Raw genomic sequence first — 51,586 nt, forward strand, 5'->3', positions numbered from 1 at the left:
GGGCCGCCGCGCCCATCATCGAGATAGTAATCGTTGATGCCGATCGTCTTCTGGTAGACCGAGTCGTTCACGACGCGCGGGTCGATCGCCAGCACGGCCGAGGAATTGTGGTTCATGAAATAACGGCCGACCGCATCGGAGCGGTTCGCGATGCCGGCCTGTGACGAGCGCAGAAGCAGCGCGGCCGAATTGACGGCGCCCGCCGCCAGCACGATGATCCCAGCACAGATCATCCTCCGCTCGCCGGCTTGGATGACCTCGACGCCGGCGATTCGTTTGCCGTCCGGCTCGGCGACGAGCCGCTCGACCTGCGCCTCCTCGCGCAACTCGACATTGTCGTGGGCGAGCGCACAAGCCAGCCCACAGGACTCCGCATCCATCTTGCCGTGTCCCGCGTCGGGGAATGCATCCCAGGGAGTCTTGGCGCGTTTGAGCCATGTCTCGATGTCGATGCCGAGCGGCAACGAAAACGGGTTGAGCCCGATCTTCTTCAGGCGCTGTCGCACCACGGCGATCGCCGGCTCATCCGGCACCGGACCGAACGGATAAGGCGCGGAGTGAAAAGGTTCGGAGGAATCATCCCCGAGCGCGCCGCGCACGTTATAGAGCTGCTCCGCGCGGCTATACCACGGCTCCAGCTCGCCATAGCTGAACGGCCAGCCCGGCGTCGTTCCATCCCGGTGCGCGATAGGAGCGAAGTCTTCCGCGCGATAGCGGATCAGCACCGCCCCGTAGAGCTTGGTATTGCCGCCGACGTAATAGTAATTGCCGGGATTGAAGGCCTGCCCAGCCCCATCGAGCCAGGACTCCTGCGGCCGGAACACCCCGCGCTGAAAGATCGCCCTCGCGTCTCGCGCAGCCTCGCAGTCGCGCAGACGCTGGCCGCGCTCGAGGATCACGATCTTTGCGCCCGTCGGCGCCAGACCTGCGGCAAAGGTCGCACCGCCCATTCCCGATCCGATGACGAGGACATCGGCTGTCTCCGTGGTCTTCATGCAGGTCTCGCAGCGCTCGTTCGCCAGTCAGATACGGCGCGTCGTGGTTGGGTCGAACAGCACCGCCTTGTCGAGATTGAACGCGAAAGTGTGCGGCTGTCCGAGCCGGACGTCAGCATCGGCACGCATGCGGGCGGTCACCTCCTTGCCAGCGACCCGGACCACGACGTAGGTGTCCGATCCGGCAGGCTCGATGACTTCCACGTTGGCATCGAACCTGACAACCGATTTGGCGTTACGGTCCATGCTTTCGTCATCGTTCACGGCCTCGGGGCGAATGCCGAAGATCACCCTGGCACCGTCCTTGAGCCCGGCAGCATCGGCACTCGCGGGCACGGGCAGCATGATCGATGACCCATCCTTGCGCGCGAGCGCGATCCGCCGCTGGCCGTCCGCTTGCATGACCGCGCCTTCGAGCAGGTTCATCGCCGGCGATCCCATGAAGTCCGCGACGAACATGTTGGCGGGACGATTATAGATTTCGCTCGGGCTTCCCACTTGCTGCAGTTCGCCATTCTTGAGCACTGCGATCTTGGTCGCCAGCGTCATGGCCTCGATCTGATCGTGCGTGACATAAACGATCGTCGTGCCGGTCGTCTGATGCAGACGCTTGATCTCGACCCGCATGTCGACGCGGAGCTTGGCATCGAGGTTCGACAACGGCTCGTCGAACAGGAAGACACTGGGCCGCCTGACGAGCGCCCGTCCCATCGCGACCCGCTGTCGCTGTCCGCCGGAGAGCTGGCTCGGTCGGCGCGATAGGAGATGTTCGATCTGCAACGTCCTCGCGACAGAAGCGACCGCCTGGTCGCGCTCCGCTCGAGGAACACCACGCATCTCCATGCCGAACCCGATGTTCTCGGCCACCGACATGTTCGGGTAGAGCGCATAGGACTGGAACACCATCGCGATGTCCCGTTTTGATGGGTGCAGGTCGTTGACAACAGCACCGCCGATGCGGATCTCACCCGAAGAGATCCCCTCCAGGCCCGCAATGGTGTTGAGCAGGGTCGACTTTCCGCAGCCGGACGGGCCGACCAGAACCAGAAAGCCTCCCTTCTCGAGCGATATGTCGATCCCCTTCAGAACCTCGATCGTCCCGAAGCGCTTGCGAAGTGAGTTGATCTCGAGCGTGGCCATCTCTTCATCCCTTTACGGCGCCAGCCATCAGGCCGCGGACAAAATATCGACCGGCAATGACATAGACGAGCAGCGTCGGTGCGGCGGCGATGATCGCGGCCGCCATGTTGACGTTGTATTCGACCACCCCCGTCGAGGTGTTGACGAGATTGTTCAGCGCGACCGTCATCGGCGCGGTGTCGCCGGCCGCAAAGGTCGAGCCGAACAGGAAGTCGTTCCAGATGTTCGTGAACTGATAGATCACGGTGACGATGATGATCGGCGTGGAGTTCGGCAGCAGGATCCGGCGAAAGATCTGGAAGAAGCTTGCACCGTCGATCATGGCGGCCTTGACCAGCTCGGACGGAAACGCCGCGTAATAGTTGCGGAAGAACAGGGTGGTGAATCCCAGCCCATAGATGACGTGCACGATCACCAAATTGACCGTCGCGTTGCCGAGACCGAACGACCAGCCGGTCAAGTCGGCGAGGCCGACTCCGATGCGGCCCAGCGCGCCGAGGATCACGGCCATCGGGATGATGACCGACTGGAACGGGATGAAGCAGGCAAACAGCATCATCCCGAACACAAGCTTGTGGCCGGAAAAGCTCCACTTGGTCAGGACGTAGCCGTTCAATGCGCCGAGCAGGGTCGAGATCAGGACGGCCGGCACGACCATCTTCACCGAGTTGAAGAAATAGCCGCTGATCCCGCGCGTGTCCGACACCCCGATGCGGGCCTCGCCCCACGCCATCGACCAGGGCGCGAAAGTCAGGTGCCGCGGGAGCGCGAACATGTTGCCGCCGGTGACCTCGTCCAGCGGCTTGAGTGACGTCATCACCATGACCAGAAGCGGCACGAGATAGACGAGCGCAAACAGAAACAGCAGGCCATAGATGACGATGCGGGTCGTCCGCGAATGGCCGGGACCGCGGCGCGACGGCGTTGACGTGACCAGATCGGCGGCGCTCATCGGTTCTGCTCCCTGGTTTCCGAATAGATGTAGGGAACCATGATCGCCGCGATCGTCATCAGCATGATCACCGCGCTGGCCGATCCGATCGCCATCTGGTTGCGGGTGAACGTATAGGAGTACATGAAGGTTGACGGCAGCTCCGCGGCGCCGCCGGGGTTCTTGCCGGTCACCGACAGCACGAGGTCGTAGGACTTTATCGCCATGTGGGCCAGCACGATCAGGGCCGAGAAGAAAACGGGACGTATCATCGGAATGACGATGCGGCGATAAGTCTGGTAGGTCGAGGCACCGTCGATCTGCGCAGCCTTGAGGATTTCGCCGTCGACACCGCGCAGGCCCGCAAGAAACATCGCCATGACGAAGCCCGAGCTCTGCCAGATCCCAGCGATCGCGACGCAATAGATCATCATCTTGGGATCGACGACCCAGTCGAAATGGAAGCTGGTCCATCCCCAGTCGTGCAAGGCGTTCTCGAGCCCGATGCGCGGATCTAGGAACAGCTTCCAGGCCGTGCCGGTGACGATGAACGACAGCGCCAGCGGATAGAGATAGATCGGCCGCAAAATGCCTTCGCCGCGAATCTTCTGATCGAGCAGGATCGCCAGCAGCAGGCCGAGGAACAGGCAGAAGAAGATGTAGAGGCCGCCGAACAGACCCATGTTGACGAGCGCGGTGTACCAGTTCGATGGCGGGTCGGTCTCGAAGGTCCAGTTCCACAGCCTCAAATAGTTGGTGAAGCCGATCAGGTTCGTGGTCGGAAACGCCTTCGAGCTCGTGAACGACAGGAACAGGGTCCAGAGATTGAAGCCGTAGACGAAGACCAGCACGAGCAGGAACGACGGCGCCAGCACAAGCCGCGGCAACCAGTCCTGAAACCAGCCGCGTAGAGACGGGCCGGGCTGACGCTTGGTCATCGCGGTTGCTGCCTCGCGTTCGGTCATCGCGGTCATGATGATCCTCCGAAAGCCACGCCCCTCGCCGCGATGAGCCATAGACAGCGACGCAGGCCTAGCGATGACTTCGATCTCGACAGCCCCTCCCGGTTGCAGATCAGCGCAAACGGGAGAGGAGCCGCCGAACCACTACTTTGCGGCGTTGATCGCCTTCACGAGTTCAGTCACGGCAATGTCCGACGTCTTGATTCCGCCGTGCATGAACTTCGTCACGACATCGTAGTAGGCCGTGGCGATGGCCGGCGGCTGGGCGTAGTTCTGGGCGAGCGAGCCGAAGAACGTACCCTTTGCGTTGGCCGCCTTGACGTCCGCGATGCCCTTCTTGCCGCAGACGTCAAAGGCAGCGTCGGAAACGTCCGTTCTCGCCGGGACGGAGCCCTTAATGACGTTGAACGCCGACTGGACGTCGGGATTCATCGTCACCTGCGCGAGCGCAAGTTGCGCGGCCTGGCGATCCGCCGGGACCTTGAAGAATGCGAACATGTCGGAGTTGTAGAAGACGGAGCCGTCGGTGCCCGGGAAGCGGTAGCAGAGGTAGTCCTTTCCCGCCTCTTTGTGCGCTGCCGCGAACTCACCCTTAGCCCAGTCGCCCATCACCTGCACGAGCGCGTCGCCCTTGATCACCATGGCCGTAGCGAGATTCCAATCGCGTCCGGTGTAGTTCGGGTCGACGTAGTCTCGCAGCTTGGCCAGGTTGTCGAACGCCTTCTTCATCGTATCGGACTTGAGCGCGCCTTCGTCGAGGTCTACGAACGCCTTCTTGTAGAAATCGGTGCCACCGGTCGAGGCGACGATCGAATCGAACATCGTCGCCTNCCTGCCAGGGTTGGCCGCCGAGTGCGAGCGGAATGACGCCTGCCTTCTTTGCCTTGTCGAGCAGCGCGACAAACTCATCGAAGCTCTTCGGCTCCGTACCGCCGATCTTCTCCATCACGGCCTTATTCAGCCAGATCCAGTTGACGGAATGGATGTTGATCGGAACGGCACCCCATTTGCCATTGGTCTTGGCAAACTTCTGCAGTGCAGCCGGCACGACCTTGTCCCAGCCGTCCTTGTCCGCAAGCGACGAAATATCGGCGAGCGAGCCCTGTTCGGCGTATTCGAGCGCGTAGTAGCCGAGGATTTGTGACGCCGTCGGCGGGTTGCCCGCGGCGACATTGGCCTTCAGCGTGGTCATTGCCGCGCCACCGCCGCCGCCGGCGACCGGCACGTCCTTCCAGGCATATCCCTGCTTGGCCACGGCCTGCTTGATGACGTCGAGCGCAGCCGCCTCGCCGCCTGACGTCCACCAATGCAGCATCTGCACTTCCTTGACATCCGCCGCGTGCGCCAGCGTCCCATAGCTGATGGTGACGGCAGTCAAGGCCGTCGAGATCAGAAATGCGCGGAACTTCATACGCGTGTCCCTTCCCTTTTTGGTCGTTTCCTGCCGGAAGCGGTCCGGCACCGTTTCGAGAGGCCTGTTCGGCTCTTGAATCTCTTTATCGTTGTCGTCTCCGGTTGCCGCCGCCACCAGAAGCGGCCCGCCTTCAAAGCTCCTTTCCTAGTGTCCAACAAAACGAGCGGCACGCTTGCCCCTGAAGGCGGCAATGCCCTCGGCGAGATCATCGGTGGTGGCGGTGAACGCGCCGGCAAGCCCTTCAATAGGGGCGTCCCTGTCCTCCCCTTCGGCCGCATTGATCATGGCCTTGACGATCTGCACGGCGAGCGGGCCGCGCGCAGCAACATCAGACGCCAGACTCTCGGCACGTTTCAGCGCCTGACCACCGTCGGTCACTTCGTCGACCAGGCCGAGCTCGCAGCCTTCTTCGGCCGTGAACAGACAACCCGTGAGCGCCATGCGCCGCACGACGGAGGCACCGAAGCGGCGAACCAGGCGCTGCGTTCCCGACCAGCCCGGCGCCATGCCCAGTCCCGTCTCCGGAAGCCCCAGCTTGATGCCGCGCTCGGCGATGCGCACGTCCGCCACCGCGGCGAGTTCCAGTCCGCCGCCGAAGGCGTGGCCGGTGAGCGCTGCAATGAGCGGCACGCGCAGGCGGGCCAGCGCCTCGAACGCGCGATGACCCGCGCGCGTCCAATCGCGCCACATGTCGAGCGCCGGCAGGCCGCCCCAACCCGCGATATCACCGCCGGCGCAAAACGCCTTGCCTTCGCCGAACAGGATCGCCACGCGGGTCTCGCGCGAGGCCTCGATGGCCCGCGCCGCCTCGCCGAGCGCCTCGACCATGTCGCGATCAAGCGCATTGAGCTTGTCGGGGCGCTTGAGGCCGAGGCGGGCGATCGATCCCTGGAAGGTCAATTCGACAAATGGGCTCAAGCTGCCCTCCGCAATTCAAGGCCAATCGGTTCGGGATGGAACAGCGCGGCCGGCATCAACTTCAGATTGCCGTTAACTCGCAGATCGAACTCTGATTGTGCAAGCACATCGCGCTGCAAGTCAACACCGGGCGCGATCTCGACGACGGTGACGCCCTCTGGCTCGAGCCTTAGGACGCACCGTTCGGTGACGTAGACAATCTCCTGCCCCTGCGCGACCGCCCGCCTGCCCGAGAAGGACACTTGCTCGACCTCGTTGACGAGCTTCCTGACCTTGCCTTCCCTGGCAATCCGCAATGAGCCGTCCGCGATCTCGAGCCCTGCGCCCGCGGTGAAATAACCCGAGAACACGATGCGCTTGGCTCGCGCCGTGATGTCGACAAAGCCGCCAGCCCCGGCCGTCACATGGGGACGGAGGCCGAGCTTCGAAACGTTGACCGAACCCGAGCGATCGATCTGCAGAAACGAGAGCAGCGACATGTCGAAACCGCCGCCCTGGAAATAAGTGAATTGATGTGGCGACTGGACGATGGCCTCGGCATTGGACGCACAGCCGAACTGGAAATCGAGCAGCGGAATGCCGCCGATGGCGCCCTGCTCGATCACCCAAGTGACCGCGCCGTGCCGGCCTTCCTCGATCAGAATACGCGGGACGTTGGCCGAAATGCCGAACCCGATGTTGACCGCGTCGCCCTCGCGCAGCTCCATCGCGACGCGGCGTGCGATGGCTTTGCCGACGTCGAATTTCGGCGTCTCGAACGAGGCGATCGGCCGAAATATCTCGCCGGAAATCGCGGGCTCATAGGGCGTGTTCGTGGTCTGCAGTTGGTCCGGGGCCACGACGATGACGTCGACGAGTACCCCTGGCACGACGACGTCGTGAGGACGCAAGGTGCCGGCAGCCGCGAGGCGCTTGACCTGGGCGATCACGAGACCGCCATTGTTGCGCACGCTCAGCGCCTGATCGAGCGGCCCGAGAATGCCGCCCTCGTGCTCATAGGAGAGGTTGCCGCGCTCGTCCGCAGTGGTGGCGCGAATGATCGCTACCTGCGGAACGATGCTCGGGAAGAACAGCCAATCCTCGCCGGCGAAGTTCACACGACTGACGATCGGTTCGGCGACGGCCTTGGCGTTCATCGCGCAGCCCTCGCGCGTCGGGTCGACGAAGGTGTCCATACCGACCTTGGTCAGAACGCCCGGGCGCTTCGCTGCGGCTTCACGATGCATGTCGAAAAGGATTCCCGACGGCACGTTGTAGGCGGGAATGGTGTTCCCCGAGATCATCTCCCAGATCGCAGGGGGAGCCGCTGAGGAAGGGCCGGACGGATAAGAGCCGGCCAGGACCCTCCTGAGGCATCCAGGCTTTGCGACGTGATCGATGCCTTTGACGCCCCACATGTCACCGGCAGCGATCGGATGCAGCGTCGTCAGGTTGCGCGGGCGGCCTTCGGCATCAAATCTTGCGCCGATCGCGGCGAGCACCGCGTCCGGGCAGCCCAGCCCTGACGACGAAGAGACCGTCACCACGGCGCCATCGGGGATTAGACGGGCCGCCTCCGAAGCGCTCAAGACCTTCGTTCGTGCCATATCCGCCTCAGATCGTCAGATCGATGGAAGTCTCGCGTCCCGTTCGTGCTGCCTCGCGCGTCGACAACGCGACGCTCAAGGACTTGATACCATCCTCGCCCGTAGCCGACGGCGCGCCACGACCAGCAACAGCGTCGCCGAACAGGCGTACCGCCCGCAGATAGAGATTCTCGTGCGCGATCGTGAGCTGCCTCTCGCCGTCTTTGGTGCGCAGCAGGACTTCGCCTTTGGGCTGCTGGGTCATGCAGTCTGTCCCGATCAGCGATCCCTCTTCGCCGTGGACCTCGAAGCCGGTCACCGCGTATCTGGTCGTGAAGGCGTCGTGGAACTGAGCAATCAGCCCGCTTTCGAAGCGCACCACCCCCATGACGCCGTCTTCGAGTCCCGCCCGTCCCAAACCACCCCGCGACGTCATCGCCGTCACGGCGACAGGATTGTCGTCGAGCACGAAACGCATGGTATCGGCATCATGAACGGTAATGTCGAGCACGACGCCGCCGCCCGCTCCCGGCCTCTCAATCCGCCAGCCCTGCAGGTGCGGCGGAAGATAGACCGCATGAAACACGCGGGCGAACAGAGGCTTGCCGATGTGGCCCGCCTTGATCGCGGCATGAATTGCGCGATGGGTGGCCGCGTTGCGCAGATGATGGTTTGTCCCCATCTGGACGCCCGCCGCCTTGCAGGCCGCGACCATTCGCCTTGCGTCCGCCAAGCTCAACGCGAGCGGCTTCTCGCACAGCACGTGCTTCCCGGCCGCGGCTGCGGCCAGCGTTTGCGAACAATGATGCTCATTTGTTGTCGAGATGTAGACCGCATCGATACCGCTTCCGAGCAACGCGTCGAGGCTGGTTGTTGCTGTCGCGATCCCGTTCTCGCTGGCAAATCGCTGCCCGCGCTCCGGATCGCTGCTCATCACAGCCACCACCTCGCCGCCAGCTCCGCGGATGGCCTCGATCATCCACTCGCGCGCAATCGTACTTGCACCGATCAATCCCCAACGCAGGTCACTCAAGATGCAATCCTCCGTTTGAAATCCGCCCCACAACTCTCCCGAACGACCAACCGCGCTTCGCCCACATAACTCTCGAGACGACGCTCGCCCTCGTTGATCTGCCTCAGCAGCATCTGCGCGGCGCGCTCTCCGAGACTGCCAGCATCAACCGACACAGTGGTCAGAGCGGGAGAGACATGACGGGCCTCGGCGGTATCATCGAAACCGACGACGGCAACATCGCGCCCGACGGTCAGCCCCTGTCGTGCGATCGCCAACATCGCGCCGATGGCCACGACGTCGTTGAAGCAAACCACCGCTGTTGGTCGCCTGTCCAAAGACAGCAAACGCTTCATGGCGTCGAAGCCGCCATCCTTCGTTGGCATGCTCTCAATGGTCCGCGCGGGCTCGACGGCAAGTCGCGCCTTCTCCATCGCGCCGGCAAACCCTGCAACACGGTCCTGGAAAACGACCATCCGGCCGACGCCGCCGACGAAAGCAATATCGCGATGGCCGAGCTCGATCAGATGCTCGGTCGCTCGCGCTGCACCGGCCAGATTGTCGGAAACCACCAGTGACGCCCGGGTTCCGATGATCCGCCGGATCGCAAGCACGATGGGTAGACGCGCCTCGAGCCGTGAGATTTCCGCCACGTCAGTGTCGAGCGCCGGACAGAGGATCAGGCCGGCGGCGCCATGCTCCCGCATTGAGCGCACCACCTCAGCCTGCCGGACGACGCTTTCAGCGGTATTGGCGATGAACGGAACAAAGCCGGAGTTTTGCAGGGCGCGCTCGATGCCAATGGCAAGCTCTGCGAAAAACGGGTTCGACAGGTCATTAATGACCATTCCAACGATGTCGGCCCTTGCGCGCCGCAAGCTCGCGGCACCGCGGTTGTAGACATAGCCGAGAGCGTCCATGGCCCCTGCCACGCGCTGGCGCGTCTCCTCTTTGACGAGAGGACTTCTCTTGAGCACAAGCGACACCGTCGACTTCGACACGCCCGCCGACTTGGCAATGTCGAGGATCGTCACCGCACGACTCTTGCGCCCCTCACGCGCCATGCCCTTCGCGAGCCTCCCGAAATTTGGAACGTTCCAATACTCCTATTCTCGACATTGCGCAAGGGCTATAAAATCGGTGAATCCGGAATTCAAAGCTCGAATCTCCGAATTTAGTATTATAGAACGTTCCAAATTGGCGACGATGCTCGCTTCGGCTCGAGCGCGTGGAAGGGAACCGGTATGGACAATCAGCCACGACCTAGCGCTTTGGTGACGGGAGCAGGGCGCGGTATTGGGCGCGCCATCGCGCTGGCGCTATCAAGAGCCGGCTTCACTATCATTGCGAATGACCTACCCGGCTCGGAAGGTCTCGTCGAGACGGTGGCAGCCATCCGCGAAACAGGCAGGGAAGCAAAGCCTGTCGCGTTGGATATTTCTCAGATCGAGCAGCACCCTCAATTCGTGCATGAAGCCTGGAATGCCTTTGGCGGTATCGACTGCCTCGTCAACAATGCTGGTGTGTCCGTGAGCGTCCGCGATGATCTCTTGAAGATGACGCCGGAGAGCTATGACCGCGTCATGAATATCAACCTGCGTGGCCCGTTCTTTCTAACTCAGGAGATCGCACGGCGAATGATCGAAGCGAATTCATCGTCATTCCGCAGCATCATCACCGTCTCGTCGATCAATGCGGAGTTCGCGTCGATCGACCGCGGAGAGTACTGCATCTCCAAAACGGGGCTTTCCATGATGGCCCAGCTCTTCGCGATCCGACTCGCCGAGCATGGCATCGGATCGTACGAGATTCGGCCCGGAATTATACGCACCCAGATGACTGCGGTCGCAAGAGAGAAATATGATCGCCTCATCGCCGAAGGACTGACCCCGATCAAGCGCTGGGGTGAGCCCGACGACATCGGAAGGGCAGCGGCCATGTTGGCGAGCGGCCAGCTTGGTTATTCGACCGGCGAAGTCGTTCGCGTCGATGGCGGCCTTGCACTCAGGAGCCTGTGATGGCCGAGCCCCGGTGCCCTCTCCCGGCCGGTGAATATTGGTTCGAGGATCTCGCCGCTCCCGCATTCCGAGTCAGGAAGCAGGATGGACCGGTCGTGCAGGAAGGCGGAACGACCCTGCTCGCCCGCTGCAGAACATTTGGACGATGGAGGTAGCGCAAAATGACTGTCATTCGACTGCCAGGTGATAACGGCCGCTTCGAAGAATTCGCGATGCCCGCGCCCGCATCATGGCGAACGGCCAAACCGAGCCAGCCTCTGGGGCGCGTCGCCCTCTCTGCGGGACATGTCGTTTCCGACCCGTGGGCCGACATCTCTCCGATGCGCGATATCGCCATCGATTTCGAAGCCACCCAGCGCTTCCGAGATTACCTCTGGGATCTCGGGTTGGGCGTTGCCGAGGCGATGGACACGGCACAGCGCGGCATGGGCCTCGATTGGCCGTCCGCACAGATATTGATCCGAAACACGGTCGAAAGCGCCAAGAGGCGACCTGGGGCCATCGTCTTCTCTGGCGTCGGCACGGATCACATCGATCCTGTAGGAGCGGATCTCAATGCGGTGCTGAGGGCCTATTCGGATCAACTCTCATTCGTTCAGGGCGTTGGCGGCCGCGTGATCATCATGGCCAGCCGGGCCTTGGTACGCGCAGCACGCGGGCCCGCCGACTATGTGGAAGTCTACAGGCGAATGCTCGCCGAAGCGGACCGGCCCGTGATCCTACACTGGCTCGGCGACATGTTCGATCCGGCGCTCGCCGGCTATTGGGGGCATCACGACGTTGCCGCGGCAATGGAGGTCTGCCTTGGAATAATCGCGGACAACGTCAAGAAGGTTGACGGCATCAAGATCTCGCTTCTCAACGCGGAGCACGAGATTGCCATGCGCAGACAACTGCCTCCTGGGGTCAAAATGTATACTGGCGATGACTTCAATTATCCCGAGCTCATTGCTGGAGACGATCAGGGGTACAGCCATGCCTTGCTGGGCATCTTCGACGCGATCGCGCCGATCGCGTCCGCTGCCCTGCTCGCGCTAAGAAACGAGGATGGAGCGGCCGGCACCAAGGCTTTCCGTGAGATCATTGATCCAACCGTTACGCTCTCGCGCGAGCTGTTTCGGGCGCCGACCCAATACTACAAAACAGGCATCGTGTTCCTAGCCTATCTGAACGGCCACCAGGATCACTTCACGATGCTCGGAGCTCAGCAAGGAGCCCGCTCCATCCTGCACCTTTGTCGTGTCTTCCGGCTTGCCGCTTCGGTCGGGTTGCTTGCGGATCCGGACCGTGCGGCCGATCGCATGCGGACGATCTTGACCTTCCACGGGATGAAATGACGTCGGACCTTGGCGATCGGCCCGTCCGTCGCATCCGGCGAGGCCCACTCATCTTGTCTGCGATCAGATGCGCATGTAGTGTACACACCACAATGCGGAAGCGACGTCGATGCGTCGGGCTCCTCGGCGACAACCTTGAACGTTGATCGCGGCGAGCAGCACGAGATCGAGACGGCAGATTTTAAGAAACGCAACCGAAATGTGGCGCTTGCCGTACCCGCTCGCCTAGTTCTTTCCCCTTCTTCGCCCCGTTTAGAGCGCGTTTCTCATCCATCTTTTGGTGCTCAAGCGTCGGGTGGAGCAAGGATTGCGTGTCGAATTGTCCTTTCAGAGCAAGCTGCGCTGCACTCTTGTTGCCGCCATCGTTGCCCCGGTGGCACTGACGCCCGAAATGAGTTCGGCCGAAGGCTTGCTTGATTTCGTTTTCGGCGGCAGCCAGAAGCAACAGCACCAGTTCTTCGGCAATCTTTTCAACAATAATCCGCAATCATCGTCGCCTCGGCCGGCAGTCGCAAGCGCGGGACCTGCCTTCTGCGTGCGCAGTTGCGACGGCAAGTATTTTCCGCTGATGCGCGGTGCTGCCTCACCGGCGCAGATGTGCCAAGCCTTCTGTCCGGCAAGCCCGACCAAGGTTTTTGTCGGGGCCAGCATCGACAGCGCCTATGCCGCAACCGGCGAACGCTACGCCGATAGCGAAAACGCCTTTGCCTATCGGAAGGCACTGCGGGCCGATTGTACCTGCAACGGCCACGATCCCGGCGGCCTAGCGTCAGTCGATCTCGCGATGGACGGCTCCTTGCGCACAGGGGACGTGCTCGCCACCGCCGATGGACTCGTCGCCTATTCCGGCATACGGGTCGGCAACGACCAGACCCCGGACTTCACGCCGGTAGCATCTTTCCCGGGCCTGACACCGGAGGTCCGCGCCCGGTTGAACGATATGAAAGTCGCGCCGGCGCGATCCGACATGGTGGCAGATAAGGCGGAACGTCCGAGGTGACTCGCACGCCGCATCTGGCGGCCCCCCTCGCAGAGGGAAACATTTGCTCCCGAGCGGCCCGAGTTCCGAAAGTTGCCAAGCGGCCCTCCATTCACCATCGCGTGGCCATGCTTTGATCAAAACTACATTAAGTGTTTGGCGGGGTCTGGCGGTCGGGGTCTGGCGGTCGTCGACGCAGTCGATGCGACCGCCCCGCGACAATTGTGGACATGCTCTTGTAGTGGCGCCCCTCAGCGCGGCATCGCTGATCAAAAAAAAATGGCCTACAGCTATTCAGCTGCCCCAGCCCATTTGCCCTTGCTGCAGTGCCGGTCGATACGGCGATCTTGAGACACTCAATCATACGGACACCTTTCACCGGCCTCGGTGGCAACCCGGGACCAGCTACTAAGGTCTGAACAAAGCCGGCGGCCGCCAGCGCGCTCCTGCAGTGAACACCACATCACGGTTCGGCCACCACTCAGCCCGACGCAATCGCGAAGGCACGTTTAGATCGCGAAAGGCCCTTCGCAGTCCCGCCCGCCATCCATCCGGGCCCGACCTGCGTTAACCCTGCCTCTGCTCCCGTAAGCGCGCCGACTGGTTCAATTCTGCCGCCAAGCCGCCTCATTGGATCTCCTCCGAACTTCCGACGCTCATCTCCGGCAGGCTTTGAGCGAGGCTTCTCCTTCGGTGCGCGTGACAGATGAGAGTGGCTCTCATCCTTGCTGGCCTCGGTACGCTCGCGGTGATGGAGCTCGATATGCCGCCGCGCACGATGAAGCCTGTGGACGCGCCGCCCGCTCATGCCACCTTTGGCCCGCATGATACGCTGACGACAGCAGACCGACTCGAAATCCCGCACATGCTTCAAGCGTAGCCACAGCCAATTTCCTCGAGCGAAGTGGTGCATCTGCCGGATCAAACCGCGATTGTTGTGCAAGGGACTTCGAAGATCATCGAGCAGAAGCGGAGCACACGCGGACGAAACTCCGCCGTCGAGCAGCCCAAATCTCGGGTCGAGCACGCAAAGGCAACTGCGAAACTCAATCGCGTCAGACCGGTCGCGGAGGTCAAACCGTGTTCGTCGGGGTCTTCGATGGCCTATTCCGAGTACTGAACCTGTCAACGCGATGATCGATGATCGTGTCGGACTGCGGCAGGTCAGAGAGCAAGGCCACCGGATATTCGGGACGCCCAGAGACGTACTCGTTCACTCTGCTCGAATAGCCGGCGAGTAGACATCGCCATGGCTGGACTCCCCTCAACCTGGCAGCAACTGCAACATATCGAAGTCGCAGGTAGAGGTCACCTGTATTATCGACGTCTGCAACCCACGAGGATCGCTATGGCGTCATTCGCGAGACCTTGGCCTGCCGAATGGCGGCCTCGATCTACTAGCTTACATCGCTTTTTTGATCTAATGAACTGCAATGTCGACAATAGCTCGGCAGGTGCAGGAACTACAGGAGCCTGCGCGAGCGCCTAACTGGGCCGTGGAGAACGATGAGGGAGCGCAAAGGCGAATTCACCACCTCATCTTTCGCTCGTAGTGCTGCCATTCACCAATCTATGTGATGACCGTGAACAAGACTACTTCGTGGACGGTGTAACCGAGACCTTGACTACCGAGCTTTCGCGTATTTTCACGCCCTCACCGAGCCACGGGCGGAACGTAGTGTTCGAGCTCAGGGTCCGGGAAATGCACGGTCTGTCCGAGTTCAGCAGAGCGATAGAGCCCCATGAGCATTTCCATTACTCCGACTCCGTCATCGAAGGTCTCGGCAGGGCTCGTACCAAGCCTGAATGCTTCGACCATATGACGGTTTTCGTCTGTGTAACCATAGATACCGGCTTCGTCCTCGACCACGGGCATCAAGCCTTGTTCGGCATTCTGCTTCTCGACGAGATCCTCGCCTTCGGACCCGGTGAGCGTGCGCGAAAGAAAGACCTTGAGCCCAGTTGAAAGCGACGAGAACTCCATCGAATATTCGGGGCCGAGCAGCTCGAGCTGGATACGCAGCCCGGCGCCAACGTAAGCCCACGAGGTCGTCGCCTCGATCATCAATTGGTGTCCGTCCGCATCTTCCATCGTAAGGATGCCGCGCGCGAAATCCTCGACGGGACGCTTTGCAAAATCGATTCCCATTCGTTTCTTGAGGTCGGCGGCATAATGGGGCCGTGTCCATTTTAGGTTGGCCGTAGTGGCGCTGGCGCTGACCAGCCGCAGGGATTGGCGGTTCGCACCGGGCGCAGTCAGCATGAAGCGTGCGACCTCGACCGAATGACACATCATGTCGGAAAGAACTCCGCCACCCTGCTTGTCGCCCTGCCAGAACCATGGCTCGTGCGGTCCCGAATGCTCCTCCGCCGCGCGAGCAAGATAAGGGCGGCCGCTCCCAGGGACGGCCCGTCGCCAAATGATGTCCTTGCCACGAATCACCGCAGTCGAAAATATCTGGTTCTCCAGATAGCCATGGAGCAGGCCTGCATCTTCGGCAAGCCTGCGCATTTCCCGCGCCTCCGCAAGCGTGCGGGCCAACGGCTTTTCACATGCGACGGCGCGCAATGGGGCTCCAGCCTTGGTCACCCGGTGAATCTCACGCATGATGTTGAGACGCGTGTCGTTCGGTGTCAGCAGCCAGAGCGCATCGACCTCGCCGGAAATGGCCATCGCTTCGATACTGTCGAACACACGCGCCTGTCCAAGGCCAAGACTGCGCGCCTTGTCGGCGATACGCGCACGCCGCTGCGCGGAGCGGCTGTACACGCCGCCGACGCTGACATTGCGCACGCCGAGCATGGACTGCAGATGGAATGCGGCGATAAAGCCGCTGCCAATGAGCCCGACACGCAGTATCGGAAGTTCGGTGAGCTTCTGCATATCAGACCTCCTTCGATGATGGTATGGGCTTAGGTCGGTCCGTGGCTTTGCGTTGCCGCCCCGGTACCGCGGCCAGCAATGCCTGCGTATAAGGATGCTCCGGCCGATTGAGCAAATCTGCGGTCGGCCTGATCTCCACGATTTCGCCGAGGCGCATCACGGCAATCCGGTCGCAGACCTGGGCCGCAACGTTGAGATCGTGGGTGATGAACAGCACCGCCAGCCGCAGCTTCTCTTTAAGTGTCTCGAGCAGGGCCAGCACCTGTGCCTGAACCGATACGTCGAGCGCAGATACTGGTTCGTCTGCGACCAAGACCTCAGGATCGAGCGCCAGCGCACGCGCAATGCCGATCCGCTGGCGCTGACCACCGGAAAATTCGTGCGGAAAACGTCGCGCGGCGGCTGGATCGAGGCCGACGAGAGCCAAAAGCTCCTCGGCGCGAGTGAAAGCCTGCGCCGGCGGAACCCCATGCGCAATTGGACCGTCGGCGATGATTCGTCCGACGCGACGGCGCGGGTTGAGCGAGGCAAAGGGATCTTGGAAAACCATTTGGATGTGCTTTCGCGCGGCCCGCAGACGCGGTCCGTGCGCTTTGGAAAAATCAAGTTCGCCGATGCGGACCACGCCTGCATCGGCGTCGGTGAGACGCATCACCAATCGCCCGATCGTGCTCTTGCCCGAGCCCGACTCTCCGACAAGGCCGAGCGTCTCGCCGCGCCGGATCTCGAAGCTCACATCCCTGACGGCCGCCACCTCGGTCCGCGCTCCAAACCATCCGCTCGCCCGGTACGTCTTTGCAAGTCCTATCGTGGCACAGGCAATCGGTTCGTCCTTGATTTGCGTCCGCTCCGGCGGAACTCCGCCCGGTACGGCGGCGAGCAGCCGGCGGGTATAAGGATCATTCGGGCGTCTCAGAACATCTTCGACAGACCCTTGTTCGACAACCCGCCCTTTCTCCATGACCGCGACGCGGTCCGCGATATCGGCGACGACGCCGAAATCATGAGTAATGAAAAGCACCGCCATGCCGCGCCGCTGCTGGATGTCGCGGATGAGCCGAAGGATTTGCGCTTGCGTGGTGACGTCAAGCGCCGTGGTCGGCTCGTCTGCCACCAGAACCGACGGCTCGAGCGCCAGTGCCATGGCGATCATGACACGCTGACGTTGGCCGCCCGACATCTGATGCGGATAGCTGCGAATGATCCGCTCCAGATCACGCAAGCCCACTTCCTCAAGCAGCGCGCGCACGCGTTCCTGCCGTTCGGGCGGCGTCAGTTGCTCGTGCGCCTCGAACGCCTCCATGATTTGATCGCCGATCCGGATCACAGGATTGAGCGCCGTCATCGGCTCCTGGAAGATCATTGCGATACGCCGCCCCCGCAATGTCCGCCATTCGGCCGGCGCCAGCCTCAGCAAATCGCGCCCTTCGAACCGAATGGCTCCAGCAACTGGACGAATAGCGTGTGGCAGCAGGCCCATCGCAGCGGAGGCGCAGAGCGATTTGCCAGAGCCGGATTCGCCGACAACACAGAGGATCTCTCGCGCATGCAAGGCAAGCGAGACATCTTCGACCGCGAAGGTCCGATCGGCGCCGGCGGGAAGTGCCAGCGTCAGTTGCTCAATCGACAGGATCGGTTCGACGATGTCGTTCATTTCGCCCGATCCAACATCGCTTTTCTCCCTCACCTCGGTCACGCCGCCAACGCGATGCCGTCCTTGCGATGATCCGATGCTCCAAACATGACGCCCCGTGACACATCGACATGCACGGCCTGGAAACCTCCCAACGGCTCGTCCGCCCGGACCACGCGATGGCCGCGACCGGTCAAGTCATCGGCGATCGAGGAGGCTATCGTAGGCTCGAGGGTCAACACGCCGTCGAATGCAAAGCTGCGTGGCGCATCCGAGGACTGCTGAATGTCCCAACCGCGGTCGAGCATGCCGCTCAGGATCTGCATATGTCCTGTCGCCTGATACTGTCCACCCATCACGCCAAAGGCCATGACCGGTTTGCCGCGCCTGGCCAGCAGGCCCGGAATGATGGTGTGGAATGGACGCTTTCCAGGCGCGACCACATTGGGGTGCCCGTCAATGAGCGAGAATCCCGAACCCCGATTCTGAAGCAACACGCCCGAGCGAGGCGCGTAGATGCCACTTCCGAAAGCGAAGAACAGCGAATTGATGAGAGACACCATGTTGCCGTCGCGATCGGCGACCGCGACATAGGCAGTGTCACGATGAACGGGCATGTCGAAATCCGTCGGCGCGCTCGCACGCTCGCGCCTGATGCGAGAGCGCAATGTCGCGACTGATCCCTCCGAGAGCAATGCGTCGATATCGAAGGGGCTGAATGAGGGATCCGCAACGAGCGCATCGCGCTGCCGGTAAGCCGCCTTGGTCGCCTCGGCCAGAAGATGGATGCGCTCTGCCTCGCCGAGCGCTGGATCGGCCATGTCGAAGCCGGAAAGGATTCGCGCGATCAGCAGCGCTGCCACGCCCTGTCCGTTCGGCGGACATTGCCAGATTTGATGATCCCGGTAGTCGGCACTGATTGGCGTCACGTAGTCCGATCGCGCAGTCGCAAGGTCATCGGCCTCCATGAGGCCGCCCAGCGCTTTCAAGATCGCGACGATTTCATCGGCGACGGCCCCCTCGTAGAACGCAGCGCGGCCCTCACGTGCAATGCGGCGTAACGTGGCGCCGAGCGCCGGATGGCTGAGCTTGCCGCCGACAACGGGCGCAGTGCCACCGGGCAGGTACACCGCCACCCCGGTCTGATGCCGTTCGATCCGATGGCCATAGCGTGCCCAGTCCAGGGCGGCGCGCGGGGTCACGACGAAGCCGTTCTCGGCCGCCTTGATCGCAGGCGCCAAAACTTCGTCCAGGCCCTTTGAACCATAATCAGCGGAGAGCCGGCACCAGGCATCGACCGCCCCCGGAATTGTAACGGCATGGGGCGAGTCATCCGGGATCGACGTCAATCCGCACCGCCGAAACCAGCCCGGTTCTGCCTTCGCCGGCGCGCGACCCGAGCCATTTATGGCGACGGGATTGCCTGAAGCGGGAGCATAAATCGCAAAGCAGTCGCCACCGACGCCGGTCATGTGCGGATCGATGACACCCTGAAGCGCGATGGCAGCAATCGCGGCGTCGACGGCGTTGCCGCCGCTGCGAAGGATTTCGACCGCAGCCAGCGTGACGGCGGGGTGAGAGGCTGCGACCATGCCCCGTTCGCCGACCGCCAGCGAGCGTCCTGGCAGCATGAAATCGCGCTGTCCCCAGCTCATGCCCTTCTCCGATCGTTGGTGTGAAGCCGGTGGATTTTCATGCCGCAACATCCGCCGCCACGGCGGGAAGGGCCAGCGGGCCCGCCCCCCTGCCGATGCCGAACAGGGAGCGATGCACAAGATCAATCGCGCTACCGACCGCACCGATCAGCGTGGCGCGATTGCCGAGCGCGCTGCGCTCGATCCTAACAGGCTGGCGCATGCATCGCCCGAGATACTCGTCGACCCGCAGCTTCAGTTCGGGGCGCGCGCCGATGCTGCCGCCCATGATGATGATCTCTGAATCGAGGACGCTGTGCACGGCCAGAATCGCACTCGCAAGGATCCGGCTGACTTCGTCGATTGCTATTCTTGCCGCCTCATCGCTATCCAGCCGATCGAAGACATCACGCACCGTGCTGCCAGAAATTCCACCAAGTGCGAGATAGCGCTCGACAATCCCCACGCTGCCGACGGCGGTTTCCAGCGTCCCCAAACGAAGACCGCGCGTATCGTAGGGATCGCCGCCAAGTGGCAAATAGGCGATCTCACCGGCTGCGCCACGCGCGCCGCGCACGAGATAGCCGTCCGAAAAGATGCCCATGCCGATACCGGTGCCGACAGCGATAAAGGCGAAGCTGCGGGCCTTGCGGCTGTTGCCTCGCCAGTGCTCGCCGATCGCGGCAAGATTGACGTCGTTCTCGATCGCGACCTCGATCCCGAGGCGCTCGCGCAGTTCGGCCCGCACATCCAGACTATCCAATCCGGGAATGTTGGGCGCGATGACGATGCTGCCCGACGCCGGATCGATGATACCAGGGCTTCCCATCACGCCGCCGCGCAGACGTTGGACTGGTACAGACGCTTGCAGAAGCAAAGCCTCCTGCATGCGTCCGATCTGAGCGACCACGGCAGCACCACCGTCGCCGGTTGTCGGCTCGATGCTCTCGGCGACGATCTCCCCCTGCAAATCGGCAAGCGCGACGTGCAGTTTCGTGCCGCCCAGATCGACGCCCAGCACGAAAGCTGCGTCCGGCCGCAACGCATAGGTGACCGCGCTCCTGCCCACGCTGCCCTGGATTTGTCCGTCCTCACGGACCCAGCCGTCGCGTTCGAGGTCGCGCATAACTTCGGAAATCGTCTGCTTGGACAGGCCCGTGCTGCGAGCGAGTTCGGCGCGCGAGACCGCTCGATCACGCAACAGGCGCTCGACAACGAGCCGCACGGATTGCTGCCGCGCGATGGGCGACGTGGGGGCGTCTGGCATGAAGGCTCAATCCATTTCGTCAGGCCACCGAACTAATGCTGACTTATGTCAGTCGTCAAGGGGCGCGACGCGACGTCGTTTTGCTCAACAACGGTATTATAATATATCTAACTTCTACGCCATAAGTCGATTTGTTCTAGACGTTTACAAATTTGATAGGGCGTGCTTGTCTTGCCCCTCGACGGCGGAGCCTTGGCAGAGAAGCCCCGGGAAGAAAGGAATTCGCATGAAGCGGATCGGCACAGCATTGGCGGCAATTCTGATGATCGGATCCGGCCTTGTGTCGGCCAGTGCGGCAACACTGCGGGTCGGCATTCAGGACGATCCCGATGCGCTCGACCCCGCACTCAGCGGTACCTATACCGGCCGGTTCGTGTTTGCGGCACTGTGCGACAAGCTTGTCGATATCTCCCCCGACCTCAAGATCGTGCCACAGCTGGCAGAGGCCTGGGATTGGGCCGCGGACGGCAAGTCGGTCACCTTTACCCTGCGCAAGAACGTCACGTTCCACGACGGCACCGCGTTTGATGCGGCGGCGGTCAAGTTCAATATCGAACGCATGAAAACGATGCCGGATTCGAAGCGCAAGGCCGAACTCGCGCCGATCGTGAGCGTCGAAGCCCTCGCGGCGGACAAGGTGAAGTTCAACCTGTCTGAACCGTTCGTGCCGCTGCTTGCCAATCTCAGCGATCGCGCGGGCATGATGGTATCGCCGAAGGCCGCCACGGAGAAAGCCGGCGACTTTGCAGCTGCACCGGTCTGTGCTGGTCCCTATCAATTTGTCGAGCGCAAGTCACGCGACCTCATTCGCCTCAAGAAGTACCCGGGCTACTGGAACGCCGGGACCGTCGGCTACGACGAGGTCGTCTACTATTACGTGCCCGACTCGACTGTGCGCTTGTCCCGCGTACGTGCGGGCGATCTCGAACTCGCGGAACGCGTAGCGCCCACCGATCTCAAGACCGTGCGCGACGACCCCAACCTCACGCTCCATTCCGGCCAGGGACTTGCGGTCTCGCATTTGATGTTCAATGTCGGCGCAGGCGCGAAAGCCGATACGCCACTCGGCAAGAACGCGGCGCTGCGGCAGGCGTTTGAACTCGCGATCGATCGCAATGTCATCAATCGCGTTGCCTTCAACGGCGAGTTCCTGGCGGACAACCAGATGATTCCGCCGTCGTCTCCGTTCTACGATTCGGCTCACAAGGCACCGACCCGCGACGTTGCCAAAGCCAAGGCGCTGATTGCAGCAGCGGGAATGACTCGTGTCCCGGTCGAACTTTCGTACGAAAACTCAGCCGGCGACGCCCGGGTTGCACAGATCATCCAGTCGATGGCGGCCGAGGCCGGCTTCGACGTGAAGCTGCTGCCGATGGAAACGACCACTGCCATCGAGCGGTATCTGAACGGCAATTTCGAAGCCTATATCGGCAACTGGAGCGGCCGTGCCGATCCGGACCCCACACTGGTTGCATTCTTCAGTTGCGCAGGTTCCCAGAACGTCAACAAATATTGCAACAAGGATCTCGATGCGATCCTGACTCAGGCGCGCGGCGAGGCCGACGAAGCCAAGCGCAAGGCCCTCTACGCGAAAGCGACCGATACTTACCTGACCGCGCTCTCGTCGATTCCGCTCTATCACCCCAACTGGTTCTTTGCCGCTCGCAAATCCGTCGGCGGCATCGTTATGGTGCCGGACGGGCTGCTACGCCTCGTGGGTGTCAAACCAGCGAATTGAGGCGCAACGTGTCGCGCTCTCCTCAGGTGAGGACCCGTCTGTTGCAATGAAGACCCTGCTTCTGCGCCGTCTTGCCGTCCTGCTCCCGACCCTGTTGCTGGTGTCGATGATGGTGTTCGGTCTGCAGAAGCTGCTGCCCGGGGATCCGGCGCTGGCTCTCGCCGGCGAGGAGCGCAATCCCGAGGTCATCGAGTATCTTCGGCAGAAATATCGCTTCAATGAGCCGATTCCGGTGCAATACGGCATCTGGCTCAAGGCCCTGGTGCATGGTGATTTCGGCACCTCGGTCCGCACCAGGCTGCCGATCGGCACCATGCTGGCAGAAAAACTTCCGGTGACGATTGAGCTCGCGAGCCTATCGATGCTGGTCGCGCTGCTTGTAGGGTTGCCGATCGGAATCCTCGCGGCCCTGGGGCGTGGGACACCACTCGACTATGGTGCAAGTCTTTTCGGACTTGCTGGACTTTCCATTCCGCATTTCTGGCTGGGGATCATGTTGATCCTTCTGTTTTCAGTGAACCTCGGCTGGCTGCCGGCCGGTGGCTTCGTGCCGCCAACTGAAAGTATCGGCCGCAACCTGATCTCCATGCTGATGCCTGCTTTGGTGCTGGGCACCGGCACAGCTGCGATCATGATGCGCCATGTCCGCGGTGCGATGATTGAGGCGATGAAGCAGGACTATGTCCGCACCGCCCGCGCCAAGGGCGTCCGCGAGCGTTCCATCGTGCTGCGCCATGCGCTGCCGAATGCGCTCATCCCGGTGGTCACGTTGGGCACATTGCAATTCGGCGAATTACTGGCGGGCGCGGTGTTGACCGAACAGGTCTTCTCGATTCCGGGCTTCGGCAAGATGGTCGTCGATGGCGTGTTCAGCCGCGACTATGCCGTGGTTCAGGCAGTCGTGCTCTGCACCGCGGCAATCTTTCTGCTGATGAGCCTGATTGCGGACATCGCCTATGTGCTGCTCAATCCCAGGCTCAGGACATGAGCACCATCGAGGCCACGCCGGTGCCCGCTCCGATGCGCGCAGGCAGGCGCTCCGAAATTCGTCGCCTGTTGCGCGAGCCGTCCGCCGTGATAGGCGGCACCATCATCATGTTCTTCGTGGTGCTGGCGGTGTTCGCGCCATGGATAGGGCCTTATGATCCGAATACGCCGGATTGGATGGCAATTCGTGCTGCGCCCAATGCAGCGCATTGGTTTGGCACGGACGATCTCGGCCGCGATGTGCTGTCTCGGGTCATCTTCGGAACACAAGCATCGCTCGCGGCGGGCCTGGTGTCCGTGACTGTTGCGGTGCTGATCGGCCTACCGTTCGGTCTTATTGCTGGCTATTTCGGTGGGGCCGCCGACATGGTGATCTCTCGTGTTGCGGATGCTCTCCTCGCCTGCCCCTTTCTCGTCCTCGCGATTGCGCTGGCCGCATTCCTGGGTCCCAGCCTCCAGAATGCGATGATCGCGATCGGCATCTCCGCGATTCCAGTCTTCGTCCGCGTTTCACGCGCCGAGACATTGGTTGTCCGCACCGAGGATTACATCGCTGCAGCGCGCGCTCAGGGGCTGGGTCATTTCGCCATTCTGACGGGGCAGGTCCTGCCGAACGTGCTTGCACCGACCATCGTGCAGGCGACGCTCACGATGGCCATCGCAGTTTTGGCCGAGGCGAGCCTAGCCTTTCTTGGACTAGGTCAATTGCCTCCTGCTCCCTCCTGGGGAGCCATGCTGGATGTTGCTAGACAGTTCCTCAGCGAGGCGCCCTGGATGGCATTCTGGCCCGGTCTCGCGATCATCGCGCTCGTGGTCGGCTTCAACTTGATCGGCGATGGTCTCAACAGTGCGCTGAATCCCAGGCAATAGATCCAAATATATATAGGCGAGTTCCCGAGCCGCCTCTCTCAGGTCGCCCGCTCTATCCCGGAACGGGCGCTTCTGCGTCCAGCAAGCGGGCCGCCTTGAGATCGCCCCAGAGTGCGGTTGGCACTGAGGCGGTCAGCGCAGCTACATTGCGCTCGACCTCCTGTGCATCATGCGCCCCGAGCACCACGCTCGCGACAGCCGGATGACCAAGGGCGAAATGTAGAGCGGCCGTCGGCAACGGCACCCCATGAGCCGTGCAGATACGCTGGATTTCAACGACCTTCGCAAGAATGTGCGGCGGCGCATCCTGATAATTGTACTTGGCGCCCTTGGTGGCGCCCGTCGCCAAAATTCCCGAATTGAACACTCCGCCGAGCAGCACCGCGATGCCCTGCTTTAGCGCCAGCGGCATGAACTCCTCGAGTGCGGGCTGCTCGAGCAGCGAATAGCGTCCGGCGAGCAGCATCACCTCGAAGGACCCGGCTTTCGCAAAGCGCACGCACATTTCGGCTTCATTGACACCGATCCCGATGCCCGCGACCACGCCCTCGGAACGAAGCTTGTCGAGCGCCACATAGGCCCCGGACATCGCTTCACGAAAGCGGTCTTCGATCGCGTTCTTACCGTGGGTCCACACATCGACATCATGGATCAGCAACAGGTCGATACGGTCGGTGCCAAGCCGCAACAGCGATTGCTCGACCGAGCGCATGGTGCCGTCGTAGGAATAGTCGACGACGGCGCGGTGCGGCTGTCCGCCGACAAACCCGGACCTAGTCTCCGGCTGGTGAAAAGGATCCATCCACCGACCGGTCTTGGTGCAAAGCACCACGTCGTTGCGTTGCACACGCCGGAGCGCCGTTCCACAGCGATGTTCCGACAGGCCATTGCCATAGTGGGGCGATGTATCGAGCAAATTGATGCCGAGCTCGAAGGCGCGGCTTGCCGCAGCAATCGCGGTCTGGTCGTCGAGCTCAAGAAAGAGGTCGCCCAGTGGCGCGGTCCCGAATCCGAGGATGGAAACTTCAAGTCCGGTCCGGCCAAGAGTGCGATGCGGTAAAGCCGATTGCGAAACCATGATGGATTGCTGCCTTCTCCGCGGTCTCAATGACGCGCTGGTCCCGTAAGTGGTGATGCGCAGCCTATGTATTTGCCGCGACGTGTCAACGCGGAGGATTAGCCCGCTGCGCAAAGCGGCTCAGCCGGCACGATCGTTGTTCAAATAATGTCGTAAACGACCTTGCGGCCGCGACTTATAGCAAAGAGGAGGAATGATGCCTCTAGGCCACGCATGATCCGCACCTTGCCCGCGTCTCGAAGGCAATATCAGGTACCGCACTGCGATGGTGGCTGCGAACATGTCACTTGCTTGACACGCTCTGGAGCGCTGGTTTCTAATCTCCCTCAAGGTCCTGCGGCTGGACTGGCAGAACTTTCTGTCAGGCAAGCAATAACAGCAGGCTCGACTGCTTCCCCCCGGCGAGGGCCAGGGTGTGGAATCAGATAATTTCCTGGGAGGGAACAATGGACAGACGCCAAACTCTCAAGCTGATCGGTGGTACGGCCGCATTGGCCGGTGCCGGTTTTCCAGGCTTTGCCTTTGCGCAAGCCCAACAGGAAATGGTCACGGTCGTAAAGATTGCGGGAATTCCTTGGTTCAATGCACTTGAAAAGGGAATCCAGAAGGGCGCGAAGGACTTCAGCATCAATGCCACGATGGTTGGCCCAGCGAACGTCGATCCGGCACAGCAAGTAAAGCTCCTTGAGGATCTGATTGCCAAGAAGGTCAACGTGATCGGCTTGGTGCCGCTTGATGTCAAGGTCTGCGAACCGGTGCTAAAGCGCGCTCAGGCCGCCGGAATCAAGGTCATCACGCATGAGGGCCCGGAGCAGGAAGGCCGCGACTGGAATGTGGAATTGATCGACTCGGTTCGTTTTGGCGAGGTGCAGATGGAACGTCTCGCCAAGGACATGGGCGGCGAAGGCGACTATGTCGTCTATGTCGGAACTCTTACGACGCCGCTTCACAATAAATGGGCCGATGCAGCGATTGCCTACCAGCAAAAGAATTTTCCGAAGATGAAGCTCGTCGCTGACCGCTTTCCCGGCGCCGACGAGATCGACACGAGCCAACGCACGACGCTCGACGTGATCAAGGCTTATCCGAACCTGCGCGGCATTCTCGGCTTTGGTTCGAATGGACCGATCGGAGCCGGAAATGCCGTGCGTCAGCAACGCCTCGCCAAGAAGATCGCTGTGGTCGGCACCGTGCTGCCGAGCCAGGCGAAGTCGCTCATCGCGGATGATACGATCCGCGAAGGTTTCCTTTGGAATCCCACCGATGCGGGTTACGCCATGGTCGCGGTGGCCAAACTCGTGCTCGATGGCAAGCCAATCACGGATGGCGTCGAGGTGCCCGGCCTTGGCAAGGCAGCAGTCGACGTCGCCGGAAAACAGATCAAGGTCGACAAGATCATGCGGATTAACAAGGAGACCATCGACGGGCTGATTGCGGGCGGGCTCTAGTAAACCGGCTCAGCCTCCTCATCGCGCTGCATTCCCGGCCTTCCGGCTGGGAATGCGGTCCTTGTCGGGTGATCGCACGATCGAAGTCCTTGCAGGCGAATCTTGTCGACCTTTCTGGAAATGTCCGGCATATCGAAACGTTTTGGCGGCGTTCACGCGCTCCGCAACGTCGATTTGACTCTGGAGGCTGGCGAGGTGCATTGCCTGGTCGGTGAAAACGGCTCGGGCAAGTCCACTCTGATCAAGATTATTTCGGGCGTCGAGGCAGCGGAGCCTGGCGGCCGAATTGCAATTTGTGGGAAGGAATATCCCAATCTAAACCCGGTCTACTCTACGCATTGCGGCATTCAGGTCATCTACCAGGATCTTTCGCTGTTTCCCAACCTCACCGTCGCCGAGAATATTGCGATGGCGCATCATCTTGGCGGCCTTCATTCGGTCGACTGGGTCTCAATTCGCGCTACCGCGAAGGCGACAATGGCAAAGATCGGCGTTGAGTTCGATCCGGACGCAAAAGTCGCTGAGCTCAGCATTGCCGGACGCCAGCTGGTAGCGATATGCCGAGCATTGGCTGCGGACGCCAAACTCCTGATCATGGACGAGCCGACGGCGTCGTTGACCCGCCACGAGGTGAACACCCTCATCAAGCTTGTGAGCGAGTTGAAGCGTGCTGGCATTTGCGTCGTTTTCGTCAGCCACCGTCTTGATGAGGTACTTGAAATCGCCGAACGCGTGACCGTACTGCGGGACGGCGCCAAAGTCGGTACTTTTGCAGCAGACACAATTAACGGGCGGAAACTCAGCCAGCTGATGACCGGTAAGTCATTCGAGTATCAGGTACAGGCGCCTGAGCTTGCCGCCGGCCCGATTGTTCTGGAAGTCAAGGGCCTGGGACGCGAAGGTGAGTACGAGGACGTCAGCTTGCAGTTGCGCGCAGGGGAAGTGGTGGGTCTGACCGGTCTCCTCGGCTCCGGCCGCACCGAACTCGCACTGTCGCTGTTTGGCATGAAACCGCCCGATCGCGGCACCATCGCGCTCGATGGCCGTCCGGTCGCGCTCCGTACAAATGCAGATGCGATCGATCGAGGGATCGCCTATGTATCCGAGGATAGGCTCGCCCTTGGTCTCATCCTGAATCAATCCGTCACGGCCAACGTCACGCTCACGGTACTGGAACGTCTGGCCGGCGCATTCGGCCTGATTGCCGCGCGCGCGCGACGGACCCACGTCGCTCGGTGGGTCGCTGAACTCGGGATCAAGGTCTCCAACCCGGCCAACGCGGTGAAGACGCTCTCCGGAGGCAATCAGCAGCGGGTCGTGCTCGCCAAATGGATGGCAACCAACCCGCGAGTGCTTATCCTCGATAGCCCCACCGTGGGCGTCGACATCAGCGCGAAGGACGGAATTTACGAAATCATCCGGCGGTTAGCCCGCGACGGCGTAGCGGTGCTGATGATATCGGACGAAATTCCCGAGGTCCTTTATCATAGTCATCGCGTTCTGGTGATGCGGGAAGGTCGTTTGACAACTGACGTGGCTGCCGCAGCCACTTCCGAAGATGCGCTTCGGCAGGCCGTCAATGCCTAAAGCGCACGTTGCATCATTCGGCAGGTTTCGTCGCAGCCACGAATTCTGGCTGCTGCTGGTAATCCTCGGGCTCTGCGCCGGCTTGGGCTTTGCGAATGCACAATTCCTGACCCTTCAAAATCTCTTTGATCTGCTGACCTCCTACGCATTCGTCGGCATCCTGGCGCTGGGGCTGCTGGTCGTGCTGATCGCCGGCGGAATTGACATCTCATTCACCGCGACCGCGTCGGTCGCGCAATATGTTACCCTCTCGCTCGCCAATGCGTACGGAGCGAACTGGATCAGCGTCTTCGCCATCGCGATTGGGATCGGAGGTGCGCTCGGCGCCCTCAACGCGGTCTTCATCCAGAAGCTTCGCATTCCATCGATCATCGTTTCGATCGCAACGCTGAACATTTTTTACGGGCTTCTGATCTTTTTTACCGGCGGCAAATATATCTATTCGCTGCCCGACTGGTTCGCGACCGGAATATTCTGGTTCGAATTCGAATGGGGCAAGGATAGCTCCTACGGTGTCAACCTGCAGATTCTCGCGCTGGCACTGGCATTTCTCGTCACATGGCTCCTGCTGAACCGAACCAATATCGGCCGGCAGATCTATGCCATGGGAGGCAATGCCGATGCCGCGCAGCGGCTCGGCTTCCACGTTTTCGGCCTCAACATACTGGTCTATGGCTACATGGGTGTCATGGCCGGAATCGCCTCTCTGATCCAGGCACAACTCGCTCAGTCCGTTGCCCCGACAGTGCTGGTCGGCAAGGAACTCGATGTCGTCGCCGCCGTGGTGCTCGGCGGTGCCAGCTTGATGGGCGGCGTTGGCACCGTTCTTGGCACGTTCTTGGGCCTGACGCTGCTCGCAGTGCTGCAAAATGGAATCATCTTGCTGGGCGTTTCGTCGTACTGGTCACCGTTTTTCGTCGGCTTGGTGATTCTTATTTCGGTCTCAGCGACCGCCTGGTCGCAGCGAGAGCGGCGAACCCGGAGTGCGCGCGCATGAGCAACGCGTCACTTCGCCGGCGTATGGTCGGCCTCGCTGGTAGCGGTACGGTCGGCACCCTCCTCTTGCTGTTACTCGCGCTGTGGGTGGTGTTCGCGATCACGATTGGCGACCGGTTCTTCTCGGCCAACACGCTGCAATCCATGGCTTTCCAGATGCCGGAACTCGGCATCCTTTCACTTGCAATGATGCTGGCCTTGCTGTCGGGAGGACTCAACCTTTCCATCATCGCAACGGCCAATCTGTCCGGACTGACCATTGCCTTCCTGCTGACGCGCTACATCCCTGGGAGTCAGGGTATTGCCTGGGTCGGCATTCAGGCACTGGCGATCGCCGCAGGATTTGCGGTGGCCGCATTGGTCGGCCTTCTTAATGGTTTTGTCATCGCGTATCTCGGCGTTTCGCCGATCCTGGCCACGCTCGGCACGATGACGCTCTGCAAGGGCGTCGCGATCGGCCTGTCGCGTGGTAACGTCGTCTCCGGATTTCCGGATCCGATCGTATTTATCGGAAATGGAACGGTTTTCGGGGTGCCCTTTGCTCTGATCATACTTGCGTTCTGTGCCTTCCCCATCGCGCTCATGCTGAACGCGACCCCGTTCGGGGCAAAGGTCTACATGATTGGCTCGAACGAGCAAGCGACTCGCTACTCCGGCGTCAACACCCGCGCCGTCCTTCTCAAACTCTATGTCTTGTCCAGCCTACTCGCGGGCGTGGCAGCGGTGGTCATGTTGGCACGCTTCAACTCGGCCAACGCAGCATACGGCGAGAGCTATCTTCTGGTCACCATACTTGCGGCTGTCCTCGGTGGGATCGATCCGTTTGGTGGCTTCGGAAAAGTCGGTGGGCTAATGCTCGCGCTGATCATCCTTCAGGTGATCTCCTCGGCATTCAACCTTCTGAACCTCAGCCAATTCCTCACGCTAGCGATCTGGGGGGGTATTTTGATTGTCGTCGCGGCGGTTCCTCATTTCGCCGGAAAAATGCTGCGATAGCGAACGATGATGGGCCCTGTCGTCTCGACCAACATCGCGGTTCTCGACATTGGCAAGACCAGTCTCAAGCTGCTAGTGGCCAGTGAGGAGGGGTGGCCGCTCGAGGCACATGCGATCCCTAATGTGCCGATGACTCAGGGTTCGTACCTCGCCTATGATCTGACTGGGCTGGAAGATTGGCTTCTTGATACTCTTGCCGTCGTCTCGCAACGCCATGCTATCGGCGCCGTGATCGTAGCAGCGCATGGATGCGGCGCGGTTCTCGTCGACGGTGATATGCCAGTGCTGCCGATGATGGACTATGATGCCGTCTCTCCGCCGGAAATCGATCAAGCCTATGCTCGGATCGCGCCCGGCTACAATGAGGTGTTTTGCGGAATCAGAGGCGCAATGCGGCTCGGAAAGCAGCTGCTGTGGCAGGAAAGCGCATTTCCGGCCGAATTCGCCTGCGCAAAACACTATCTGACCACCGCTCAGTTTTTCGCCTTGCGACTTGGCGGACGCGCGGCCAGTGAAATCTCGCAGCTCGCGGCTCAGAGTCATATCTGGGACCTCGTCCACCATCAGCCTTCTTCTCTGATGCGCAGCCGCGGCTGGAGCCACTTGCTGCCAGAACTCATACCCGCCGGTGCTGTGCTAGGGACGGTTTCGGAGTCCGTAGCCAAGCGCACCGGCTTGGCTCGATCGACCGAAATCCTCTGCGGCGTGCATGATTCCAATGCCAACCTGTTTCGCTACAAGGCCGCCGGAATGGCCGATGCCTCGATCCTATCGACCGGGACCTGGATGATCGGGTTTCAGCGCGGCCTCCCCTTGGACAAGCTCGATGGCGCGCGCGCGATGGTTCTCAATATAGATGTCGATGGTGAGAACGCACCTTCGACATTGATCGCGACTGGCCGTGAATACGACCTGATCCGCGGAAAAGACTGTGCTGTCGACGCAGCCGTTCTCGCCGCGTTGCCCACCCTGCTGTCGAGGGGCACCCTCGCGCTCCCCTCCTTCATCGACGATGACGGATTGTTTCCGGGTGCCGCTAACCGCGGACAGGTCATCGGCCCACCTCCCGAAACGCCTGCCGAACGGCAGGCCTTGGCCGTGCTCTATGCGGCGTTCAGCGCAAACCGCTGCCTTGATGCGCTTGAGAGCTCGAGACGCATCATCATCGATGGGGGCTTTGCCGCAAACTGGCCCTTCGCCCGCTGCCTTGCGACCTTGCGTCCCTCGCAGAGCGTCTGGGTGAGTCAATCCCCGCATGGAACGGCGCTTGGCGCCGCGCTGCTGTGGCGCAGATTCTCGCGTACTCTTCCGGTTAAGAGCGTGGTACTTAACGCCGTCGCATCGCTCAGCAGCGATGGGGTCGACCCGCGTGACCTTTCCGCTGCCTATCAATCCTGGATCGCTTTCTCGGAGGCTGCTTCATGACAGACCCTAACCATTTCGATCTCCGTCAAGGCATCGTCGATACCTGCAGGCAGATGAACCGGAACGGTCTCAATCAGGGTACATCGGGCAATCTTTCGCACCGTATTCCAAACGGGATGCTGATCACGCCTACCAGTCTGCCCTATGATCGGATGCAGCCGGAGGATATTGTTGCGATGGATTTTGCCGCGAACTACCAGGGCAACCATCGGCCTTCCTCCGAGTGGCGCTTTCACCGCGATATTCTGCGAGCACGTGATGACGTCAACGTCGTGCTCCATACGCATTCCACCTTCAGTACAACGCTCGCCATTCACGAGCGTGGCATCCCCTGCTTTCACTATATGGTCGCAGTTGCGGGTGGCAACGATATCCGCTGCGCGCCCTATGCCTGTTTTGGTACGCAAGCACTATCGGACTACGCCCTCAAGGCGCTCGAAGATCGGAACGCCTGCCTGCTTGGCCATCACGGCTTGCTGGTGACGGCCCAGACGTTTGAAAAGGCTCTCTGGCTCGCCATGGAAGTAGAGACGCTGGCAAAGATGTATGTCCATGCGTTGGCTATCGGCGAGCCGCCGCGCCTCAGCGACGCTGAAATGGCGCAGGTACATGAGCAGATGAAACGCATGAGATACGGCCAAGCGCCTGATCTTGACGGCGTCGGCGATGTTCCGCGCGCATCACCTGAGCCGAAAGGAGCAGCACACTGATGGTGGATGCGATGGACAACTGCCATAGAGCTTTCCGCTTGGGAACTCGGCGATGTACGAGAACTCAGCATCGGGGGTTCGAGTCCTTGGAGGGCTACCTAAACGGTGATCTCTCCGATCGTCGCGGAACCAGGTGCGAATCCTGTGGACGATCAATCCCGCCCACGTGTCAGTCCTGGAGCCGTTGCAGATCTTTGTCGCGATCTCAGTGGCGCGGCGCTGTATCGTGCGCGGCATCTCACAAGAGCGGGACGTGATAGATCTCGTCCGGTGTCTTGAACGAAATCGTGAACAGCCAGTGGACCGGTAACAAGAGCTGCACGGTCACGATGCCGACCCTTAGATAGCGGACGCCGAGAATGCGCACTTTGCTGGCTGGAAGCCCTGCCCATCCTCATCGCGCGCGAAGAATAAATGCTCGGACAACGCGAAGACGCCGCCAACCAGCACTGGCCGCCACCAAAGCGGCTCGCCAAATTCGGAACCGATTGGATGTGCACGCGTTTCAGCTAGCCGTCAGCCAACCGAGACGCAGGTCGCCTCTGCTCAGAACATCTTCCATTCTCATCCCCGGCGAAACCGTTTGGCGACGATGCAGAGCAGACCGCGTCGCGGTCCTGAACGATGGGGCCGAATATTTTGCGGCACTACGGGCCGCGCTGCTCCTCGCCGACCGCGAGGTATACATAATCGGGTGGGACATCCACAGCGAGACACTTCTCGTGGGTCCCACCGGTTGCGTGGATGATGGCCTTCCGCCAATGCTCGGACCATTCCTGAGAGCGTTGAGCGAGAAGAAGCCAGAGCTCGTTGTCAACATTTTGGATTGGGACTTTGCCGCTCTGTATGCCGCCGAGCGTGAATGGAATTCAGCGGAACAATTCAACTCCGGCATCGGTGGCCGCATTCGCTTTTGCCTTGATGACAGCCTGCCCCTTGGATCGGCGCAGCATCAAAAGATCGTCGTGATAGACGATCTCGTCGCCTTTGTCGGAGGACTAGATCTCACGGTGCGGCGCTGGGACACGAGCCAGCACGCTGCCAGCAATCCGCTTCGTGTCGATCACGAGGGAAGGCCCTATCCACCATTTCACGACATTCAATGCATGGTCGATAGCGATGCCGCAGCAGCGCTGGGCGAAGTTGCCCGGGCGAGATGGGGCGCCGCCGGTTGCGCTGTGTCGCACGCCCAGCGGCGGAGCGGCAATCGATGGCCAGACTTCGTCACCATCGACGGACGCGATCTCATGGTCGGCATCGCCAGGACCGCACCGCAAACCGCCGATCAACCAGGAATTACGGAAGTGTCGCGGTTGTTCGAAGCCTCGATAGCAACAGCCAACCGGCTGATCTACATCGAGAACCAATTCACCAGCGCCAACGAAATCGCGCTTGCTCTGGCGCGTCGCATGACAAGCGTGCCTTCGCTGAGAGTGCTGATCGTCGCTCCACGGGGGCACTCGTCCTGGTTCGAATCGCAGGCTATGCAGGGCGGCCGGCGCAGTTTCATGTCTCCGTTCGTCGCCGCCGGCGTAACCGAGCGGCTGCGCATTCTTTATCCCACTTCAGCGCAACCGCAATCTGATGCCGCCGCCATCATGGTTCACAGCAAGGTCATGACCGTCGACGACGACTTTCTTCGTGTTGGCTCGGCCAACCTCAATAACCGTTCGCTGGGCGCCGATTCCGAATGCGACCTCGCCTTTGAGGCAACCTGCGATGAGCACGAGGCGTTCATCCGCAGCGTACGGCACCGCCTAATCGGCCACTTCCTCGGGCTCGAGGCGCGTGAGATCGCGTCCAATGAGCAGGACCTTCTGGGGTTCATCGACCGTCACCGATCGTCAGGGGCCGGCAAGAAGCTGGTGCCGATTGAAGACCAAAACATCTCCGTGCGCGCCATGACGGAGTTTGTGCAGCCGATCGCCGATCCCAGGAGGCCGCTCGACCTGCGGCGCACCGCGCGCCGAATTTGGACGGCACGAACAATGATCGGGGTCGCGGGCATTGCGCTGTCGCTCGTCGGACTGATGTTTGCATGGCAATACACGCCGCTCAATGCCTTGACGGAGGTCGGTTACGTTACCGACGTCATTTCGCAGAATACACAGTCGAAATTCGCTCCGCTGTTTGCGATCGCGGCGTTCGTACTGGGCGGACTCGTCGTGTTTCCGGTCCTCGTTCTCATCGCCGCGACAGCGGCCGCGCTTGGCCCATGGCTCGGCTTTGCCAGTTCGCTCACCGGCGTGCTGCTGAGTGCATCTCTTCTCTTCATGATCGGCCGCTTCATGGGACACAAGCGGCTGCAATCACTTATGGGCATGCGCGCTCTGCGAATTCAGGATCGCATCGTCGGCAAGGGGGTGGTTGCGGTCGCCCTTGTCCGCATGGTGCCGATCGCGCCGTTTTCGCTTGTCAATCTACTTGCCGGGGCCAGTCAGTTGACCCTACGCGATTTTCTGATCGGTACTCTATTGGGAATGGCACCGGGCATTGCCACCATGGCGGCCCTCGGTGCGCAGATCGCGGACTTTGCCCGCAACGCATCCTGGTCCAGCGCGGTGCTGCTCGGCGCTACCATCGCGGCCTGGATCGGCGTTTGTCTGGGCGCGCAGTTCGTGGTCACCTGGCTTGCCGGGCGCAATCGGTGACGGGCTTTCTTCGCGTCATGACATGGAACGTGCATGGCACGTTCAACCTCAATCCCGGGTTCGATCTGGAAGGTATCAGCGCCATCATAAAGAAATGGTCGCCGGATGTGGTCGCGTTGCAGGAGGTCGATTCGCGCGGGCGCACCGAAGACCCCTTCACAAAGCTTGCAGATGTAGTGGGAGAACATCGCGCAGAAGCCCGCTCGATCATTACCGCGGATGGCGACTACGGCCAGATCCTGCTTAGCAGACTTCCGTTCGCAGCCCCGCCCGTGATTACAGATGTCTCCTATCAGGAACGGGAACCGCGCCGCGCGATTACGGTCCGCATCCGGACAACCCTCCGCGAGGTCACCGTCGTCGCCACCCACCTCGGTCTTTCGATCCATGAGCGCCAAGCGCAGGCCCGCGCGATCGCCAGCCTGGTCGATAGTCCCTGTACAGTGGTGGTCGGCGATTTCAACGACTGGCTTTGGGTTAAGTCCGTACGGCGCGCATTGGCTGCCCCTTGCCCGGTGCGTACTCAGCTGCGAACGTTTCCGTCATGGCTGCCAATCCTACGCCTCGATCGCATTTACACCACGGCGAACGGCAGGATCCTGGAGGCGTGGACCGATAAGGACGCGAAGGCTTATTCGGATCATCTGCCGGTCATCGCGGATATTGCATTTTCCGGCGTTACTAACTCGGATAGCGCAAAAGAGCAAAATTGACGATCAACGCGTACCCGTCAGGCGGCGCCCGATCTCGAGCATCACGTTGGACAGGCAGTTTGGTCGCCTAGAGGCAATCGCCACAGCCTTCGCACACCGATTCTTGTTCAGGGGTCGGTGACCCAAGCTTTCTAGACGGGTTCTTGCCGCCGATCGCGATCGCGCACCAACCAATATACCACGCCGAGCGCCATAATGATTGCGGCGAACGCGACAAGGTGCGGGGCATCCGTCTCGTTCAGGTCCAGGATAATGACCTTTCGGCAAATGGCGAGTAGCGCGATCATCACGACCGAACGGATCTGCACCACGGTGTCGAGCCGTTCGGCCCCTACCAGGAGCGACTTCTTGAACTCGAGCGCAATGATCACGGTGAAGATCATTCCGAACACCGCCTGGAAGACAGCGTAGTCCGAAGGATCGAGGGTTCCGCTCAGAACCAGCCCGAAGAGAACCTTCAGGCTGAGACTCCACACAGCGGCCGCGACGATGATAGCGATCAGCGCGGTGAGAATGATGAGGACAAGATGCTCGAACCGCTGATAAAGCGAGAGCAACCCGAACTTGTTCCCTGCCTCCCGCCATTCCCGCATGGTCGGCATCGAAGTCTCCCGCGCACCGTCTAAACCGGAGTGTTCGCTCGGTAGCCGGCCTATTCCGGCGAGATCTATTTCATTCGCCCTCGCCTGCCCTTGATAACCGTCAATTGCTGGGTACCGGCGTCACCTCCGGCTTTACGTTGACCAGTGCCAAGCCCTGCTTCGCGGCCGCTAGTCATCTGGCACAGATTGGCGGGGCGGTCTCCGTGCGGGCGACGTACCGCTGCTAAGGAGATTGAAACGGCGGTGACGATCCGCGCTGGCAGGAACGGCTTCGAGCACAAGGATGTCCCGTGTATCTTCGCGACCCAGCCGATTCACCACCGCGATAACTTCGATTACTGGCTAGTGTCCTTGCAAAAAGATCGTAAATACCGACTCACGACCAGAGGTAAAGAACGAAGGCGCATCCTCTACATCGTCAGGAGAAGACGCTTGTTGAGAAGGCCGCCGCAGTTAGCGGCGTTTCCAATGCTTGGAACATTGCGCGACTCGCGCTCCCTTCTTAGCGACCGTAACCGCTCTGATCGGTCGTCTTGCCGCGAAATACCCAGTAGGCGAAGGCGAAATACGCCAGGACGAGCGGCACGATCACTGCCGTGCCGGCTCCGACGAAGGCGAGCGTTGGCCGGGACGACGCCGCCTGCCACAACGTCGCGGTGTAAGGCACCGCGTAGGGCCATAGACTGATGCCGAGCCCGAGGAACGCCAGAAGAAAGACCGAGATCGCCAGCAGAAAAGCTCGCCAGTCGCGAGTGTCGGAAATCGCGCGCCAAGCGCAGAACGCGACACCCGCTGTCACCATCGGGATCGGTGAAAGAAAGGCGATGTTCGGCCAGCTAAACCAGCGCGTCGCGATCCTAGGGAAGGCGAGCGGCGTCCAAATGCTGACGATTACGATGAACGCGAGCGCCAAAGGCAAGGTGATACGAGCGGCGCGACGGCCATAATTCGCGGTCGTGCCACTGCTCTTGAAGATGAGCCAGGTGGCTCCAAGCATTGCATAACCCGCAAGCAGGCCCACCCCACAGATCACCGCGAAAACACTCAAGAAACCGACGGAGCTGCCGCGAAAGGATCCATCTGTGACAGGAATCCCCTCGATGAAGGCGCCGAGCACGATGCCTTGGCAGAACGTTGCGAGCGTCGACCCGCCGGTGAATGCCAGGTCCCAAAGCCAGCGGAAGCGCGTTGAGCGAAAACGGAATTCGAAGGCGATGCCGCGGAAGACCAGCGCGAACAGCATCGCCATCAGCGGCAGGTAAAATGCCGGCAGCAAGGTCGCGTATGCGAGAGGAAAGGCTGCGAGTAATAGCGTGCCGCCGAGAATCAGCCAGGTTTCGTTCCCGTCCCAGAACGGGGCGATCGAGTTGATCATCGTGGCGCGTTCCGCCTCGCCAGGCGCAAAGACAACCAGGATGCCGATACCCAGATCAAACCCATCCATCACGACGTACATGATGACGCTGAACACGACCGCGAGCCCAAGCAGAACAGGGAGCCAGTCCATGGCCTACTCCGCAGCCTGACCGGCCGGGGCGGATACCAGGCCGGGCTGCACCCCCGCCGGTCGCTCCGTCGCTTCGTCGATTGGACCCCGCAGCACGGTCCGAATGGCGTAAAAGAAGAAGGCAATCAGCAATGCTGTATAGACCAGGATGAACAGCGCAAATGATCCCGCCACGGCCGATGCCGCGACCGGCGAGAGCGCATCCGCGGTACGCAAGTGACCATAGACGACGTAGGGCTGCCGCCCGACTTCCGTTACGGTCCAACCACAAAGCACCGCAAGGAACGGCAAGGGGCTCGAACAGACGCAGGCAAGATGAAACCAGCGCGCCTCGCTGAGGCGCCTGCGCAACATCAGCCAGCCACCGGCGAGAACCAGCATCAGCATCAACAGCCACAGCCCGACCATTATTCGGAACGCGAAGAACACGTAAGGTACCGGTGGACGCTCCTGCGGCGATACCGAGGTCAAGCCGGGCACCAGCCCGTCCCAGTGGTGCGTCAGGATCAGGCTACCGAGCTTCGGAACCGCGAGTTCGTAGTCGTTGCGCTCGTTAGCAACGTCCGGCCAGGCGAACAGAACGAGGTGTTGGCCTCGGCGCGTCTGCCAATCGCCTTCCATGGCCGCAACCTTGATTGGCTGATATTGGAAAGAGTTTCGCCCGTGCAGGTCGCCCAGGACGCCCTGAACCGGGACCAGGACCAGTGCCATCGGCAGCGCAACGGAAAGCCCCGTGCGGGCAAATTCTTGATGGCACCGCCGCCACAAATAGAACCCGCACACACCGATGACGACAAATGTGCCCGCGAGGTAGGCGGCCGTCACCATGTGCAAGTAACGATAGGGCAAGGACGGGGTGAAGATTGCACCTATCCAGCTCACCAGCGCGAACTTCCCGTCAGCTTCGACTCGGAATCCGGCGGGAGTCTGCATCCAGCTGTTGGCAGCCAGTATCCAGAATGCGCTGATGACCGCGCCGAGGGCAACAGCCAAGCATGAGAAGAAATGAAGCCGAGGGCTTACCCGATCCATGCCGAACAGCATCACTCCCACAAAGCCGGCTTCTAGAAAAAAGGCCATGAGCACTTCGTAGGTAAAGAACGGCCCGATGACATTTGCCGTGCGCTCAGCAAAGACGCTCCAGTTGGTGCCGATCTGATAAGACATGACCAGCCCGGTCACCACACCCATAGCGAACCCGAGGGCAAACAGGCGAACCCAAAAGCGCAGCAGAGCGCGATAAACCGGCCGCCCGGTCCGCAGCCAGAGTACGCTGATGATGACGATGAACCCGGAGACCCCAATTGTGTAGGCCGGCCACAGAATGTGAAATCCGATCGTGAAGGCGAACTGCGCGCGTGAAAGCAGTAAGGCTGATTCGGCCATCAAGAGACCTATAGATTTCTGTTCGAGCCGGTGGTTACCGGCCCTCGCCGGATCCTGCCCGACTTCACTGGCGTTTCGCGCCCAGCACGATCCGGGAATGATGACAGACGTCGACCGGTTGCTGTTCGGTTCGTCCATCCTGAAACACTGCCCGCATTTGATAGTTGCAATTCGTCTCGGTAAACTCCCGGATCGAAGTCGACTTTCCGGGCGGAAGCGGACCGTGCCCGAGCTTGTTTTCGCCCCATTCGGCAGTGCCGCTCGGCTTGATCTCGAGCTCCTTGACTGCGGTCTCGGCGCGGTTTTCGACTTCGATCTGCGGATTGAGGGGTGCCTGGGCCCATGCAGAGGGAAGCACCAACGCGAAGACGGTGAGGAGCACGCCGGGCTTTGCAATCATGGCTAATCTCCCTCGCTGCGGCGCTTCGCCAAGTCATCTGCCTTCAACGTCGAAGTCTTGGCGCCAAAGCGACCGGTAACGTAATTGGCGAGGTCTGCCAGCTCGCGATCGGCGTAACCCGCGGCGAAGCCCGGCATGTTCGGTCGGCCGCCCGCCGCGGAAAGATGGAAGCCCTTGAGCACGACCTGTACCAAGTTTGTCGCCTCTGGGTCATTCACTGCGCGTGTGCCCGCCAGACCGCGCCCATCCCAGCCGTGGCAGCCCGTACACGCGGCGGCAAACATCCGCACGCCAGCGCTCGCATGCAGGCGGTTCAACTCGTCGGCTGGGGGGAGACGAGAGGCGCTTACCGGTCCGTTACGGGCACCCTCCAAATGCGCGGCCGGCACGTTCGATGTTTGCGGAGAAATCGTGCGCAGATATGTGACCATCGCTGCGACGTCCTCACGAGAAAGATAGCGCAGACTGTTGTCCACCGCCTCGCCCATCGGCCCGGCGGCAACCCCATGAGGACTGTCTCCCGTAGAAAGGTATCGAGCGAGCTCAACCTCGCTCCAGCCTCCGATCCCGGTCGTCCGGTCCGGGGTAATGTTGTAGGCGTGCCAGCCCGCCGTAACGGCACCAGCGAATTTTTTGTGAGAATCCAACCCATAAAGGAGATTCCGCGGCGTGTGACACTCGCCGCAATGTCCGAGCGCTTCCACGAGGTAGGCTCCCCGATTCCACTCAGGCGATCTCGAGGCATCGACCTCGAACCGTTGGCCGGGATTATAGAGCCAATCCCAGAAGACCATCAGCCACCGCATGTTGAACGGGAACGTCAGATGATTACGTGGTGGCACCTTGGCGACCGGCTTTAGACTGAACAGATAGGCCTTGATCGCGAGCACATCGTCCCTGCTGAGCAGGGTGTAGGCTGGATAAGGAAACGCCGGATAGAGTCTCTGCCCATCCTTGCCGATTCCCTCGTACATGGCGCGTAGGAAATCATCATCGCTCCATCGACCGATTCCGGTGCTCGCATCCGGCGTGATATTCGGAGAATAGAGCGTCCCGAACGGCAGCTTGAATGCGCGAGCCCCGGCAAATTGCTCGCCGTCCGGTGCGGTGTGGCACGACACGCAATCGGCGGCGCGGGTGAGATACTCGCCACGCTGCAGGAGTTCCGACCGGACATCCGCTGCCGCGGCCGAACGGACCGGACCGACAGAGAGCGCGAAGGCCGCTATGAGAGGCAGACTTCGCTTTATCCTACGCACGACGCTTCAGCTCCTCGATGCTCTTGATGATCGGCAACTGGCGAACCCGGTAGCCGGTCGCGGAAAAGATCGCATTTGCTAGAGCGGGCGCGGCGGCAACAGTTCCCGTCTCACCAAGCCCGCCGGGCGCTTCGCGGCTTGACACCAGATGCACTTCGACTTCTGGCGTCTCGTCGATCCGGATCGTCCGATAGTCATTAAAGTTACCCTGTTCGACGCGTCCGTTACGCACCGTCACTTCGTTCCACAGGGCAGCGGAAAGGCCGAACAGCGTTCCACCTTCGATCTGAGCGATCGCAGAGTCGGGATGCACGATGGAGCCGCAGTCCACGGCGCAGACGACACGTTGCAGAGTTACCAGTCCGGCGCCCGACAGGGTTACCTCGACCACCGTCGCAAGATAGGTGTCGAACGCATAAGCGAGTGCAATGCCCCGTCCGCTGCGCGGCGGAAGAGCCTTGTCCCAGCGGCTCTTCTCAGCGGCGAGATTGAGCACCGCCAAGGCACGCGGCGCGTGACCGAGCAGGTCGCGCCGGAACTGGACCGGATCCTGCTTGGCGACAGCGGCAATTTCGTCCACAAAACTCTCGATCACCCAGGCATTGTGCGTACTGCCGACGCCCCGCCAGAACGCCGTCGGAATTGCCGGCGGCTCCTCACGTACGTATTCGACCAGCAAGTTGGGAAAGGCATATGGCATCTGGATGGCCCCGTCGACGGCATCGGGGTCGAGCCCGTCGCTCCGCAAAGCCTGCGGGGCCCACCGTGCAAAGATCGACGGGCCGACGATCCGGTGATGCCACGCGACGAGCTTTCCGCTGGCGTCAAGGCCGGCTCGGAGGCGGTCGTGATAGAATGGCCGGTAAAGGTCGTGGCGAATGTCCTGCTCGCGGGTGAACACCAGCTTGACTGGCGCCCCAGACTGCTTGGAGATCGCGACCGCCAGCGCAATTCCGTCGAGTTCGAGGCGGCGGCCGAAGGCACCTCCCGAAATGAGATTGTGTAACGTCACCTTCTCCGGCGGCAGCCCCGCGACCTGCGCGGCGATTCCCTGCGCGCGTGCCTGAACTTGCGTCGCCGTCCAGATCTCGCAACTGTCTTCGCGCGCATCCGCAACGCAGCTTAACGGCTCCATCGCCGCGTGGGCGAGGAACGGCATGTAGTTTCTGGCTTCCAGGCGCGTCGCTGCGGTCGACAACGCCTTGTCAACGTCCCCGTTATGTCGCGCGACAAGGCCACCGCGATCACTCGCGGCCTCGAGCGCGCGCACGACATCATCCATTCCGAGATGTGCGTTCGGGCCTCGATCCCAGGCGGGCTCCAACGCCGCTAGACCCTGCTGTGCGGCCCAGGTATTTTCGGCGACGACTGCGACCGCGTCGTCGAGGTGGAGCTTGTATCCGCCGACATCGAATCCCTGCCCGCCGATCCTCACCACGTTGCGCACTCCCTTGATGGATCGCGCGGGATTATCGTCAAGAGAGTTAAGCTTGCCGCCAAATGTGGGACTTGAAGCGATCGTCGCGAACAACATGCCCGGAAGCCGGACATCGAAGCCATACTGGGCGGCGCCGTCGACCTTGCCCGGGAGATCCACTCGAAGTGGCGACTTCCCGATCTGTTTGAACTGCTCCGCCTGCTTGAGTTGTGGATCTTGAGGCACTGGCTGTTGCGTCGCGGCCGCAGCAAGCGCTCCATAGCCGAGCTGGCGGCGTGTACCATCATGAATCACGGTGGCGCGCTCGGTGCGGCATTGCGAAGGATCAACGCGCCATTCGGCTGCCGCCGCCGCAATCAGCATCTGTCGCGCTGCGGCGCCGGCGCGCCTCAACTCCGTCCATGAGCTGCGCACCGAGGTGGAGTTGCCGGTCGCCTGCAGGTGCAGGATCGGATCGGCGTAGAGTTGTTCGTTTGGAGGCGAGGGCACGATCGCGACTTGATCCAGATCCGCGTCGAGCTCTTCGGCGAGCAGCATCGGCAAAGAAGTGTAGACGCCTTGGCCGACCTCGCATTTGTCAACGACGAGGACAATGCCGCCTTCGGAGTCGATCCGAATGAAAGCGTTCGGCGTGAATTGCGCGAGGCCGGCAGTGCTCGTCTCGGCAGATGCTGGCCTCGCCGCATACAGCCGGAACCCGAGTACCAGGGCGGCCCCAACCGCTCCGGTTCGCAAAAAATGTCGCCTGGACACGCGCGCATTCATCTCATGTCCTCTGGGCAGTAGCTTGGCTGGCAGCGGCCTGTTTGATGGCTTTGCGAATGCGCACATAAGTGCAGCAGCGACATAGGTTGCCGGCCATTGCGGCGTCGATCTGCGCATCGCTCGGGCTTCCAACTTCCGACAGCAGGGCGGCGGCCGACATGATCTGCCCGGGTTGGCAATAGCCGCATTGCGGGACTTGGAGCGAGAGCCAGGCATTTTGCAGCGCGCGCCCATGCGGTGTCGCGCCGATCCCCTCGATTGTCGTTATACCGCGATCTGCCACCGTGCCGACGCGCGTCACACAAGACCGCACGGCCTTGCCGTCAACATGCGCCGTACAGGCCCCGCACTGCGCGATCCCGCAACCGAATTTGGTTCCGGTCAGTCCAATGACATCACGAAGAACCCACAACAGAGGCATGTCTTCGGGTACATCCACCTCGTGCGTCGCCCCATTTATCTGGAGTCTCGCCAATCTGTCGCTCCTCAGTTGCCACCCTGCTGCTACTCCGAATGGAATAGAACTTGACCGTCGTCGGGCTTCCTTGACGGCTGTCAACATTCAATGATGAAGTTGCCAAGACGATTGGCACTGCCGAGCGTTAGTCGATTCTGTGTTGCAGGCTGCTGCCGACGATCGCGCCTTTGACTTACATGGATCAAGGCGCCATCGCGAATACGGATAGGCTTGTGTCTCTCGATTTGATACGATCAGACGGGTGTCATTCTGCCAATACAGCGTACGTCATGGCCCCTATATCGCGTCGAAGCCTTAGAACGAAACGCCCTCGATCTTCACGTGACCGTCGACTTTCATGAATTCGATGCCCCGACCTACCCTCTGCTCTTGCCGCTGCCGACACATGGCTGCGCGCCCCGCTGGATTGCTCGGCCGCCTAAAGCGACCTTTGTCACGAGGCTTCGATCCGTCCGATTGCTCGTCCAAACCGCTCGTCAGCTACCAGATCAATCGACAACTCTCTGGGTGGATCCTTCCTCCACTGGTAATACGCGCCGTCGGGGCGCACCGCATGGCAGTACATCGGCCACGTCGGCACCGGATTCAGCCACCAAGTCCTCAAAGAGCTTCACGGCAAGCTCATCAAGCTCAAAACCGCAAAGTCGCCGTTCCCTGCCAAGGTGAAGGATGAGCAGGTCACGACCTGGGTGCGTCCTGTGTTGGTCGCAGAAGTGAAGTTTGCGGAGTGGACCAGCAAGGGCGAGCTGCGCCAGCCGGTCTATCTCGGCCTACGCTCCGACAAGAACGCGAAGGACGTCGTTCGCGAAAAGAATTGGTCGCGAAAATGATGCCAGTCAGCCGGCGGCCCGCTCTGATGCCGAAGGCCAGGGCGGCAGGGGCGGTAACCCGAGAGCCTTGCGTACTGGGCCGAAAGACCTGCGGTGAGCTGCGCATGCACCCAGCCGGGCGAGCGCCTCATAATGAGCCGGAACCGGGTAGCCCTTGTGATCCGCGAATCCGTAGCCGGGGTGACGCACGTCGAGCGTCCGCATCATTTTGTCGCGCTCGACTTTCGCGAGGATGGAGGCGGCAGCGATGCTGGCGGACTTGGCGTCGCCCTTGATGATGGCCTGCTGAGGGATGTCGATTTCCTTTAGCGGCTTCGCATCGATCAGCAAATGCTGCGGCGGCAATCCGAGCCCCCGGACCGCACGCTTCATAGCTTGGATGCCCGCCCAATAGATATTGATCGCGTCGATCTCCTCGACCTCGACGAATGCCACACACCAACTCTCTGCCTTTTCCTTGATCTCCTTCGCGAGTTCTTCGCGAGCTGCAGCGTCGAGTTTTTTCGAATCGTCGATCCCGACTATTCGCGTGCCGGGCTTCAGGATCACGGCGCCAGCCGAGACTGGACCCGCGAGAGGGCTCATTCCGGCCTCGTCAACGCCTGCCACGGCATATTGGCCGCTTTCCCAGAGACAGGTCTCGAAGTGGAGCATCTTGCGGAGGCGCTGCCCTTCGGACCTGTTTTCGAAGCGGCGTTTATCGATTGAAGCCAGGATGGCACGCGCTCCGGCGCGGGTGTCGGCCCGCAAGATCTGCTCGATCCTGGCCTCAAGCGGCCTTTTCTCGACGACATAGCGCTGACGCAACACATCGAGTGAGTACTGAGACATAACGGCCTTCGGGAAAGATGACTGGTAAAGAGCGTGTCAGCGATCTTTGTGGCGATTGTCTGAAGTAGCTAGATCGCCTCTTCGGCTACGTAGCGCCTTTTCGAAAGGAACTGGCCGGCTCCCAGTTGCGGTCCGATTTTGCGCTGCCACCAGCATCGCGTCCACCGACCTCAGAGGGAACCAATTGGTGTCTCCCTTTAGAAGGAGCGGCGCCTCGATCCCCGGGGTACTTCCGAGGAACAGGCCCATGCTGCGGCAGACCAGCAACAGGATAAGCGGATACGGTAATCCTGTCGTTTGCCGTTCGATCTGAGTCCTTCTGCTTCAATCGGAGTCTATCGCACCTGCGGTGGTCGCGGGCACACAAGGCGGTCCCCCCGCCGCGCCCCGCGCCGACTCAGCAAGCTCCTGCAGATGACTGGAGCGCTTCCTGGCGGCCAGGCTGACTTAGGACCATCAGCCGCATCCCGCTAGGTCGGGACCGCGCCTCAAGCAAGCTTTTTTGCCTTGGCGCCAGTAGCGCGCTTATCGCTCGGGCGGCTATTTGCCGACGAGCCAACGGTCCGACTTCTCGGTACAAGAGCTAGCTTGTAGCCAAGAACGACCGTCGCCTTGCTCAGCGTATCGAGCGTTGGATTGCCGCCCACGCGAAACGTCTTGTAGATCGCTTCGCGACTCAGTCCAGTTTCGCGAGAGAATTTTGAAACTCCCCGAGCCTTAGCTAGATCTCCGATAGCGACTGCAATGAACGAAGGATCATCGCTATCAAGCGCTGCCTCTAGATAGGCTACCTGCTCATCCGGCGTCTTCAGATAGTCCTGAACGTCGAACTTGGTTGTCTTAAGTGGCATATCAAACCTCCTTCGCCATCCGCTTGGCGGTCCTGATGTCCTTGTTCTGGGTCCGCTTGTCGCCGCCGCAAAGCAGGATCACCGCGGTATTGCCCTGCTGAATGAAGTAAATGCGATACCCTGGCCCGTAGTCGATCCGCAGCTCGCTGACGCCTTCGCCAACCGGTTTCACATCGCCCAGGTTGCCCAGTTCGAGGCGGCGAATGCGGGCGGCAATCCGCGCAACGGCGTTCGCGTCTTTGAGCGCCCGGAGCCAACTTGCAAAGATGTCTGTCTGGCGGACTTCGAGCATGTGTATTGTAGTACACAACCCGCCCGAATTGTCAACTATAATACACAACCGCGGACGAAGCATCCGCGCCAAGGGACCCTAATGGAAACGTAATCGCCAATCGACTCCGGTGGAACCAGCATTGACTCCGCTGGAACCGGAAATCGCCGTTTCAAATGTCCGCCCTGTTCCGACAGGCAGACTCGGATCGAACGAGATCACAAATCCGGCGACATCTCCGCCCTCAAATTTAGCGGACCTCCTTGGTCGAACTCGACATTTGTTCTACTTATGTTCTAATTGCGGCATGAGCGAGCGGCGGATGCCACCCCGAAGCAAATGGAAAAGCTAGCTAGGTCAACGGGTAACCGGCCCACGAGGGAAAACGCCCCTGGCCCGCAGGACGCTATTCCGGAGGAATATTGGCGCTCCATCCTCGACGATCTCCCGGCCGACGCCGAACCGGTGGGACGGGCCGCCGGGCTCCAGCTATCCGAGCTCCCGCAGCACGTCCTGCGCGTTTCCTGCCGCAGGTGCGAGCGCATTGTTGAGATCCAGAAGGCCGATGCCGTCCGCCTGTACGGACAGCACGCGATCTGGAAGGAGAAGCTCCCGGTTTCACGCCGGCGGCCGGGAAGACAAAAAGGCCCCAGCGCCTACCTCACCCCCGGAAAGGGCGTGATGGCCCTGGAGGTGCAGCGTGTCTGTCGAGCAGCGGATGATGATTTTGGATTCGGCCAAACCGAGCATGAACGACAGGTCTCGCTCGCGGAAAATCGGCATCAACGGATTGGTCGTCGCCCCCACCCGCAGGCAGGCCAGATGCGCCGCGCGAAATGCCACCAGTTCGGCAACTGCACGAAACGACATCGCCGCGCTTGACGCCGAGCCCGATCAGGTTCGAGGCGATTTGGTCGACGCGATGCCGGAGCTCCCGAAAACTTAGCCAGAGCTCACGCGAGGTACCGTATTCGAAGTCGATGATCGCATCGCGGTCGGGGTGCTTCAGGGTGGCTTCGTCGAGGTAATCGATCAGCAGCGGCTCGTTCCATTGCGCAAGATAATCGTCCGTATGGGCGTGATTCATCCTGTCCGTCACGGCAAAACCAGCCTGGCGGATCCAAGCGAATTCGCCTTCTAGCGGTTACACCGGTATTTCACATTTATCATGAAATCGAGTTTGGCTTCCTGGAAGCAGACACACAGCCATGGCGAGCTGAAGGAAGCTCGAATTTGGCTTAGTGGCCCGGCCAAGCCCAGGATCACAGCCAGTGCAATTGCCGATCGCCAAAAGAGTGAACACAGAGGCGGAGAGGCCGACTAGCCCAGATATTCAGGGCGCGCTACTCGCTAAGGTCCAACGCGGGGAAGCTGTAGGCTAGCTCGGCAAGAAGCGCATGAACCACATGCGCGCCCAGCTTACGACATCGTCCAACGCGCCCGGTTCTTCGAACAAGTGTGTTGCGCCAGGCACCACGGCCAGCTTCTTTTCGCATCTCAGGTGCTTAAATGCTTCCCGGTTCAGCTCCATGGTCTCAAAATCGTTTCCTCCGACGATGAGCAGCGTCGGCGAGCGCACGAGTGTCAGAGCGGTGCCTGCGAGGTCGGGCCGGCCTCCCCGCGAGATGATCGCGCTTATCGGATCGGGGCGCATGGTAGCCGCCTCAAACGCTGCCGCTGCGCCGGTGCTCGTTCCGAAGTAACCGATCCGCAGCCCATTGATGGCCGGGTTTTGCGCCAGCCAATCGGTCGCTCCTACAATTCGTTCGGCAAGCAGGCGTATATTGAGTTGTAGCAACCGCGTGCGAAGATCGATCTCTTCTTCTTCCGGCGTCAGCAAATCAAGAAGCAAGGTTGCCAGTTTCGCCTCGTTCAGCTGACGTGCAACGTAGCGGCTGCGCGGACCGTGACGGCCGCCGACGCTGCCCTGCGCAAAAAGTACCACACCAGTGGGCTCCAGCGGCAACGCTAAATTGCCATAAAGCGTTGCGGGACCGAGCGGAATGTCGACCAGATGCTCATCGAGAGTCTCGGCTGAAAAATTGTTCATGGCCGTGTTTCCTTCGTCATCGTCGGCCGGGCTTCGTGTCAGAAGTCCGAGACGAACCAAGCTGTTTCTGTGGGACTGTGTCGCTCGCATCCGTTTACGACCATGATCGCCGTCAATGTGAGAGGCTTCCATGCAGGCGCTCGCTCGTGTGTGCGGTCATCGTATCACCGGGTGCCAATCGACAACCATCATCAGTGCAGGCAAGGCGTCGACCGGCTGCGTCGGGTCTCGATCAAGTATTCGGCAAGAAATATTTCTTGATGTTGTCGCCGTCGGTCTTGAAAAGCACGCGGGTGCCGCGAAGTTGACGAATCTGCTTCTTGGTCCGCTTGATCATACCATGGCGCTTGCCGGCGTGGGCGGCCATCACTTTGCCGGTAGCAGTCACCTTGAAGCGCTTTTTTGCGCCTGACTTGGTCTTTAGCTTTGGCATTTGAATCTCCTGTGGCTGCAACCCGAGAAGGCCGGTGAGGCGCGCCCTCTTTCGCCGCGGGAACCCACGCCGATCCACACAAGTCGGTAGAGGATGTGGCTTGCGTGGACTGCGAAACCCCTGAGCACCATTTGGACGCGCCCCGCAGTTCCTCAATGAAGCAATCGTGAGTTGTTTGAGCGACTCCGCGCCGAGGAAGGCCGCAGCGGCCGCGAACGCATACAGACCGGTGTGCATGAAACCTCGCAAATGGCGGATCTCTGGTGCTCCATTCAGTGCGACATGAAGAGCGGAACTGTCGCCGACTTCAGCATTGCGCGGGTAACGCCGCCGAGAATGATCTCGCGCAGCTTGGGACGACCGTAGCCGCCCATCACGATCAATGTTCCGGATTCATCTGCGACGTAAGACAGAATCGCGTCTGCGACGCTGATGTCCGGCGCGGGAATGATCTCGATGTCGACATTGACCTGATGGCGCGCCAAGTGGCCAGCCATTTCGACCCCGCGAATCTCCGTTGTTTCGTTCTTCGTCTTGTCGTTCTCGATAATCAGCAGATCGACCTTGTCCGCCTTGGTCAGCAGCGGCAACGCGTCGTTAATCGCCCGCGCTGCCGCCCGGCCGCCATCCCAGCAGCACACCAGGTGATCGAGCTTCAGTCCGTCCTTCTGGATGTACGGCACGACGATGACCGGACGCCCCGAATCGAAGAGCGAGGTCTCGATCATGTCGTCATTGGCTAGCCCGCCTGGGTCCGCCTGAAGAAGTATGCTGAGATCAAAGCGCCGGGCGAGCGTCGCGAAGAGCTCGGACCCCTCCACGCCTACAGTGCTGACGAGGCGATGTTCCGCCGACAACAGGCTGCGTTTTGCGGCCTCGTCAAATCGCCCGATAGCCGCCTCGGCGGCTTTCTTGCTCACATCCACCATGCTTGCAACCACATCCGGCGGAATCTCCACCACCGCATAACCCGGAACTTCCGGCATATAGGCAAAGGCCACGCCTGCAATATGCGCCTCGAAGGCTTCCGCGACTGTGATTGCAAAATCGCGCGCCGGGTCCCGCGAAGCATCATGCGCCAGATTTACGACGATGTCCTTGATCATCGAACGTTTCCTGTAGGAGAGGCAAACCGTGTTGCGGCGTCAGTAGCAATCCTCGACGCGGCGAACGTGCCAGCCCCAGCCATCCCAGAAACGTTCATGGCGGTAGACACAGCGCGGTCCGTAGTAGATGGGCTCGTAGCCGTCGTAGTAATGAGGCGCAGCGAGTGCGGCCCCAAGCAAGGCCCCGGCCGCGAGGCCGCCTACAACGGGAGCGACGGGAAAGCCGCGATGCCATCGCGCCTGCGCGGCCGTTGGAGAGATGGCAGCAACCGACACCCCTGCGGCGGCCACCGCGATCGTGATCAGGTTCTTCTTCATCACAGATCTCCACTGTATAAGCTGCGATTGACCGCGCGCCCAAATGGACGCCCAACCGTCGCAGCACCAACCCTAGCAACCCGACGCCTGTCCAGCATTGGCGTCCGTCAACGAAGGACGCGACTATTTTGAACGACCCATAAATGGCGGAGCGCAGCGACGTTTTCCCGTCACCGGTTGACAGCCCACAGCACCAGGCTGAGCAGGACACTCAGAAGCAGGCATGTCATCAGAGGGAAATAGAGCGTCATATTCTTGCGCTCGATGACTATGTCGCCAGGCAGACGACCGAGGCCGATCTGGCTGAAATGCGGCCACAGCAGCCCCGCCAGCAGCAAGAGTACGCCGAGCACGATGAGAACGCGCGCCATTTATGCCGACTACTTCATCAACTCTGGCGCCGCTGACCGAACAGTTGCAGCAGCAGCATGAATAGATTGACGAAATCGAGATAGAGTGCAAGCGCTCCCATCACGGCCTTCTTGCCGGCCGACTCCTCCGTGTCGGATTCCAGGTACATAGCCTTAATGCGCTGGGTATCGTAGGCGGTGGGCCCCCAAACAGTATCACGCCGACGATTGAGATCACGAACTGGACGGCATCCGATCTTGTGAAGATGTTCACCAGCGAGGCGATCACAATGCCGATCAGGCCCATGAACAGAAAGGAACCGAACCGCGAGAGATCGGCACCCGTTGTAAACCCGTACAGGCTCGTGACGCCATAGGTTGCCGCCGTTATGAAGAAGACGCGCGCGATCGAGCTTCCGGTGAAGACCAGGAAGATTCCGCCCAGCGACAGGCCCATCACCGCAGCGTAGATCCAGAACAGCAGGACCGCGGCGCCGACGCTGATGCGTTCGATCCTGAAGCTCAAAACCAGCACGAATCCAAGCGGCGCCAGCATCACGATCCAGAGCAGCGGCGTGCCCTCGATGGCCTGATAGAAGCCCGAGAAAGCGGCGGCATAGGCGACGAGGCCGGTCAATATCAATCCACCTGCCATATAGCCATAAACGCGCTGCATGTGTTGCCGCAGCCCGGCTTCGATGCGAGCTTGCGCTGCCATTCCGAACGATGCATTGGGATCATTGGGCGTATAATAGCTCATCACTCGCTCCTGTAAGCTCGCTCGGTGCTGCAAGCGCAATAGCCAGTCGTCGTCTCGATCGCC

Annotated in this window: 46 protein-coding genes and 3 pseudogenes; 15 read left to right on the plus strand and 34 right to left on the minus strand. The window is 61.0% G+C overall.

All coding sequences use genetic code 11. The annotated features are described in order from the left end of the window. The 10 genes and pseudogenes from AOQ71_RS46810 to AOQ71_RS00345 form a co-directional block, all read right to left on the minus strand. The coding region (locus AOQ71_RS46810) for a GMC family oxidoreductase N-terminal domain-containing protein (protein ID WP_245316582.1) at positions 1-995 on the minus strand (995 nt) is incomplete at its 3' end. Between the two features lie 27 nt (positions 996-1,022). Next, positions 1,023-2,135 (minus strand): ABC transporter ATP-binding protein, encoded by a 1,113-nt coding sequence (locus AOQ71_RS00310; protein ID WP_057740415.1) that lies wholly within the window; start codon positions 2,133-2,135, stop codon positions 1,023-1,025. Positions 2,136-2,139: 4 nt separating this feature from the next. Beyond that, on the minus strand, positions 2,140-3,087 hold the full coding sequence (locus AOQ71_RS00315) for a carbohydrate ABC transporter permease (protein ID WP_057740420.1): 948 nt from the start codon (positions 3,085-3,087) through the stop codon (positions 2,140-2,142). Next, positions 3,084-4,040, minus strand: a complete 957-nt coding sequence (locus AOQ71_RS00320; protein ID WP_057740531.1) for a carbohydrate ABC transporter permease — start codon at positions 4,038-4,040, stop codon at positions 3,084-3,086. Before AOQ71_RS00320 ends, AOQ71_RS00315 begins: the two co-directional genes overlap by 4 nt. Positions 4,041-4,172: 132 nt before the next feature. Then, positions 4,173-4,858 (minus strand): ABC transporter substrate-binding protein (locus AOQ71_RS46815; RefSeq protein WP_245316583.1); only part of this gene is annotated, 686 nt, incomplete at its 5' end. A 1-nt stretch (position 4,859) separates the two neighbouring features. After that, positions 4,860-5,439 (minus strand): annotated as a pseudogene (locus AOQ71_RS46820) (ABC transporter substrate-binding protein); the annotation flags it as partial. A gap of 147 nt (positions 5,440-5,586) precedes the next feature. Then, the gene (locus AOQ71_RS00330; protein ID WP_057740425.1) at positions 5,587-6,360 is read right to left on the minus strand and encodes an enoyl-CoA hydratase/isomerase family protein; all 774 of its coding nucleotides are present in this window, start codon (positions 6,358-6,360) and stop codon (positions 5,587-5,589) included. After that, the gene (locus AOQ71_RS00335) at positions 6,357-7,946 is read right to left on the minus strand and encodes an acyl CoA:acetate/3-ketoacid CoA transferase (RefSeq protein WP_057740429.1); all 1,590 of its coding nucleotides are present in this window, start codon (positions 7,944-7,946) and stop codon (positions 6,357-6,359) included. Before AOQ71_RS00335 ends, AOQ71_RS00330 begins: the two co-directional genes overlap by 4 nt. Positions 7,947-7,953: 7 nt before the next feature. Next, positions 7,954-8,949 carry a Gfo/Idh/MocA family protein gene (locus tag AOQ71_RS00340; RefSeq protein ID WP_283809554.1) on the minus strand — a complete coding sequence of 332 codons (996 nt, stop codon included), beginning with the start codon at positions 8,947-8,949 and terminating at the stop codon, positions 7,954-7,956. A 5-nt stretch (positions 8,950-8,954) separates the two neighbouring features. Then, entirely contained in the window at positions 8,955-10,001 is a 1,047-nt protein-coding gene (locus tag AOQ71_RS00345) for a LacI family DNA-binding transcriptional regulator (RefSeq protein ID WP_057740431.1), read from the minus strand. Positions 10,002-10,181: 180 nt separating this feature from the next. Here AOQ71_RS00345 and AOQ71_RS00350 point away from each other — a divergent pair, with 180 nt between their 5' ends. Then, positions 10,182-10,955 carry a 3-ketoacyl-ACP reductase gene (locus AOQ71_RS00350; RefSeq protein WP_057740433.1) on the plus strand — a complete coding sequence of 258 codons (774 nt, stop codon included), beginning with the start codon at positions 10,182-10,184 and terminating at the stop codon, positions 10,953-10,955. A 161-nt stretch (positions 10,956-11,116) separates the two neighbouring features. Beyond that, on the plus strand, positions 11,117-12,292 hold the full coding sequence (locus AOQ71_RS00355) for a dihydrodipicolinate synthase family protein (RefSeq protein WP_057740436.1): 1,176 nt from the start codon (positions 11,117-11,119) through the stop codon (positions 12,290-12,292). Positions 12,293-12,473: 181 nt separating this feature from the next. Here AOQ71_RS00355 and AOQ71_RS45835 read toward each other — a convergent pair whose 3' ends face one another. Continuing rightward, on the minus strand, positions 12,474-12,779 hold the full coding sequence (locus AOQ71_RS45835; protein WP_162268287.1) for a hypothetical protein: 306 nt from the start codon (positions 12,777-12,779) through the stop codon (positions 12,474-12,476). Here AOQ71_RS45835 and AOQ71_RS00360 point away from each other — a divergent pair. After that, complete coding sequence (locus tag AOQ71_RS00360) at positions 12,684-13,292, plus strand: DUF2865 domain-containing protein (protein WP_162268294.1); 609 nt, start codon at positions 12,684-12,686, stop codon at positions 13,290-13,292. The two genes, AOQ71_RS45835 and AOQ71_RS00360, sit on opposite strands and share 96 nt — an antisense overlap. 1,633 nt (positions 13,293-14,925) lie before the next feature. Here AOQ71_RS00360 and AOQ71_RS00365 read toward each other — a convergent pair. From AOQ71_RS00365 to AOQ71_RS00380, 4 genes are read right to left on the minus strand one after another with little or no spacing between them, the layout of a single operon-like run. Beyond that, positions 14,926-16,155: a Gfo/Idh/MocA family protein gene (locus AOQ71_RS00365; protein WP_057740439.1), complete on the minus strand. Its 1,230-nt coding sequence runs from the start codon at positions 16,153-16,155 to the stop codon at positions 14,926-14,928. 1 nt (position 16,156) lies between these two features. After that, a complete protein-coding gene (locus tag AOQ71_RS00370) occupies positions 16,157-17,809 on the minus strand; it encodes an ABC transporter ATP-binding protein (protein WP_083513821.1) in 1,653 nt (550 codons plus the stop codon). 38 nt (positions 17,810-17,847) lie between these two features. Further along, on the minus strand, positions 17,848-19,443 hold the full coding sequence (ggt, locus tag AOQ71_RS00375) for a gamma-glutamyltransferase (RefSeq protein WP_057740441.1): 1,596 nt from the start codon (positions 19,441-19,443) through the stop codon (positions 17,848-17,850). A gap of 37 nt (positions 19,444-19,480) precedes the next feature. Then, positions 19,481-20,689 (minus strand): ROK family transcriptional regulator, encoded by a 1,209-nt coding sequence (locus AOQ71_RS00380; RefSeq protein WP_057740447.1) that lies wholly within the window; start codon positions 20,687-20,689, stop codon positions 19,481-19,483. Between the two features lie 226 nt (positions 20,690-20,915). On the opposite strand from AOQ71_RS00380, the gene AOQ71_RS00385 reads away from it, so the two are divergent. From AOQ71_RS00385 to AOQ71_RS00395, 3 genes are read left to right on the plus strand one after another with little or no spacing between them, the layout of a single operon-like run. Then, positions 20,916-22,427 (plus strand): ABC transporter substrate-binding protein, encoded by a 1,512-nt coding sequence (locus tag AOQ71_RS00385; RefSeq protein ID WP_057740451.1) that lies wholly within the window; start codon positions 20,916-20,918, stop codon positions 22,425-22,427. A 46-nt stretch (positions 22,428-22,473) separates the two neighbouring features. Continuing rightward, a complete protein-coding gene (locus AOQ71_RS00390; RefSeq protein ID WP_057740454.1) occupies positions 22,474-23,415 on the plus strand; it encodes an ABC transporter permease in 942 nt (313 codons plus the stop codon). Then, positions 23,412-24,284 (plus strand): ABC transporter permease, encoded by an 873-nt coding sequence (locus AOQ71_RS00395; protein WP_057740456.1) that lies wholly within the window; start codon positions 23,412-23,414, stop codon positions 24,282-24,284. The genes AOQ71_RS00390 and AOQ71_RS00395 overlap by 4 nt, the downstream gene beginning before the upstream one ends. 52 nt (positions 24,285-24,336) lie before the next feature. Here AOQ71_RS00395 and AOQ71_RS00400 read toward each other — a convergent pair whose 3' ends face one another. Continuing rightward, positions 24,337-25,362, minus strand: a complete 1,026-nt coding sequence (locus AOQ71_RS00400; RefSeq protein WP_057740458.1) for an aldo/keto reductase — start codon at positions 25,360-25,362, stop codon at positions 24,337-24,339. 446 nt (positions 25,363-25,808) lie between these two features. Here AOQ71_RS00400 and AOQ71_RS00405 point away from each other — a divergent pair, with 446 nt between their 5' ends. The 6 genes from AOQ71_RS00405 (at position 25,809) to AOQ71_RS00430 (ending at position 32,524) form a co-directional block, all read left to right on the plus strand. Next, positions 25,809-26,810: an autoinducer 2 ABC transporter substrate-binding protein gene (locus tag AOQ71_RS00405; protein ID WP_057740460.1), complete on the plus strand. Its 1,002-nt coding sequence runs from the start codon at positions 25,809-25,811 to the stop codon at positions 26,808-26,810. A gap of 102 nt (positions 26,811-26,912) precedes the next feature. Beyond that, positions 26,913-28,397, plus strand: a complete 1,485-nt coding sequence (locus tag AOQ71_RS00410; protein WP_057740462.1) for a sugar ABC transporter ATP-binding protein — start codon at positions 26,913-26,915, stop codon at positions 28,395-28,397. Continuing rightward, positions 28,390-29,394, plus strand: coding sequence for an ABC transporter permease (locus AOQ71_RS00415; protein ID WP_057740536.1), 1,005 nt, complete (start codon positions 28,390-28,392; stop codon positions 29,392-29,394). The genes AOQ71_RS00410 and AOQ71_RS00415 overlap by 8 nt, the downstream gene beginning before the upstream one ends. Then, entirely contained in the window at positions 29,391-30,389 is a 999-nt protein-coding gene (locus tag AOQ71_RS00420; RefSeq protein ID WP_057740465.1) for an ABC transporter permease, read from the plus strand. Before AOQ71_RS00415 ends, AOQ71_RS00420 begins: the two co-directional genes overlap by 4 nt. A 6-nt stretch (positions 30,390-30,395) precedes the next feature. Further along, positions 30,396-31,814 (plus strand): FGGY family carbohydrate kinase, encoded by a 1,419-nt coding sequence (locus AOQ71_RS00425; RefSeq protein ID WP_057740467.1) that lies wholly within the window; start codon positions 30,396-30,398, stop codon positions 31,812-31,814. Further along, positions 31,811-32,524 carry a class II aldolase/adducin family protein gene (locus AOQ71_RS00430; RefSeq protein ID WP_057740469.1) on the plus strand — a complete coding sequence of 238 codons (714 nt, stop codon included), beginning with the start codon at positions 31,811-31,813 and terminating at the stop codon, positions 32,522-32,524. The genes AOQ71_RS00425 and AOQ71_RS00430 overlap by 4 nt, the downstream gene beginning before the upstream one ends. Before the next feature lie 238 nt (positions 32,525-32,762). Here AOQ71_RS00430 and AOQ71_RS49530 read toward each other — a convergent pair whose 3' ends face one another. Further along, positions 32,763-32,891 carry a hypothetical protein gene (locus AOQ71_RS49530; RefSeq protein WP_283809553.1) on the minus strand — a complete coding sequence of 43 codons (129 nt, stop codon included), beginning with the start codon at positions 32,889-32,891 and terminating at the stop codon, positions 32,763-32,765. 418 nt (positions 32,892-33,309) lie between these two features. Between AOQ71_RS49530 and AOQ71_RS00435 the strand changes: the two genes are divergently transcribed. Together AOQ71_RS00435 and AOQ71_RS00440 are read left to right on the plus strand one after the other, a co-directional pair. After that, positions 33,310-35,175, plus strand: coding sequence for a VTT domain-containing protein (locus AOQ71_RS00435; RefSeq protein WP_245316585.1), 1,866 nt, complete (start codon positions 33,310-33,312; stop codon positions 35,173-35,175). Next, positions 35,172-35,888: an endonuclease/exonuclease/phosphatase family protein gene (locus tag AOQ71_RS00440; protein ID WP_245316586.1), complete on the plus strand. Its 717-nt coding sequence runs from the start codon at positions 35,172-35,174 to the stop codon at positions 35,886-35,888. The genes AOQ71_RS00435 and AOQ71_RS00440 overlap by 4 nt, the downstream gene beginning before the upstream one ends. Before the next feature lie 131 nt (positions 35,889-36,019). Here AOQ71_RS00440 and AOQ71_RS00445 read toward each other — a convergent pair whose 3' ends face one another. The 7 genes from AOQ71_RS00445 to AOQ71_RS00475 form a co-directional block, all read right to left on the minus strand. Beyond that, on the minus strand, positions 36,020-36,490 hold the full coding sequence (locus AOQ71_RS00445) for a phosphate-starvation-inducible PsiE family protein (protein WP_430648593.1): 471 nt from the start codon (positions 36,488-36,490) through the stop codon (positions 36,020-36,022). Between the two features lie 502 nt (positions 36,491-36,992). Continuing rightward, entirely contained in the window at positions 36,993-37,997 is a 1,005-nt protein-coding gene (cydB, locus tag AOQ71_RS00450) for a cytochrome d ubiquinol oxidase subunit II (RefSeq protein WP_057740476.1), read from the minus strand. Positions 37,998-38,000: 3 nt separating this feature from the next. Next, positions 38,001-39,383: a cytochrome ubiquinol oxidase subunit I gene (locus AOQ71_RS00455; RefSeq protein ID WP_057740478.1), complete on the minus strand. Its 1,383-nt coding sequence runs from the start codon at positions 39,381-39,383 to the stop codon at positions 38,001-38,003. Positions 39,384-39,447: 64 nt separating this feature from the next. Beyond that, the gene (locus AOQ71_RS00460; protein WP_057740481.1) at positions 39,448-39,783 is read right to left on the minus strand and encodes a hypothetical protein; all 336 of its coding nucleotides are present in this window, start codon (positions 39,781-39,783) and stop codon (positions 39,448-39,450) included. A gap of 2 nt (positions 39,784-39,785) precedes the next feature. Next, complete coding sequence (locus tag AOQ71_RS00465) at positions 39,786-41,042, minus strand: cytochrome c (protein ID WP_057740483.1); 1,257 nt, start codon at positions 41,040-41,042, stop codon at positions 39,786-39,788. After that, complete coding sequence (locus AOQ71_RS00470; RefSeq protein WP_205668179.1) at positions 41,035-43,245, minus strand: xanthine dehydrogenase family protein molybdopterin-binding subunit; 2,211 nt, start codon at positions 43,243-43,245, stop codon at positions 41,035-41,037. The genes AOQ71_RS00465 and AOQ71_RS00470 overlap by 8 nt, the downstream gene beginning before the upstream one ends. Before the next feature lies 1 nt (position 43,246). Further along, a complete protein-coding gene (locus AOQ71_RS00475) occupies positions 43,247-43,720 on the minus strand; it encodes a (2Fe-2S)-binding protein (RefSeq protein ID WP_157083314.1) in 474 nt (157 codons plus the stop codon). Between the two features lie 554 nt (positions 43,721-44,274). Between AOQ71_RS00475 and AOQ71_RS42195 the strand changes: the two are divergent. Continuing rightward, a pseudogene (locus tag AOQ71_RS42195) lies at positions 44,275-44,553 on the plus strand (ATP dependent DNA ligase); the annotation flags it as partial. A gap of 6 nt (positions 44,554-44,559) precedes the next feature. On the opposite strand, the gene rnhB reads toward AOQ71_RS42195, so the two are convergent. From rnhB to AOQ71_RS00525, 10 genes and pseudogenes are all read right to left on the minus strand, one after another. Further along, complete coding sequence (gene rnhB, locus AOQ71_RS00480) at positions 44,560-45,384, minus strand: ribonuclease HII (protein WP_057740488.1); 825 nt, start codon at positions 45,382-45,384, stop codon at positions 44,560-44,562. 488 nt (positions 45,385-45,872) lie between these two features. After that, positions 45,873-46,235 carry an addiction module antidote protein gene (locus tag AOQ71_RS00485; RefSeq protein WP_063958165.1) on the minus strand — a complete coding sequence of 121 codons (363 nt, stop codon included), beginning with the start codon at positions 46,233-46,235 and terminating at the stop codon, positions 45,873-45,875. 1 nt (position 46,236) lies between these two features. Continuing rightward, positions 46,237-46,527, minus strand: coding sequence for a type II toxin-antitoxin system RelE/ParE family toxin (locus AOQ71_RS00490; RefSeq protein WP_057740494.1), 291 nt, complete (start codon positions 46,525-46,527; stop codon positions 46,237-46,239). Between the two features lie 640 nt (positions 46,528-47,167). Then, on the minus strand, positions 47,168-47,593 hold the full coding sequence (locus tag AOQ71_RS44605) for an AMP-binding protein (protein WP_162268292.1): 426 nt from the start codon (positions 47,591-47,593) through the stop codon (positions 47,168-47,170). 291 nt (positions 47,594-47,884) lie between these two features. Further along, the gene (locus AOQ71_RS00500; protein ID WP_057740545.1) at positions 47,885-48,556 is read right to left on the minus strand and encodes a dienelactone hydrolase family protein; all 672 of its coding nucleotides are present in this window, start codon (positions 48,554-48,556) and stop codon (positions 47,885-47,887) included. A 232-nt stretch (positions 48,557-48,788) separates the two neighbouring features. Continuing rightward, positions 48,789-48,989 (minus strand): 50S ribosomal protein L35, encoded by a 201-nt coding sequence (rpmI, locus tag AOQ71_RS00505; RefSeq protein ID WP_057740501.1) that lies wholly within the window; start codon positions 48,987-48,989, stop codon positions 48,789-48,791. A 272-nt stretch (positions 48,990-49,261) separates the two neighbouring features. Further along, a complete protein-coding gene (locus AOQ71_RS00510) occupies positions 49,262-50,095 on the minus strand; it encodes a universal stress protein (RefSeq protein ID WP_057740504.1) in 834 nt (277 codons plus the stop codon). A 39-nt stretch (positions 50,096-50,134) separates the two neighbouring features. After that, positions 50,135-50,413, minus strand: coding sequence for a hypothetical protein (locus tag AOQ71_RS00515; protein ID WP_057740507.1), 279 nt, complete (start codon positions 50,411-50,413; stop codon positions 50,135-50,137). A 170-nt stretch (positions 50,414-50,583) separates the two neighbouring features. After that, entirely contained in the window at positions 50,584-50,784 is a 201-nt protein-coding gene (locus tag AOQ71_RS00520; protein WP_057740512.1) for a DUF2905 domain-containing protein, read from the minus strand. A gap of 17 nt (positions 50,785-50,801) precedes the next feature. Next, positions 50,802-51,523: pseudogene (locus tag AOQ71_RS00525) on the minus strand (Bax inhibitor-1/YccA family protein). Positions 51,524-51,586 lie beyond the last annotated feature (63 nt).

The organism is Bradyrhizobium manausense, assembly GCF_001440035.1.
Lineage (GTDB): Bacteria > Pseudomonadota > Alphaproteobacteria > Rhizobiales > Xanthobacteraceae > Bradyrhizobium > Bradyrhizobium manausense.

Coding starts and splice junctions, on each gene's coding strand:
- AOQ71_RS00520 (WP_057740512.1), bottom strand. CDS start 50,784: ATGGCGCGCGTTCTCATCGTGCTCGGCGTACTCTTGCTGCTGGCGGGG.
- AOQ71_RS00400 (WP_057740458.1), bottom strand. CDS start 25,362: ATGGTTTCGCAATCGGCTTTACCGCATCGCACTCTTGGCCGGACCGGA.
- AOQ71_RS00345 (WP_057740431.1), bottom strand. CDS start 10,001: ATGGCGCGTGAGGGGCGCAAGAGTCGTGCGGTGACGATCCTCGACATT.
- AOQ71_RS00455 (WP_057740478.1), bottom strand. CDS start 39,383: ATGGCCGAATCAGCCTTACTGCTTTCACGCGCGCAGTTCGCCTTCACG.
- AOQ71_RS00430 (WP_057740469.1), top strand. CDS start 31,811: ATGACAGACCCTAACCATTTCGATCTCCGTCAAGGCATCGTCGATACC.
- AOQ71_RS00335 (WP_057740429.1), bottom strand. CDS start 7,946: ATGGCACGAACGAAGGTCTTGAGCGCTTCGGAGGCGGCCCGTCTAATC.
- ggt (WP_057740441.1), bottom strand. CDS start 19,443: ATGAGCTGGGGACAGCGCGATTTCATGCTGCCAGGACGCTCGCTGGCG.
- AOQ71_RS00380 (WP_057740447.1), bottom strand. CDS start 20,689: ATGCCAGACGCCCCCACGTCGCCCATCGCGCGGCAGCAATCCGTGCGG.
- AOQ71_RS00445 (WP_430648593.1), bottom strand. CDS start 36,490: ATGCCGACCATGCGGGAATGGCGGGAGGCAGGGAACAAGTTCGGGTTG.
- AOQ71_RS00405 (WP_057740460.1), top strand. CDS start 25,809: ATGGACAGACGCCAAACTCTCAAGCTGATCGGTGGTACGGCCGCATTG.
- AOQ71_RS00390 (WP_057740454.1), top strand. CDS start 22,474: ATGAAGACCCTGCTTCTGCGCCGTCTTGCCGTCCTGCTCCCGACCCTG.
- AOQ71_RS00365 (WP_057740439.1), bottom strand. CDS start 16,155: ATGCAGAAGCTCACCGAACTTCCGATACTGCGTGTCGGGCTCATTGGC.
- AOQ71_RS00510 (WP_057740504.1), bottom strand. CDS start 50,095: ATGATCAAGGACATCGTCGTAAATCTGGCGCATGATGCTTCGCGGGAC.
- rnhB (WP_057740488.1), bottom strand. CDS start 45,384: ATGTCTCAGTACTCACTCGATGTGTTGCGTCAGCGCTATGTCGTCGAG.
- AOQ71_RS00490 (WP_057740494.1), bottom strand. CDS start 46,527: ATGCTCGAAGTCCGCCAGACAGACATCTTTGCAAGTTGGCTCCGGGCG.
- AOQ71_RS00310 (WP_057740415.1), bottom strand. CDS start 2,135: ATGGCCACGCTCGAGATCAACTCACTTCGCAAGCGCTTCGGGACGATC.
- AOQ71_RS00360 (WP_162268294.1), top strand. CDS start 12,684: ATGAGTTCGGCCGAAGGCTTGCTTGATTTCGTTTTCGGCGGCAGCCAG.
- AOQ71_RS00425 (WP_057740467.1), top strand. CDS start 30,396: ATGATGGGCCCTGTCGTCTCGACCAACATCGCGGTTCTCGACATTGGC.
- AOQ71_RS00500 (WP_057740545.1), bottom strand. CDS start 48,556: ATGAACAATTTTTCAGCCGAGACTCTCGATGAGCATCTGGTCGACATT.
- AOQ71_RS00385 (WP_057740451.1), top strand. CDS start 20,916: ATGAAGCGGATCGGCACAGCATTGGCGGCAATTCTGATGATCGGATCC.
- AOQ71_RS00515 (WP_057740507.1), bottom strand. CDS start 50,413: ATGAAGAAGAACCTGATCACGATCGCGGTGGCCGCCGCAGGGGTGTCG.
- AOQ71_RS00460 (WP_057740481.1), bottom strand. CDS start 39,783: ATGATTGCAAAGCCCGGCGTGCTCCTCACCGTCTTCGCGTTGGTGCTT.
- AOQ71_RS00350 (WP_057740433.1), top strand. CDS start 10,182: ATGGACAATCAGCCACGACCTAGCGCTTTGGTGACGGGAGCAGGGCGC.
- AOQ71_RS00415 (WP_057740536.1), top strand. CDS start 28,390: ATGCCTAAAGCGCACGTTGCATCATTCGGCAGGTTTCGTCGCAGCCAC.
- AOQ71_RS00320 (WP_057740531.1), bottom strand. CDS start 4,040: ATGACCGCGATGACCGAACGCGAGGCAGCAACCGCGATGACCAAGCGT.
- AOQ71_RS00420 (WP_057740465.1), top strand. CDS start 29,391: ATGAGCAACGCGTCACTTCGCCGGCGTATGGTCGGCCTCGCTGGTAGC.
- AOQ71_RS00370 (WP_083513821.1), bottom strand. CDS start 17,809: ATGAACGACATCGTCGAACCGATCCTGTCGATTGAGCAACTGACGCTG.
- AOQ71_RS00470 (WP_205668179.1), bottom strand. CDS start 43,245: ATGAATGCGCGCGTGTCCAGGCGACATTTTTTGCGAACCGGAGCGGTT.
- AOQ71_RS00395 (WP_057740456.1), top strand. CDS start 23,412: ATGAGCACCATCGAGGCCACGCCGGTGCCCGCTCCGATGCGCGCAGGC.
- AOQ71_RS00315 (WP_057740420.1), bottom strand. CDS start 3,087: ATGAGCGCCGCCGATCTGGTCACGTCAACGCCGTCGCGCCGCGGTCCC.
- cydB (WP_057740476.1), bottom strand. CDS start 37,997: ATGGACTGGCTCCCTGTTCTGCTTGGGCTCGCGGTCGTGTTCAGCGTC.
- AOQ71_RS00355 (WP_057740436.1), top strand. CDS start 11,117: ATGACTGTCATTCGACTGCCAGGTGATAACGGCCGCTTCGAAGAATTC.
- rpmI (WP_057740501.1), bottom strand. CDS start 48,989: ATGCCAAAGCTAAAGACCAAGTCAGGCGCAAAAAAGCGCTTCAAGGTG.
- AOQ71_RS00485 (WP_063958165.1), bottom strand. CDS start 46,235: ATGCCACTTAAGACAACCAAGTTCGACGTTCAGGACTATCTGAAGACG.
- AOQ71_RS44605 (WP_162268292.1), bottom strand. CDS start 47,593: ATGAATCACGCCCATACGGACGATTATCTTGCGCAATGGAACGAGCCG.